General features: G+C 47.4%; 63 protein-coding genes, 1 riboswitch and 2 other annotated features (1 of these 66 cut by a window edge). Of the genes, 49 read left to right on the top strand and 14 right to left on the bottom strand.

All coding sequences use genetic code 11. The features are described 5' to 3' along the window. Positions 1-129: 129 nt before the first annotated feature. Positions 130-309: a DUF2759 domain-containing protein gene (locus KNQ13_RS06265; RefSeq protein WP_014969856.1), complete on the bottom strand. Its 180-nt coding sequence runs from the start codon at positions 307-309 to the stop codon at positions 130-132. Positions 310-475: 166 nt separating this feature from the next. Here KNQ13_RS06265 and KNQ13_RS06270 point away from each other — a divergent pair, with 166 nt between their 5' ends. After that, the gene (locus KNQ13_RS06270) at positions 476-1,093 is read left to right on the top strand and encodes an MBL fold metallo-hydrolase (RefSeq protein ID WP_026831046.1); all 618 of its coding nucleotides are present in this window, start codon (positions 476-478) and stop codon (positions 1,091-1,093) included. A 47-nt stretch (positions 1,094-1,140) separates the two neighbouring features. Here KNQ13_RS06270 and KNQ13_RS06275 read toward each other — a convergent pair whose 3' ends face one another. After that, complete coding sequence (locus tag KNQ13_RS06275; RefSeq protein ID WP_012369782.1) at positions 1,141-1,404, bottom strand: DUF2626 family protein; 264 nt, start codon at positions 1,402-1,404, stop codon at positions 1,141-1,143. 225 nt (positions 1,405-1,629) lie between these two features. Here KNQ13_RS06275 and KNQ13_RS06280 point away from each other — a divergent pair, with 225 nt between their 5' ends. The 13 genes from KNQ13_RS06280 (at position 1,630) to gcvPB (ending at position 10,450) form a co-directional block, all read left to right on the top strand. After that, positions 1,630-2,016: a Spx/MgsR family RNA polymerase-binding regulatory protein gene (locus tag KNQ13_RS06280; protein WP_012369783.1), complete on the top strand. Its 387-nt coding sequence runs from the start codon at positions 1,630-1,632 to the stop codon at positions 2,014-2,016. 60 nt (positions 2,017-2,076) lie between these two features. Then, positions 2,077-2,919 (top strand): ATPase, T2SS/T4P/T4SS family, encoded by an 843-nt coding sequence (locus tag KNQ13_RS06285; RefSeq protein WP_026831047.1) that lies wholly within the window; start codon positions 2,077-2,079, stop codon positions 2,917-2,919. A gap of 47 nt (positions 2,920-2,966) precedes the next feature. After that, a complete protein-coding gene (locus tag KNQ13_RS06290; protein WP_251027443.1) occupies positions 2,967-3,875 on the top strand; it encodes a type II secretion system F family protein in 909 nt (302 codons plus the stop codon). Positions 3,876-3,895: 20 nt separating this feature from the next. Further along, positions 3,896-4,213 carry a competence type IV pilus major pilin ComGC gene (locus tag KNQ13_RS06295; protein ID WP_014969860.1) on the top strand — a complete coding sequence of 106 codons (318 nt, stop codon included), beginning with the start codon at positions 3,896-3,898 and terminating at the stop codon, positions 4,211-4,213. Beyond that, a complete protein-coding gene (locus KNQ13_RS06300; RefSeq protein WP_081809603.1) occupies positions 4,176-4,643 on the top strand; it encodes a type II secretion system protein in 468 nt (155 codons plus the stop codon). Before KNQ13_RS06295 ends, KNQ13_RS06300 begins: the two co-directional genes overlap by 38 nt. 6 nt (positions 4,644-4,649) lie before the next feature. Beyond that, positions 4,650-4,955: a type II secretion system protein gene (locus tag KNQ13_RS06305; RefSeq protein ID WP_014969862.1), complete on the top strand. Its 306-nt coding sequence runs from the start codon at positions 4,650-4,652 to the stop codon at positions 4,953-4,955. After that, positions 4,942-5,298: a hypothetical protein gene (locus KNQ13_RS06310; protein WP_236624414.1), complete on the top strand. Its 357-nt coding sequence runs from the start codon at positions 4,942-4,944 to the stop codon at positions 5,296-5,298. The genes KNQ13_RS06305 and KNQ13_RS06310 overlap by 14 nt, the downstream gene beginning before the upstream one ends. Next, on the top strand, positions 5,274-5,567 hold the full coding sequence (locus KNQ13_RS06315; RefSeq protein WP_014969864.1) for a hypothetical protein: 294 nt from the start codon (positions 5,274-5,276) through the stop codon (positions 5,565-5,567). Before KNQ13_RS06310 ends, KNQ13_RS06315 begins: the two co-directional genes overlap by 25 nt. Beyond that, positions 5,560-6,042 (top strand): shikimate kinase, encoded by a 483-nt coding sequence (locus KNQ13_RS06320; RefSeq protein ID WP_014969865.1) that lies wholly within the window; start codon positions 5,560-5,562, stop codon positions 6,040-6,042. The genes KNQ13_RS06315 and KNQ13_RS06320 overlap by 8 nt, the downstream gene beginning before the upstream one ends. Next, complete coding sequence (locus KNQ13_RS06325; RefSeq protein ID WP_014969866.1) at positions 6,039-6,353, top strand: hypothetical protein; 315 nt, start codon at positions 6,039-6,041, stop codon at positions 6,351-6,353. The genes KNQ13_RS06320 and KNQ13_RS06325 overlap by 4 nt, the downstream gene beginning before the upstream one ends. Positions 6,354-6,535: 182 nt before the next feature. Then, the gene (gene gcvT, locus KNQ13_RS06330) at positions 6,536-7,618 is read left to right on the top strand and encodes a glycine cleavage system aminomethyltransferase GcvT (protein ID WP_026831050.1); all 1,083 of its coding nucleotides are present in this window, start codon (positions 6,536-6,538) and stop codon (positions 7,616-7,618) included. A 14-nt stretch (positions 7,619-7,632) separates the two neighbouring features. Then, a complete protein-coding gene (gene gcvPA, locus KNQ13_RS06335) occupies positions 7,633-8,979 on the top strand; it encodes an aminomethyl-transferring glycine dehydrogenase subunit GcvPA (protein ID WP_026831051.1) in 1,347 nt (448 codons plus the stop codon). Then, positions 8,972-10,450: an aminomethyl-transferring glycine dehydrogenase subunit GcvPB gene (gene gcvPB / locus KNQ13_RS06340; RefSeq protein WP_014969869.1), complete on the top strand. Its 1,479-nt coding sequence runs from the start codon at positions 8,972-8,974 to the stop codon at positions 10,448-10,450. Before gcvPA ends, gcvPB begins: the two co-directional genes overlap by 8 nt. A 54-nt stretch (positions 10,451-10,504) precedes the next feature. Here the strand turns inward: gcvPB and KNQ13_RS06345 are convergent, their stop codons facing one another. Beyond that, entirely contained in the window at positions 10,505-10,885 is a 381-nt protein-coding gene (locus KNQ13_RS06345; protein ID WP_014969870.1) for a rhodanese-like domain-containing protein, read from the bottom strand. A gap of 139 nt (positions 10,886-11,024) precedes the next feature. On the opposite strand from KNQ13_RS06345, the gene KNQ13_RS06350 reads away from it, so the two are divergent. From KNQ13_RS06350 to hpt, 3 genes are all read left to right on the top strand, one after another. Continuing rightward, a complete protein-coding gene (locus KNQ13_RS06350; RefSeq protein ID WP_014969871.1) occupies positions 11,025-11,855 on the top strand; it encodes a lipoate--protein ligase family protein in 831 nt (276 codons plus the stop codon). A 24-nt stretch (positions 11,856-11,879) separates the two neighbouring features. Further along, positions 11,880-12,302 (top strand): transcriptional regulator MntR, encoded by a 423-nt coding sequence (gene mntR, locus KNQ13_RS06355; protein WP_034774625.1) that lies wholly within the window; start codon positions 11,880-11,882, stop codon positions 12,300-12,302. A 143-nt stretch (positions 12,303-12,445) separates the two neighbouring features. Further along, on the top strand, positions 12,446-12,973 hold the full coding sequence (gene hpt, locus KNQ13_RS06360) for a hypoxanthine phosphoribosyltransferase (protein ID WP_026831053.1): 528 nt from the start codon (positions 12,446-12,448) through the stop codon (positions 12,971-12,973). A gap of 50 nt (positions 12,974-13,023) precedes the next feature. Here the strand turns inward: hpt and KNQ13_RS06365 are convergent, their stop codons facing one another. Further along, positions 13,024-13,425, bottom strand: a complete 402-nt coding sequence (locus KNQ13_RS06365) for an SA1362 family protein (RefSeq protein ID WP_014969874.1) — start codon at positions 13,423-13,425, stop codon at positions 13,024-13,026. A gap of 20 nt (positions 13,426-13,445) precedes the next feature. Then, a complete protein-coding gene (locus tag KNQ13_RS06370) occupies positions 13,446-14,378 on the bottom strand; it encodes a DUF1385 domain-containing protein (protein WP_026831054.1) in 933 nt (310 codons plus the stop codon). A 157-nt stretch (positions 14,379-14,535) separates the two neighbouring features. On the opposite strand from KNQ13_RS06370, the gene aroQ reads away from it, so the two are divergent. The 15 genes from aroQ (at position 14,536) to spo0A (ending at position 28,336) form a co-directional block, all read left to right on the top strand. Beyond that, positions 14,536-14,958: a type II 3-dehydroquinate dehydratase gene (gene aroQ, locus KNQ13_RS06375; protein ID WP_014969876.1), complete on the top strand. Its 423-nt coding sequence runs from the start codon at positions 14,536-14,538 to the stop codon at positions 14,956-14,958. Positions 14,959-14,977: 19 nt separating this feature from the next. Then, positions 14,978-16,042 (top strand): M24 family metallopeptidase, encoded by a 1,065-nt coding sequence (locus KNQ13_RS06380; protein WP_014969877.1) that lies wholly within the window; start codon positions 14,978-14,980, stop codon positions 16,040-16,042. A gap of 33 nt (positions 16,043-16,075) precedes the next feature. After that, positions 16,076-16,642: an elongation factor P gene (efp, locus tag KNQ13_RS06385; protein WP_012369804.1), complete on the top strand. Its 567-nt coding sequence runs from the start codon at positions 16,076-16,078 to the stop codon at positions 16,640-16,642. Positions 16,643-16,822: 180 nt separating this feature from the next. Next, on the top strand, positions 16,823-17,278 hold the full coding sequence (gene accB / locus KNQ13_RS06390; RefSeq protein ID WP_026831055.1) for an acetyl-CoA carboxylase biotin carboxyl carrier protein: 456 nt from the start codon (positions 16,823-16,825) through the stop codon (positions 17,276-17,278). 14 nt (positions 17,279-17,292) lie between these two features. Beyond that, positions 17,293-18,645 (top strand): acetyl-CoA carboxylase biotin carboxylase subunit, encoded by a 1,353-nt coding sequence (accC, locus tag KNQ13_RS06395; protein WP_014969880.1) that lies wholly within the window; start codon positions 17,293-17,295, stop codon positions 18,643-18,645. A gap of 118 nt (positions 18,646-18,763) precedes the next feature. After that, on the top strand, positions 18,764-19,180 hold the full coding sequence (nusB, locus tag KNQ13_RS06400) for a transcription antitermination factor NusB (RefSeq protein ID WP_014969881.1): 417 nt from the start codon (positions 18,764-18,766) through the stop codon (positions 19,178-19,180). A gap of 68 nt (positions 19,181-19,248) precedes the next feature. Beyond that, positions 19,249-20,082: a bifunctional methylenetetrahydrofolate dehydrogenase/methenyltetrahydrofolate cyclohydrolase FolD gene (gene folD / locus KNQ13_RS06405; protein ID WP_014969882.1), complete on the top strand. Its 834-nt coding sequence runs from the start codon at positions 19,249-19,251 to the stop codon at positions 20,080-20,082. Beyond that, positions 20,079-21,422: an exodeoxyribonuclease VII large subunit gene (xseA, locus tag KNQ13_RS06410; protein ID WP_026831058.1), complete on the top strand. Its 1,344-nt coding sequence runs from the start codon at positions 20,079-20,081 to the stop codon at positions 21,420-21,422. The genes folD and xseA overlap by 4 nt, the downstream gene beginning before the upstream one ends. Next, complete coding sequence (xseB, locus tag KNQ13_RS06415; RefSeq protein ID WP_014969884.1) at positions 21,400-21,621, top strand: exodeoxyribonuclease VII small subunit; 222 nt, start codon at positions 21,400-21,402, stop codon at positions 21,619-21,621. Before xseA ends, xseB begins: the two co-directional genes overlap by 23 nt. Beyond that, entirely contained in the window at positions 21,618-22,487 is an 870-nt protein-coding gene (locus tag KNQ13_RS06420) for a polyprenyl synthetase family protein (protein WP_014969885.1), read from the top strand. The genes xseB and KNQ13_RS06420 overlap by 4 nt, the downstream gene beginning before the upstream one ends. 122 nt (positions 22,488-22,609) lie before the next feature. Then, on the top strand, positions 22,610-24,496 hold the full coding sequence (gene dxs / locus KNQ13_RS06425; RefSeq protein ID WP_026831059.1) for a 1-deoxy-D-xylulose-5-phosphate synthase: 1,887 nt from the start codon (positions 22,610-22,612) through the stop codon (positions 24,494-24,496). 6 nt (positions 24,497-24,502) lie between these two features. Continuing rightward, entirely contained in the window at positions 24,503-25,309 is an 807-nt protein-coding gene (locus KNQ13_RS06430) for a TlyA family RNA methyltransferase (RefSeq protein WP_026831060.1), read from the top strand. A gap of 141 nt (positions 25,310-25,450) precedes the next feature. Beyond that, positions 25,451-25,900, top strand: coding sequence for a transcriptional regulator AhrC/ArgR (gene ahrC / locus KNQ13_RS06435; RefSeq protein ID WP_026831061.1), 450 nt, complete (start codon positions 25,451-25,453; stop codon positions 25,898-25,900). A gap of 12 nt (positions 25,901-25,912) precedes the next feature. Beyond that, positions 25,913-27,619, top strand: coding sequence for a DNA repair protein RecN (gene recN, locus KNQ13_RS06440; protein WP_034774549.1), 1,707 nt, complete (start codon positions 25,913-25,915; stop codon positions 27,617-27,619). A 3-nt stretch (positions 27,620-27,622) separates the two neighbouring features. Continuing rightward, the gene (spo0A, locus tag KNQ13_RS06445) at positions 27,623-28,336 is read left to right on the top strand and encodes a sporulation transcription factor Spo0A (protein ID WP_081578942.1); all 714 of its coding nucleotides are present in this window, start codon (positions 27,623-27,625) and stop codon (positions 28,334-28,336) included. A 372-nt stretch (positions 28,337-28,708) separates the two neighbouring features. On the opposite strand, the gene KNQ13_RS16110 is transcribed toward spo0A, so the two are convergent. Next, on the bottom strand, positions 28,709-28,831 hold the full coding sequence (locus tag KNQ13_RS16110; RefSeq protein ID WP_285801353.1) for a hypothetical protein: 123 nt from the start codon (positions 28,829-28,831) through the stop codon (positions 28,709-28,711). Between the two features lie 319 nt (positions 28,832-29,150). Next, positions 29,151-29,405, bottom strand: coding sequence for a DUF2627 family protein (locus KNQ13_RS06450; protein WP_014969892.1), 255 nt, complete (start codon positions 29,403-29,405; stop codon positions 29,151-29,153). Between the two features lie 121 nt (positions 29,406-29,526). On the opposite strand from KNQ13_RS06450, the gene KNQ13_RS06455 reads away from it, so the two are divergent. From KNQ13_RS06455 to trpA, 15 genes are all read left to right on the top strand, one after another. Continuing rightward, a complete protein-coding gene (locus tag KNQ13_RS06455) occupies positions 29,527-31,182 on the top strand; it encodes a sigma-54-dependent Fis family transcriptional regulator (protein ID WP_014969893.1) in 1,656 nt (551 codons plus the stop codon). 144 nt (positions 31,183-31,326) lie between these two features. Then, entirely contained in the window at positions 31,327-32,247 is a 921-nt protein-coding gene (gene yqiS / locus KNQ13_RS06460; protein WP_014969894.1) for a phosphate butyryltransferase, read from the top strand. Between the two features lie 13 nt (positions 32,248-32,260). Further along, positions 32,261-33,385: a Glu/Leu/Phe/Val family dehydrogenase gene (locus KNQ13_RS06465; RefSeq protein ID WP_014969895.1), complete on the top strand. Its 1,125-nt coding sequence runs from the start codon at positions 32,261-32,263 to the stop codon at positions 33,383-33,385. Positions 33,386-33,398: 13 nt separating this feature from the next. Further along, positions 33,399-34,502 carry a butyrate kinase gene (buk, locus tag KNQ13_RS06470; protein ID WP_209548210.1) on the top strand — a complete coding sequence of 368 codons (1,104 nt, stop codon included), beginning with the start codon at positions 33,399-33,401 and terminating at the stop codon, positions 34,500-34,502. Beyond that, entirely contained in the window at positions 34,472-35,893 is a 1,422-nt protein-coding gene (lpdA, locus tag KNQ13_RS06475) for a dihydrolipoyl dehydrogenase (protein ID WP_026831064.1), read from the top strand. Before buk ends, lpdA begins: the two co-directional genes overlap by 31 nt. A 13-nt stretch (positions 35,894-35,906) precedes the next feature. Further along, complete coding sequence (locus KNQ13_RS06480; RefSeq protein WP_026831065.1) at positions 35,907-36,920, top strand: thiamine pyrophosphate-dependent dehydrogenase E1 component subunit alpha; 1,014 nt, start codon at positions 35,907-35,909, stop codon at positions 36,918-36,920. After that, positions 36,917-37,900 (top strand): alpha-ketoacid dehydrogenase subunit beta, encoded by a 984-nt coding sequence (locus tag KNQ13_RS06485; RefSeq protein WP_014969899.1) that lies wholly within the window; start codon positions 36,917-36,919, stop codon positions 37,898-37,900. The genes KNQ13_RS06480 and KNQ13_RS06485 overlap by 4 nt, the downstream gene beginning before the upstream one ends. Before the next feature lie 13 nt (positions 37,901-37,913). Next, the gene (locus tag KNQ13_RS06490; RefSeq protein ID WP_209548211.1) at positions 37,914-39,206 is read left to right on the top strand and encodes a dihydrolipoamide acetyltransferase family protein; all 1,293 of its coding nucleotides are present in this window, start codon (positions 37,914-37,916) and stop codon (positions 39,204-39,206) included. A gap of 62 nt (positions 39,207-39,268) precedes the next feature. Next, positions 39,269-39,501 (top strand) — a binding site (T-box leader). 47 nt (positions 39,502-39,548) lie between these two features. Beyond that, positions 39,549-39,793, top strand: a binding site (T-box leader). 52 nt (positions 39,794-39,845) lie between these two features. After that, on the top strand, positions 39,846-41,240 hold the full coding sequence (gene trpE, locus KNQ13_RS06495) for an anthranilate synthase component I (RefSeq protein ID WP_026831067.1): 1,395 nt from the start codon (positions 39,846-39,848) through the stop codon (positions 41,238-41,240). After that, positions 41,237-41,803 carry an anthranilate synthase component II gene (locus KNQ13_RS06500; protein WP_014969902.1) on the top strand — a complete coding sequence of 189 codons (567 nt, stop codon included), beginning with the start codon at positions 41,237-41,239 and terminating at the stop codon, positions 41,801-41,803. Before trpE ends, KNQ13_RS06500 begins: the two co-directional genes overlap by 4 nt. A gap of 5 nt (positions 41,804-41,808) precedes the next feature. Continuing rightward, positions 41,809-42,828, top strand: a complete 1,020-nt coding sequence (trpD, locus tag KNQ13_RS06505) for an anthranilate phosphoribosyltransferase (RefSeq protein WP_026831068.1) — start codon at positions 41,809-41,811, stop codon at positions 42,826-42,828. After that, complete coding sequence (gene trpC / locus KNQ13_RS06510) at positions 42,825-43,601, top strand: indole-3-glycerol phosphate synthase TrpC (RefSeq protein ID WP_026831069.1); 777 nt, start codon at positions 42,825-42,827, stop codon at positions 43,599-43,601. Before trpD ends, trpC begins: the two co-directional genes overlap by 4 nt. After that, positions 43,588-44,166, top strand: a complete 579-nt coding sequence (locus tag KNQ13_RS06515; RefSeq protein ID WP_026831070.1) for a phosphoribosylanthranilate isomerase — start codon at positions 43,588-43,590, stop codon at positions 44,164-44,166. Before trpC ends, KNQ13_RS06515 begins: the two co-directional genes overlap by 14 nt. Further along, on the top strand, positions 44,163-45,362 hold the full coding sequence (gene trpB, locus KNQ13_RS06520) for a tryptophan synthase subunit beta (RefSeq protein ID WP_026831071.1): 1,200 nt from the start codon (positions 44,163-44,165) through the stop codon (positions 45,360-45,362). The genes KNQ13_RS06515 and trpB overlap by 4 nt, the downstream gene beginning before the upstream one ends. Further along, positions 45,362-46,141, top strand: coding sequence for a tryptophan synthase subunit alpha (gene trpA / locus KNQ13_RS06525; protein WP_026831072.1), 780 nt, complete (start codon positions 45,362-45,364; stop codon positions 46,139-46,141). Before trpB ends, trpA begins: the two co-directional genes overlap by 1 nt. A gap of 98 nt (positions 46,142-46,239) precedes the next feature. Here the strand turns inward: trpA and KNQ13_RS06530 are convergent, their stop codons facing one another. The 6 genes from KNQ13_RS06530 to KNQ13_RS06555 all read right to left on the bottom strand — a co-directional run bounded on the left by KNQ13_RS06530 (position 46,240) and on the right by KNQ13_RS06555 (position 55,134). Further along, complete coding sequence (locus tag KNQ13_RS06530) at positions 46,240-48,228, bottom strand: penicillin-binding transpeptidase domain-containing protein (RefSeq protein ID WP_026831073.1); 1,989 nt, start codon at positions 48,226-48,228, stop codon at positions 46,240-46,242. 127 nt (positions 48,229-48,355) lie between these two features. Continuing rightward, the gene (locus tag KNQ13_RS06535) at positions 48,356-49,072 is read right to left on the bottom strand and encodes a peptidoglycan DD-metalloendopeptidase family protein (RefSeq protein WP_026831074.1); all 717 of its coding nucleotides are present in this window, start codon (positions 49,070-49,072) and stop codon (positions 48,356-48,358) included. Between the two features lie 327 nt (positions 49,073-49,399). Continuing rightward, entirely contained in the window at positions 49,400-50,290 is an 891-nt protein-coding gene (locus KNQ13_RS06540; RefSeq protein ID WP_014969909.1) for a diacylglycerol/lipid kinase family protein, read from the bottom strand. 120 nt (positions 50,291-50,410) lie between these two features. Beyond that, on the bottom strand, positions 50,411-51,886 hold the full coding sequence (locus tag KNQ13_RS06545; RefSeq protein ID WP_026831075.1) for an alanine/glycine:cation symporter family protein: 1,476 nt from the start codon (positions 51,884-51,886) through the stop codon (positions 50,411-50,413). A gap of 223 nt (positions 51,887-52,109) precedes the next feature. Next, the gene (gene abc-f / locus KNQ13_RS06550) at positions 52,110-53,969 is read right to left on the bottom strand and encodes a ribosomal protection-like ABC-F family protein (RefSeq protein WP_051590521.1); all 1,860 of its coding nucleotides are present in this window, start codon (positions 53,967-53,969) and stop codon (positions 52,110-52,112) included. 280 nt (positions 53,970-54,249) lie between these two features. Beyond that, entirely contained in the window at positions 54,250-55,134 is an 885-nt protein-coding gene (locus KNQ13_RS06555; RefSeq protein ID WP_026831077.1) for a DUF1002 domain-containing protein, read from the bottom strand. A 189-nt stretch (positions 55,135-55,323) separates the two neighbouring features. Further along, positions 55,324-55,429: riboswitch (TPP riboswitch) on the top strand. 73 nt (positions 55,430-55,502) lie between these two features. On the opposite strand from KNQ13_RS06555, the gene tenA reads away from it, so the two are divergent. Then, positions 55,503-56,219 (top strand): thiaminase II, encoded by a 717-nt coding sequence (tenA, locus tag KNQ13_RS06560; protein ID WP_034774552.1) that lies wholly within the window; start codon positions 55,503-55,505, stop codon positions 56,217-56,219. 87 nt (positions 56,220-56,306) lie between these two features. Here tenA and KNQ13_RS06565 read toward each other — a convergent pair whose 3' ends face one another. After that, a complete protein-coding gene (locus KNQ13_RS06565) occupies positions 56,307-57,080 on the bottom strand; it encodes a sporulation protein (protein ID WP_026831078.1) in 774 nt (257 codons plus the stop codon). A gap of 119 nt (positions 57,081-57,199) precedes the next feature. On the opposite strand from KNQ13_RS06565, the gene KNQ13_RS06570 reads away from it, so the two are divergent. After that, a protein-coding gene (locus tag KNQ13_RS06570) for a class I SAM-dependent methyltransferase (protein ID WP_014969916.1) crosses the window boundary here: on the top strand, positions 57,200-57,235 show its beginning. It continues 1,149 nt past the right edge of the window; the window shows 36 of its 1,185 coding nt (coding positions 1-36); its start codon is at positions 57,200-57,202; the stop codon falls past the right edge of the window.

The raw sequence follows: 57,235 nt of genomic DNA on the forward strand, positions 1-57,235 counted from the left end.
CATGCAAAAACACCTCCGATGTTAGTACTTTTTAAAAGTGTACCACTCCGAAGGTGTTTTATATTGTCTCAAAATTTTAGGTTAGCCCATTCCCCGCAAAGGAAAGCTGACCTTTTTTTGAAAAAATGATTATGCCGGAATTCCACCGAAAATCAATGTCGCAATGCCAAACCAACCGAATAAGATTACAGTCAGCGCAGCAAATACGAGTGGAAACATTTGACGTTTCTTAAGTGAACGCAAGACGGCCCAAACACCGACGAGTGCAACGATAAAGAAAAGCCAACCGATTGGTTGATCCAAATGCATGACGTACTCCCCCTTAAAAATCACGTTATGAAGTTCACGAAGATTTCACTTAAATCTCACTTTTTAGTTTAGCTGACTGAGCGGATAAAGTCGAGAGGGGGGAAGGGGAAGTTTCGACAATTTCGTGTATAGTAGAGAAGAATGATTCATAAAGGAGCTTGATGAGATGGAAATTGTAAGTATTACTTCAGGTATCGCCTCAGAAAACGGATATCTTCTTTTTAAAGATGGGAAATGTTTAGTGATTGATCCTGGTACGGAAGATATGCGCTTTTTTGATGAGATTGAACGACGCGACGCAAAAGTCGAAGCAATCCTCCTGACGCATGCCCATTTTGACCACATCGGTGGTTTGGATATGTTGCGGCGTTTTACTTCGGCGCCGGCTTATATCCACCCGAACGAAATGAAATGGTTATCAAACCCGAATCTCAACGGTTCCATTAAATTTGATATGCCTCCCTTAAAAGTGAAGCCGGCGGAACGTACGTTAGAATCAGGGGCGTTGACGATCGGACCGTTTCAGATGCACGTTCTTGAAACACCCGGTCATTCACCGGGCAGTGTGACGTTTTATTTCAAAAAGGAACAACTTGCCTTTGCCGGTGACTTGATCTTTAAGCGAAGTGTCGGCCGGACGGATCTTGAAGGCGGCGATCAAGATGTCTTGATGCGTTCCATTGATCGGGTCATCGCAGAAATCCCGCATGATACTACTTTTTATCCAGGGCATGGGCCAGAAACGACATTACGTCAAGAAATCAAACATAATCCATTTTTTTGATCGATGAAAAATCCCCTCACCTTCAATTGAAGGTGAGGGGATTTTGTTCACATTTGGAAGTTGGACCAATATGTGAAGACGATAAAGAATACTGTTAAGTACGCCGCAAAGATGTAGACATACGTTTTCTCAGTTAGGCGAAGATAGCCTAATGCTGCAAAGAATACTGTTTGTGCTAAGAAGACAAAGCCCATAACTAAAAATGAATCCGTATGCTCACTTGAGCTGGCGTCTCCACCTAGAGCGCCGATAAATGCCATGACTGCAATGATGCCAGTCCAAAATCCGAGTACGCGGTACATTCTCCCCATTCATATAACCCCCTAAATCCAACAGATAGTCAATATACGTACTTATTTTACCAAGCAAACAATCATCCGTCCATCATGTTCTAGTGTTTGTTGAGGAATAACTGTGAACAAAAGATGAAGTTTGAAAAAAACTTGTACAATAGTTGTACAAAAGGTGTACAAAGTAAAAAAGGCATGGTATAGTTTCTGTAATGAGAAGCGTAGATTTTGAGAGGAGGAGCAATAATGGCGAATGAGTTGATATTTTTCACATATCCAAGCTGTACATCTTGTCGTAAAACGAAATCATGGTTAAAAGAGGAACATGTTGATGTAGAGGAACGTCATCTGTTCAGAAATGCTCCAACAGTAGATGAATTGATGGAATTGTTAAAACTTTCAACGGACGGAATCGAAAGTTTACTCGCAACACGAAGTCAAGCATTCAAAGATTTAGGAATTGATGTCGATGACATGAAGTTAAGTGAATTGCTTCGCTTGATGAGTGATAATCCTAAATTGTTGAGACGTCCAATCATTACGGATGGCAAACAACTAGTAATCGGGTATGATAAACCAGGACTCGAGACGCTAGCAAAACGCAAAAACCGTATTATCGCGCAAGTATCTTAAAGAAGCCGATTTGTATCGGCTTCTTTTTTTGTGTATTTTTTTGATTAAGGAGGTGTTGGGTTGAGAGAAGAAATCAGTCAATTGATTCGTCAGTTCGAAGTGGTAGGTGCAACAGATGTTCATTTTATTCCCGGTGATCGATTGGCACAGATCATTTGTCGTACGAGTGAAGGCTTAGCAGAACAGTCCCCGATCGCTGTTGAGCATTACCGAGCGCTTGTCAGTCATATTCGTTATGAATCGAATTTGAAGGAACAAAATGAACGAATCCCACAAAGTGGTCTATATCCCTTTCAAGAAAGTGGGATGCGTGTATCCATCCTACCGAGTCGGTACGGGGATGCGATGTCTTGGCGTTTTTATCGAGCCGTCGTATCAAGTGAGATAGCTGCTCGCTTACTCGATCCGACACTTGATTTAGAATGGATGAAGCAACAAACGCATGGCTGTATCATTATCTCCGGAACGACTGGAGCAGGGAAAACAACGATGCTGTACTCCTTGATGGCATCGATGGAAGGAAAGCGGATCATCTCGGTCGAGGATCCGGTCGAATGTACCGTACCAGGCATTTTACAGCTTGAGTTGAACGATAAGGCAGGTTTTGATGCAACACGTTGTTTCGAAGAAATTTTACGGGCAGATCCGGACTGGATTGCTTTTGGTGAAGTTCGGACGGCAGAAGCGGCGCGATTGACCATCAATGCTGCTTTGAGCGGACATGTCGTCCTGTTTACGTTACATGCAGGATCGATTGAAGAAGCCTTGCTTCGTCTGAAGACACTCGGCATCACAGGTGAAGAATTATCCGTCTGCAAAAAGATCGTTCATCTATATCGAGAGGAGGGGACCGTACGCTGTATCGTCGAAAACTTACAGTCGGCAGTAAATGCCGGTTCTTGAATCGTTTTCATCGTCTATTGTCAAAAGGCATTTCAGCAAAAGAATCGTTGGAGATCTTAGTGCGTTTTGAAGAACCATTACTGACTCCGATCATTCATGAAATTCAAGCGCGTTTACAAGGAGGAAGTCGTTTATCCGTTTCCCTAGAGCCATTGGCACTTCCGTCAGCACTACAACAATTACTCAAAGTAGGTGATCAGACCGAACGTCCGTTGATGATTTTAAAACAAGTCATTCGATTGCTCGAGTTAGAAAGTCAGATGAAAAAGAAGTTTTGGAAGATGGCGCGTTATCCTCTTGTCTTAGCAGCTAGCTTGTTGTTGCTGTTTATGTTTTATTCGCTTTATGTGTTTCCTTCTTTATTGGAAATGTCGAACCCGGACACTCTCCCACGTTTTGTTCTCCCGTTGATCCACCCTTCAGCCAAATATATCTTAGCTTTTTCTCCTTTCGTGAGTGTGATTCTTCTGATTGTCACCTTTCGCCGCATTCCACTGAATCGATTGTTACAGATGAAAATGATTCAAAAAATACTGCGTCTATACTACAGCTACCTGTTCACAATCGAAGTAGGTTCTTTTATCGATGCCGGTTTTTCGTTAGAAGAAGCCTTTCGTTCGTTAGAACAAGGGCAAACTGGAAAAAAGAAACAGATGTATGGCTTATTACATCAACGTCAAAAAAGTGGGCAACCGTTATCGGAAGCGATGCAAGATGAGGACATCATCGACGTGGAAACGGTCGGATTGGTGCATATTGCACGCGAAAGTGGCGATTTAGGTCGATTGTTGCTTGAGCAAGCCTCGTTATTACATGAGTCGATCGAGGAAGAAATCGAAAAGAAACTGTTACTCATCGAACCGGCTTTGTACGGAGAATTAACCGTCATGACCGGGACGTTATTTTTGATCCTCTACTATCCGATCCAGCTTGCCATTCAACAACTTCCATTTTAAAAAGATAAGGAGCCGATAAGATGAAACGTTTTATACAAGATCAACGAGGATTTACATTACTAGAGATGGCAGCCGTCTTACTGATCATCTCCTTGTTATTACTTGTGTTGATCCCGACGATGACAAGCGGGAAGGATCAAGCGAAAGGTGTCAGTTGTGAGGCGAACATCCGTGTCATTCGCTCCGAGGTCAATTTGTATTACGCAAAAGAGAAAAAATATCCGGAATCACTTCAAACGATTAACCGTGGCACAGCAGAAAAACCAAACGAACTCGCTTGTGATCAGGAGACATATACGTATGATGCGAAGACTGGTGAACTTACAAAAGCCAAGTGATGGATTTACATTAATTGAAATGACGATTGTCCTTGTGATGATTGGATGTCTGCTCGTGTTCCTCCTGCCAACGGTCATCGACCGAAGACCAGCCTTGTACACACTTGAACAGGATATCAGCATACTTAAACAAGATATGCAGACACTTCGTCTGCTCCAATATTCCAAGACAAGTGAACAAAACCAGATTCAGTTACGGTGGAAAAATGATGGGAAAGGGTACTTGGTCATGGCGAACGACCGGTTATTATGGCAACGTAACTTTCAAGCTGGCCATTCTTGTTTCGTGCCGACGACAGGACGAATCATCTATTTCAAGAGTTATCATTCCACCTATGCGTCGACGTGGAATTGCCAGTCTGCGACACAAGCGTACGAACTCAAGTTTCTGCTCGGGAATTATCAGATGATCGTTCAAAAGGTGAGGTGAAAATGCTTGAAGCAACAAGGAGAACGGGGATTTACGCTTCTTGAAGTCGTGTTATCGATGGTCGCCATCGCTCTGTTCTTACTGCTTGCGATCGATCCCGTCTTGTCGTTTCAAAAACAAAAAAATCAGTTGATGCTTGAGACGCACCGTTTAGACAAGATGGCTTCAGATCAAGTGGCGGAAAGACGGGACGGTTATCAAATCAGGGAAGGGACGTGGTGTATTGAAGAGCTCTGTTTGGCGAGCTCAATCCGGAACGACACTCCTCGAAATCTCGTTGGTCCTCTGGCTGAGCCCGTTGCTACTGATTAGTCTCATTACGATGACACACATCGTCAGTACCTCTGATTACGAACAGCGGATGGAAGAAGAATTGTTTTTTCATACGATCGAACGCTTGATGTGGCGGAGTATCTCCTGTGAGAAAGTAGGTGAAGAAGTTCGGGGAGTCGATGTGGATCCGGAAGAGGAGCCGGTGAAGTGGCGACTCGTCCGTGTTCAAAATCAGATTCGATTAAAAAAAGAGTTTGGAGGTGAATTGACCTATGCCCACAATGTAGACACCTATCAGGTCAGGCAAGATGGACGAACACTCATCTTCGAACTCAACCAACGTCAAAGAACGGTTCAGTGCCGGAACAAGGATTCATCTTGATTCAAACGTTGTTGCTGTTGCTTGGAATCGGTGCGGCGATTTTGCTGAGTTGTCATTATATGGACGAAGCCGTGACGCAACTTCAGTTAGAACAGGAAGCCTTGCAACTCGAGTCGCTCGTTCGAGCGGCGACAAGTGATTGCCGGCAAGACGAAACGATTCATTACCCGATTGGACAAGTGACCTGTACACAGACGGATAAAGGCTTTAAAATGGAAGCAATACTAGAAAGTGGACAGAGAATCGAGGCGGTCGTTTCGAATGGATAAGGTTTATTTGATTGGTTTTATGGGAACTGGTAAAACAGCGATTGGTCGAAATCTTAAGGCACGTTACAGTGTCGATGAACTGGATGAACGTTTTGTACAAGAACATGGTCCGATTACGAATTTTTTCAAGCAGCATGGTGAAACAGGATTTCGAAAACAAGAAGTCGAATTACTTCGACACAGTCAGGCACAAATTGTCGTTACGGGTGGAGGCATCATAGAACGCCCGGAAAATCGATTGTTCATGAAAGAGACGGGGACCATCTTCTGGATTGATACGCCGTTCCATATCGTCTGGAACCGGATTAAGACGGATCCGTCCCGTCCGCTCGTGAAGTCCCGGTCAACGGTCGAAAAGTTGTTTCGTCGTCGTCGGTCACTTTATGCACGAGCAGCAGATGTTCGTTTGGACGGTACGAAGTCCGTGCGGGAACTGACGAAAGAAATCGAAACACTATTGGAGGAGAACGTATGATTTGGATTAATCTAGGAATTATCGTTTTGGCGATCATCGGTTTGGTGATTTATGGAGCGACTCTTTACAAAAAGAAGATTTCAAAAGATGTGACTGTCATGAAGCAACTACTCGAACGTTTCTCAATCCGTCAACAAACGTTACAAACAGGGATTGATCATACGACGAGTCGGATTGATCAAATCAAAGGAAACATCGATCATTTGGTCGCAGAAGGCAAACGTGTTGAGCAAGGTGGACGCCAACTTTTTACCGAAGGACAGCGTCTTAAAACTGAGGTTGAACATACGGCTGGACTTAAACCATTTTGAAATGGCTTTCATCGGCTGAATATGAAACAATAGGAGGGAAGGGACTTTGTCCTTTCTCTCTTTGCTTGTGTTCAATTTCCGAATAAACCTAGAAAAAAAGATTTTTAATTGGTAGAATGTAATTGAAAGTTGAACAATAAAGAGAAAAGGAAGCAAAAATGTTCGTAATTAGGGGGAAAAGTATGAGTCAGACGACATTGAAGAGAACACCATTGTTCGACATGATTGCGCCAACGGGGAAAATGGTCGATTTTGCAGGTTTTGAAATGCCGGTTCTGTTTTCATCGATTAAGGAAGAACATCTAGCAGTCCGGGAGCAGGTTGGGATGTTCGATGTGTCGCACATGGGCGAGTTATTTGTAACGGGTCCAGATGCGCTTTCGTTTCTTCAACATACACTGTCCAATGATATTTCGAAAATTGTGATTGGCCAAGCGCAGTATAATGTTCTTTGCCAAGAAGACGGGGGGACCGTCGATGATTTATTAGTTTATCGTCTGGCAGAACACGATTACTTGCTTGTTGTCAATGCATCGAATATTGAAAAAGACGAAACCCATTTACGCCAGTACCTGCAGGGTGACGTGACACTAGAAAATCAGTCGGACGCGTATGGTCAAATTGCGGTTCAAGGTCCAAAAGCAATGGAAGTCTTAAATACGTTGACTGAACTGGCGTTAGACGAAATCAAGTTTTTCCGCTTTGTTCAAGGACAATTAGCGGGCGTCGATATGTTGGTGTCACGGAGTGGTTATACGGGAGAAGATGGTTTTGAGCTGTATATGCGGGCTTCGGACGCGGGTGTCGTCTGGCAGGCATTGATTGAAGCAGGCGTCATGCCATGTGGGCTAGGCGCGCGAGATACGTTACGATTCGAGGCATGTTTACCTTTATACGGTCATGAACTGTCGGCGACGATTTCACCGATTGAAGCGGGTATGGGATTTGCAGTCAAACCACAGGTCAAATCGTTTGTTGGGTCCGATGTATTGCTGAAGCAAAAAGAACAAGGACCAGGACGTCGCTTGATCGGTCTTGAACTGTTGGACAAAGGGATTGCCCGTCAGGATGCTCCTGTGTTAGTCAATGGAGAAACGGTTGGGTTCGTCACGACGGGGACATTGCCTCCAACGGTTGGTAAAGCGATCGCTTTGGCATTAGTCCCAACGGAATATGCGACGGGTGATTCGTTTGAAGTCGAAGTGCGTGGAAAAAAACTAGCGGCAAGACGGATCGACACACCGTTTTATCGCCGGAGTAAATAAGGGGGAACTAAAAGATGGATTTTCGTTATTTACCGATGACACAAGAAGACGAACAAGAGATGTTACAGACGATTGGTGCAGATTCGATTGAGGATTTACTAGCTGATATTCCAGCAAGCGTTCGCGATAAAGGAACGTTAGAAGCAGTCGGCATTCCCTTGCCGGAAACGGATTTAATCCGAACACTCTCAAAACTCGCTGATCAAAACATGAATACGAAACAATATCCATCTTTCCTGGGTGCCGGAATTTATGATCATTACGCACCAGCGGTCGTCAACCATATGTTACTTCGGTCCGAGTTCTATACGGCCTATACGCCCTATCAGCCGGAGATTTCGCAAGGGGAGCTTCAAGCCATTTTTGAATATCAGACAATGATTTGTGAATTAACGGGAATGGATGTCGCGAATTCATCGATGTATGACGGAATCACGGCGCTTGCAGAAGCCGCAATGCTCGCTTGTGCCCATAAAAAGAAAAAAACGATTGTTTTGTCTGACGGTGTTCATCCGGAAGCCCATGATGTTGTCCGAACGTATGCAAACGGTCCGGGTCTTCAAGTAGCGACGTTACCACTTGACCGTGGTGAGACGGCAATCGATCAATTAGATGAGCTCGATGATGTTGCTTGTGTCATCGTCCAGTATCCGAACTTCTACGGGCGGGTCGAAAACTTACAGGCGTTAGCAGACGCTACCCATGCGAAGGGTGGTTTGTTCATCGTGTCCGCAAACCCACTTGCACTCGGATTGTTAGAAGCGCCGGGAAAACTTGGGGCGGATATCACGATTGGTGACTGCCAGCCGTTTGGGATCCCGCAGAGCTTTGGTGGACCGACATGCGGTTATTTCACGACGACAAAAGCCTTGATGCGGAAAATTCCAGGGCGTCTAGTCGGTCAAACGGTCGACGAAGACGGGAAACGTGGGTTTGTCTTGACTTTACAAGCACGCGAACAGCACATACGCCGAGATAAAGCCACTTCTAACATCTGTTCGAATCAGGCCTTGAATGCATTGGCGGCTTCGATCGCGATGAGTGCACTCGGGAAAAAAGGAATCCGGGAACTGGCGACACGTAATCTCCAGACAGCCTATGCCTTGAAAAAATCATTGATGGAAGCTGGATTCCGAATCATCGACGATGGTCCAAGCTTCAATGAGTTTGTCGTTGAATTGCCGATCGATGCGACGGAAGCCAGTAAACAGTTGTTAAAATCAGGAATCATCGGCGGGTTGCCACTTGGTACGTTTGATGAGAAACGATCCAATCAGATGCTTGTTTGTGCCACGGAACTACGGACAAAAGAAGAACTTGATCAATTCGTGACAGCACTAGGGGGACTGACTCATGCATAAATCCAGTGAACAGACATTGATTTTTGAAATTTCGAGAGCCGGTCGTGTGGCTTACAGCTTACCGCTTCCAACTGTCGAAGAAGTAGCGGCAGAAGAGTTGTTGCCGGCGCACTTATTACGTCAAGAAGACGTCGAGTTACCGGAAGTCTCGGAACTTGACCTGGTTCGCCACTATACGGCACTCTCCAACCGGAACCACGGTGTTGATTCTGGCTTCTACCCACTCGGTTCGTGTACGATGAAATACAATCCAAAAATTAATGAAGATATGGCACGTCTACCGGGGTTTGCGCATATTCACCCGCTCCAACCCGTTGAGAGTGTCCAAGGCGCTCTTGGTCTGATGTATGATTTGCAAGAAAAACTGGCTGTCATCACGGGAATGGATGAAGTGACGTTACAACCGGCAGCAGGTGCTCACGGCGAATGGACAGGCTTGATGTTGATCAAGGCCTATCATCACGCGCGAGGAGACTTTAAACGGACGAAAGTCCTTGTACCCGATTCAGCGCACGGGACCAACCCAGCTTCGGCGTCGGTCGCCGGTTTTGATACGGTAACCGTCTTGTCTGATGCGCGGGGCCTGGTGGATTTAGCGGACTTGAAGAGTAAGGTCGGCGAGGATACAGCGGCTTTGATGCTGACGAATCCGAATACACTTGGTTTGTTTGAGTCGGACATCGTCGAGATTGCGAAAGCAGTCCACGAAGCAGGTGGGAAGCTGTATTATGATGGAGCGAATTCAAACGCTATCATGGGGATCGCACGTCCCGGAGATATGGGCTTTGATGTCGTTCACTTGAATCTTCATAAGACATTTACAGGTCCTCACGGTGGCGGCGGTCCGGGTTCGGGTCCGGTTGGTGTCAAACAGGATTTGATTCCGTACTTGCCAAAACCAATCGTCGCGAAGACCGACGACGGGTTTGTGCTCGATTATGATCGCCCAGAATCGATCGGACGCGTCAAACCATTTTACGGGAACTTTGGGATCAACGTTCGGGCGTACAGTTACATCCGGACGATGGGAGGAGCAGGTCTTGCCCGTGTCTCGAAAGAAGCCGTCTTGAATGCCAACTATATGCTCGCCCGATTAAAAGGCGCATATGATGCACCGTATGACGTCTACTGCAAACATGAATTTGTTTTATCAGGCCGTCGTCAAAAGGCACTGGGTGTACGGACGCTTGATATCGCCAAACGACTGCTCGATTTTGGTTATCACCCACCTACGATTTATTTCCCGTTAAACGTCGAAGAATGTATCATGATTGAGCCGACGGAAACGGAATCGAAGGAGACGTTGGATGCGTTCTGTGACGCGATGCTACAAATTGCAAAAGAAGTCGAGGAAACACCGGATGTCGTCTTGAATGCACCACATACGACGGTCGTCAAGCGAATGGATGAAACGTTGGCTGCGCGTAAACCAGTCCTACGGTATCAACCGAAACAAGAAGTGCACGTATAATCAAAAAAACCATCCCCGTCAGTACTGACGGGGATGGTTTTTGTGAACAGGAGATTAGCTACGTTTGACTTTTCCTGTCCATTGTTTGAATCCACCTTTGAGTTGGTAGAGGTTTGTATAACCAGCTTTTTTCAACACTTTGGCAGCTTGCGAAGAACGCATGTTGCCTTGGCAATACAAGTAGATCGGCATATCCTTACGTAATTCTTTTGCCCGCATCTTCATTTGGCTGACCGGTATGTTACGCGCGCCAATGATGTGACCACCTTTGAATTCTTGTGTTTCGCGGACATCGACGATTTGTGCTTTTCGATAATTGGCGCGGAATTCTTCTTGTGACAGTTTTGTGATTCCTTTGACCGGCATGAAACGCCATGCGATATAAGCGATCAAGGCTACCCACAAGACGATCGTGATAATTGTACTGGTTTCCATAGCTAACTTCCAACCCCTTCGTTCAGATAACATCCTTATCATTATAGTAAACGAAATCGATTTCGGCAATCGACTCGTCGTTGCGCAGGACAGAAAGGGTCTGATACACTAATACGGAAACGTTTTTGGGGGTGTTTGCTTGATAAGAGAGTGGCAAGTATTGACGACCGAACGATTGGAACCGGCTCTAAACATGGCGATTGACGAAGCCTTGATCGGATTTGTAGGCCGTGGGGAAGTAGCTCCCACACTTCGTTTTTATTCGTGGGAACCTAGAGGGTTGAGTGTTGGTCATTTTCAGCGCGCAGTTAAGGATATTGATCGAGAACGGATTGAGCAACTAGGAATCCCGATCGTCCGTCGGATGACGGGGGGGCGGGCGGTTCTTCATGCTGATGAATTGACGTATAGTATCGTCATTCCAGAAACGTCAGAGGGGTTACCGAAAACCGTCATCGAAAGTTATCGGATGCTGACGGAAGGAGTCCGTAAAGGGTATCATCATTTAGGAATTCCGGTCGAATTTTCAGTTCCGATGACGGAACAAGAAAAAGAAGAGTTACGAAAACCTAAATCGGCCGTCTGTTTTGATGCGGCGTCGTACTATGAACTTGCGGTCGGGAAACGAAAGGTTGCTGGCAGTGCGCAAGTGCGGCATCAAGGTGTCGTCTTACAACATGGATCAGTTCCGCTTTCGGTAGATGAAGGTGAACTGTTCGACTGTTTCGTGTATGAAGATGAGACGATCCGGGAACGGATGAAAGCGCGTTTTGCCGGAAAGGCGGTTGCCTTAAATGAGTTGGCGGGACGGACTGTATCATTCGAAGAAGTCCGTGTCGCCTTTTTAAAGGGGTTCGAAGAGGCCCTTCAGTTGACATTCACACCCCTTGAATTCACAGAACACCAATGGCAGGAAATTGAGCGGTTAGCAGCGAAATACCGTAGTGAAGAATGGAACTGGAAGCGCTAAAGAGATGGATTGGAAGGTGATGTCGTGCCGACTCCGAGCATGGAAGATTATTTGGAACAAATCTATATTTTGATAGAAGAAAAAGGATATGCCCGCGTTTCTGATATCGCGGAACTGTTAGGTGTCCACCCGTCCTCCGTGACGAAGATGGTCCAAAAACTGGATCGTGAAGAATATCTTGTCTACGAGAAGTATCGTGGTCTGATGTTGACGGCAAAAGGTCGGAAAATTGGGAAACGGTTGGTCGAACGCCATGCTTTATTAGAAGATTTTTTACGGCTCGTTGGTGTGGATGAATCCTTGATTTATAAAGATGTAGAAGGAATCGAACACCATATCAGTATCGAAGCTTTAGATAAAATCAATGGGATGATTCAATTTTTTGCAGAACGACCTGAACTACAAGAAGAATTTCAAAAACACCAACAAGTACACCCAGAAGACTGAGTGTACTTGTTTTTTGTGTAGAAATAGATTAAAAGACGAACGATTTCTTGGGAATGAATAATATAGTACGTAAAATTGGAGAGTTATGCTATACTGACGGTGAAAATCATCAGAGGGGGTGACGGGTGGATTCTCACCTGGATATGGAGATTGTCATTAAAGAAAAATTAATTTCAGAGTCGGAGCTTGCGACAAAAGTAAAAGAATTGGCATCTGCGATTGAACACGATGCAGCAGGGCGGCAAATTGTTTTAGTCGTAGTACTGAAAGGCTCAATGGTGTTTGCTGCCGATTTAATGCGTGAAATCAAAGGGAGTGTCCAAATCGATACGGTCGCTTGTTCTTCGTATGGTGCTAAAACGGTTTCGTCAGGACGCGTTCAGCTCAAAAAAGATTTAGATCTTGATGTAGAAGGAAAATATGTCGTCGTCGTGGAGGACATCATCGATACGGGTCATACACTAAGTTTCTTATGTGAGCACATGAAGTTGCATAAACCAGGTGTCCTGAAGATTTGTACATTGCTCGACAAACCTGCTCGGCGTGAAGTACCGTTGGCAGCTGATTATGTTGGGTTTGAGATTCCAGACTATTTTGTGATCGGGTATGGCATTGATTGTGCGGAAGAATACCGTAACCTGCCGTATGTCGGTTGGGTCGAGACCGACTAAAAAACAGCAACCGGATGTCCGCAGTGGACATCCGGTTGCTGTTTGTTTGTTTAAAAAGCACGTTTTTTCTTTTTGCCTTTTTTGCCCTCGATGACGGTCAAGTGTGGTGCTTTTGACCGATCGCGAAGTGGGCGGACTTTATTGGAAGCAGGAGCTTTCGTCGTTTTGACCGGTTTCTTTTTAAATTCGGTCCGACGAGGTGGTTGATCACGTTTGGCATGCATTTTTTTGGACTGAGCCACAGACTTCCGGTATTGAGAGTTCGATCCGCTGCTGACGCTATTTCGTGTTAAAAATTTAAACAGCAAGAAGATGATTCCAGCTGTAATCGCAAAAAACAGTAATTGTGAAAACAGACTACCAGGATCATTAGCAAGCTTATATCCAAAGCCAACAAAAGCAAACAGTAACACGACCAGTGCAAATGTAGAGCCAATCCGTTGTCTAATCATATTATCACCCCTGTTATCAATTAACCAAGTGCGTTCTCATGTAGGTTATCTTCCTGTTTTTCGAGTGCTTCAAACGCATAAATCGCAACCTCGATCTGTGAATCGTCTGGTTCTTTTGTCGTCAAGTACTGTAACCAAAGGCCGGGCAACGCGATGACACGTAATCCTTTGATGTTTTGGGCTTTGTTCGTTAATTGTAAAACTTCAAATGACAGACCGATGACGACAGGAAGTAACGCAATCCGAAAGGCGAGTCGGACCCATAAAGGATCAGTCGGCACGATTAAATAGACGAAAAACCCGACGATGACCGTGAAGATTAAGAAACTTGACCCACATCGGTAATGGAGGCGACTACTCGTTCGAACATTTTCGACGGTCAACGGTCGCCCGCTTTCAACACAGTTGATGACTTTGTGTTCCGCTCCGTGATATTGGAACAGCCGTTTAACGAGTGGGGTCAAGGAAATCAAATACAAGTAAGTGAAGAGAAGTGTCAGCTTAATGGATGCCTCAAGGATATTTTGAATCAAGTGACCGGACAACGCTGGGAAATAACTGAAGAGTGAGGCTAAAAAAGCAGGCAACAACGTGAAGAGTAGCTTACCGAAAAAGAACGACAATACGCCGATGAAGGCGACACCAAGCCACTTCGTTAATTGTCCTTGATGGGCTTCTTCCGGTTCTTCCTCTCCGGGATTGACGCCGTAACGGTCACTTGCGAAGTTCATGTGGCTCGCTCCGTTGGCGGAGGACTCGACTAATGCGAATAAACCACGAAGTAAAGGGATTTTTTTACCCATCGCAATCCGTCGGCGTATCGGTTTTTTTTGTTCGAACGTTTCGATCGTCGCATCGTTTCGCCGGATTGCCGAGACGGCATGGGTCGCATTTTGGAACATGACACCCTCGACGATGGCTTGTCCACCGACGGGTGCTTTAGCAGTTTTCATATAGAAACGCATCCTATCTTCAAGTAAAATATCGTGTACCGTCAGTTTACTTGATTTATGGGAAAAAGACTATGCTCAGCTGTCGAAGTCAGGTGAAAATTTAGGAGCCGGAAAACGACTTATGATACAATGACAGGGACAATCTGGAGGTGATGAGATGCGGATATTGGTCTTGAATGGACCGAACTTGAATTTGCTGGGTACACGAGAACCAACTACATATGGAACCAAGACGTTATCTGATTTAGAAGATCAGCTGAGGGAACGTTTTCAACAGGTTGATTTTCGGTTCATACAATCGAATCATGAAGGGGACTTGGTTGATCGGTTACACGAAGCGCGAGGATATGATGGAATCGTCTTCAATGCCGCTGCCTATACGCATACGAGCATTGCCTTGAGGGATGCGATAGCAGCGATTGAAGCACCGACGATTGAAGTCCACCTGTCGAACGTGCACGCCCGTGAATCATTTCGACACCACTCGATGTTAGCACCGGTTTGTCGTGGGGTCATCAGTGGACTCGGCATGAAGGGGTATCTACTAGCTGTTGAGGCATTGATTCATCCGTCTACATAATAAAAGGGGGAAAACAGACATGAAACATCGTATCGAAGCACTCCAAACGGCTTTACAAGAACGTGACTTACCTGGTCTTCTCGTGACGAAGGCAGAAAACATTCGTTATATTTCCGGATTTACCGGTTCGAGTGGTGCATGTCTTGTGACAGCTGAACAAGCCTATTTCGTAACGGATTTCCGTTATACGGAACAAGCGGCGGATCAAGTCAAAGGAATGGAAATCGTTCAAATCGAACGCTCGATTCCAGAGACGATGGGAGAATTGATGGTGGGTGCACGTGTCCGTGCAGTTGGCGTCGAAAAAGATGCGATGACGCTCAGTTCATTTGAAGCCTTCGATCAAGCTTCTTCGGTTGAGTTGGTACCGACGACGGGAATCGTCGAAAACCTACGCTTGATTAAGGATTCTTCAGAGATTAAGATGATTAAGGAAGCGGTGGAGTTGGCAGATGCTACGTTCCACCACATCTTGACGTATATTCAAGCAGGCAGAACCGAGCTCGAAGTATCGAACGAACTTGAATTCTTCATGCGCAAACAAGGCGCGACGTCTTCTTCTTTCGATACGATTGTTGCTTCCGGTTACCGTTCGGCGTTACCACATGGCGTCGCAAGTTCAAAAGTCATCCAGACGGGCGAACTCGTCACACTGGATTTCGGTGCACTTCTGAACGGATACGTATCGGACATCACACGGACAGTCGCGGTCGGTCCGATCAATCAGGAATTACAAACCATCTATGATACGGTTCTGAAAGCTCAGCTTGCGGGCGTAGATGGACTTCGTCCTGGGATTACCGGAATCGAAGCCGATGCTTTGACGCGCGATATCATCAAAGACGCGGGATACGGGGAATACTTCGGACATTCGACAGGACACGGAATCGGCTTAGAGGTACATGAAGGACCGGGACTATCGTTCCGTTCCGAAACGAAACTTGAGCCGGGGATGATCGTCACCGTCGAACCGGGCATCTACGTTCCGCAGGTCGGTGGATGTCGGATCGAGGACGATGTCTTGATTACCGCATCAGGGCGTGAGATTCTGTCGTCTTCACCAAAAGAACTGATTACACTTTAAAACAGAAAGATCAACATTTAGGAGGAACTTTTTATGGTATCAGTAAACGATTTAAAAACAGGATTAACAATTAAGACATCAGACGGAATGATTTGGCAGGTTCTTGAATTCCAACACGTAAAACCGGGTAAAGGCGCTGCATTCGTCCGGACGAAAATGCGGAACATCCGTAACGGGAACATTCAAGAGATGACGTTCCGTGGCGGGGAACGTGTCGAACGTGCCCACATCGAACGGAATAAGATGCAGTACCTCTACCCAATGGGTGAGACGTATGTCTTCATGGATACAGAATCTTATGAGCAACTGGAATTGACGACAGCACAAGTCGAAGCAGCATTACCGTTCCTGCTTGAAAACATGGAAGTTCAAATTGCGATTTATAACGGTGAAGTTCTTGGAATCGAACTTCCGAATACGATCGTCATGACGATCGTTGAAGCAGAGCCGGGTGTCAAAGGCGATACGGCTTCAAACGTCAAGAAAAATGCGACGGTCGAAACAGGACATATCATTCACGTCCCGCTCTTCATCGAAGCAGGAGAAAAAGTAACAGTTGATACACGTACTGGTGATTTTACAGGGCGTTACAACGGATAATTCAGTTCAAACAACGCCCGTTCATCCTCTGGATTGAATCAACGGGCGTTTTTTCCTTTTGTCTCGACTTGCGTCCTTTGGTATGACCAGTTAATATTAGTATTTGAGTAGGCATTAGCACCTGGTATAATATTAAAGTATAATAATAAAGGTGAATGTTGAGATAGGGGATGAAGAAAAATGAAAATTGATCAGTTGAAGCAAGTGCTCGAAATGTTGGACCAGTCGAGTGTCAATGAACTTTCTCTTGAAACCGATACGTATAAGTTAAAACTTAAAAAACAAAATGATAGCGTCGTCGTTTCGCATCAAACACCGGTAGCGGTAACAGCTCCAACACAATCAGCTGCACCGGTCACAGAGCTGACACCGGAAGAAGAAGTGACGCCTGAAGCAGATACGGTGACCATTAACGCCTTGATGGTCGGAACGTTTTATTCCCGTCCGACCCCGGACAAACCATCGTTTGTTAAGGTCGGCGATCAAATCGAAGTTGGTCAAGTCGTGTGTGTGTTAGAAGCAATGAAACTATTCAATAATCTAAACTCGGAAGTAGCCGGAACAGTCGTCGGAATTCTCGTCGCAGATGGAGATCTTGTTGAATTTGGACAACCCCTCTTCCGGATTCGTCCTTGAGCGAGGTGATGGCAATGGAAAAACTTTTAATAGCGAACCGAGGCGAGATTGCGGTCCGAATCATTCGAGCAGCTAAAGAACTTGGGATTCAGACGGTTGCGGTATATTCGACAGCAGATCGTGATGCCTTACATGTCCGCTTGGCAGACGAAGCGTATTGTATTGGTGATGTGAGTTCGGCCGCCTCGTACTTAAACGTCACGAACATCTTAGCTGTCGCGACCAACCGGAATGTGACGATGATTCACCCCGGATATGGATTTTTGGCCGAAAATGTCGATTTTGCAGAAATGTGTGAGGCATGCGGCATCAAATTCGTCGGACCGACATCGGATGCGATTCGTCAAATGGGGATCAAAGATGTCGCTAAAAAAACAATGATAGCCTGTGGCGTACCGGTCGTACCGGGTTCGGACGGGACGGTCACGGACGACGAAGCGTTGCAGCTGGCAGACGAGATCGGATACCCGGTCATCATCAAGGCTACGGCAGGTGGCGGTGGTAAAGGAATTCGTGTCGCCCGTTCGAAGGCGGAACTCATGACAGGACTAGATGAGACGCGTCGCGAAGCAAAACAGGCCTTCGGTAACAGTGATGTCTATCTCGAACGATTCATTGAAGAGTTTCGTCACGTCGAAGTCCAAGTCTTGGCGGATCGTCATGGTAACGTGATTCATTTAGGGGAACGAGATTGCACGGTCCAGCGACGAATGCAAAAATTAATCGAAGAAGCCCCGTCACCGGCAGTCAGTCCGGCGACACGCTTAAAAATGGGGAAAGCAGCCGTCAAAGCAGCAAAAGCGATTGATTATACAGGAGCGGGAACGATTGAATTCATCTTCGTCGAAGAGACGGAAGAGTTTTTCTTCATGGAGATGAATACCCGGATTCAGGTGGAACATCCCGTGACCGAGATGATCACCGGATTCGATCTTGTGCAGGCACAGCTACAGGTTGCACTGGATCATCCGTTAGCTGTCCAACAGGAAGATATTGAATTCCGAGGTCATTCGATTGAATGCCGCATCAATGCAGAAGATCCGGATCACGACTTCCGTCCGCATGCGGGACGTGTCACACAGTACGTCACACCGGGTGGGATGGGCGTCCGTATCGACAGTGCGGTGTACCCGGGTTACATGATTCCACCGTACTATGATTCGATGGTCGCGAAATTGATCGTGCATGCTGAAACACGAGAAGAGGCGTGCGCGAAGATGGAACGCGCTTTATCGGAATTTTGGATCGAAGGGGTCAAAACGACGATTCCCTTCCATCAAAAAGTCTTGGCGCATCCCGTGTTTCGCCGTGGAACATTTACGACGAAGTTTACGGAACGTGAACTGAAGGCAGAAATCGTGAAATGATGGAGGACGGGAGCTGATGGATTTAACTCCCGTCTTTTTGGCGTTCTCTATGTTTTTTGAAAAAGGAATGTGCTAAACTAATTGATTGAGAACGATAAAAAAAGGAGCACGTAAAATCATGATGAAAAGACATATGGCACGCGAACTCGCAGTACAGTCTTTGTTCCAGATGGAACTCTCGGATCTATCTGCACAAGAAGCCATTTCATTCGCAGTAGAAGGTAAAGAATATGACACGTTTGTAGAACAATTAGTAGTCGGTGTCGAAGCCAACAAACCAGAAATCGATCAAAAGTTACGCGCGGCACTTGTGAACTGGTCATTCGAACGTCTCGGGAACATCGAGCGGACGATTCTCCGTCTTGCTGTCTATGAGTTGTTATTTGAACCAAAGATTCCTGTTCGAGTGACGATCAATGAAGCGATTGAATTGACGAAGGCGTTTGCCGATGAAGAAGCAACTAAAATCGTCAATGGTGTGTTAGGGAAAGTCGCACAAGAAGTCGACAAAGAAGGTTCGAAAGAGAATTCGTAAGCCACTAAAAAGAGAAAGCAAGTCAGGCACAGAGTGAAGTGAATATTTTTGGGGGAGTGGACAAAATCATGGCAGTCGTAATCGATGGGAAACAAGTCGCACAATCGTATCGTTTGAAACTGAAAGAAGAAGTCGCACGTCTAAAAGAACAACGTATTCAACCGAAACTAACCGTCATCTTGATCGGCGAAGATCCAGCCAGTCAATCTTACGTACGCGGTAAAGAAAAAGCGGCGCAAGAGATTGGAATGGATTCCGACCTGATCCGTCTACCGGACGAGACGACGGAATCGGAATTACTTCACTTGATCGAACGATTGAATGTTGATGCGAGTGTCCATGGGATTCTTGTACAATTGCCCTTGCCTGCACATATTGATGAAAGTAAGGTCATCTTCGCAATCGCTCCAGAAAAAGACGTCGACGGTTTCCATCCCGTTTCTGTTGGGAAGATGATGATTGGTGAACCAACCTTCTTGCCGTGTACACCAAACGGAATTCTTCATCTTGTCAAAGAAATGAATGTCCCGATTGCGGGGCGTCATGTCGTCGTCGTCGGTCGAAGTCAAATCGTCGGCAAGCCGGTCGGGATGTTGTTTTTGAATGAATCTGCGACCGTGACCTATTGTCACTCAAAAACAGCTGATTTAGCAGCTATGACACGACAAGCTGACATCCTGATCGTCGCCGTAGGGGTACCGAAACTGATTACCGCTGACATGATTAAACCAGACGCAGTCGTCATCGATGTCGGTGTCAACCGGGTGGATGGAAAATTGGTCGGAGATGTCGAATTCGAGACCGTCAAGGAGGTAGCATCGATGATTACGCCTGTACCTGGTGGTGTCGGACCGATGACGATCACGATGTTGCTCCATAATACGATTGAGGCAGCCAAATGACGAACCCCCTTCAGGTTTCCGAGCTTGTCAGTTATGTGAAACGTGAACTAGAAAACGATTCGTTGCTTCAACAAGTCCAGGTGGTGGGAGAAGTGTCGAACTTTAAACGACACTCTTCCGGTCACCTTTATTTTACGTTGAAAGATGAACAGTCGCGGATGAAGGCAGTCATGTTTGCACGCGACGCGAGTCGTGTCAAAACCGATATCCGAGACGGAGCCCGTGTCATCATCACGGCGAGACTTTCCGTGTATCTGGCATCAGGCGAGATGCAACTGTATGTCGAACGGATGATGGAAGATGGGGTTGGTGCCCTATACGAAGCATATGTCCGATTAAAAGAGGATTTGGAAACCCGAGGCTGGTTTGATGCGGAACATAAACAATCGATTCCCGCATTTCCGCAAAAAATCGGAATCGTCACGTCCCCGAAAGGCGCCGCTCTACATGATATCGCGACGACGTTACGGCGGCGTTATCCTCAAGCGGCAATCGTTTTTGCCCCTGTTCTCGTCCAAGGAAAAGAAGCGGTGCCCCAACTTGTCCGAGCCATTGAATGGATGAATGAACATCAGGCATGTGATGTCATGATCATCGGTCGTGGTGGCGGATCCATCGAGGAACTGTGGGCCTTTAATGAGATGGCCGTTGTGACAGCGATTTATGAATCCGTGATTCCGATTGTTTCCGCTGTTGGTCACGAAACAGACTTTACGATTGCTGATTTCGTCGCAGATGTCCGGGCGGCGACACCAACGGCCGCAGCAGAACTGGTGACGCCGGAAGCCATGGAACTCGAAAAACGTGTGGGCGAGTTGAAGCGTCGTCTGACCCGTAACTACGATCAATACATCAAAGAACGTAAAGACCAAGTGACGCGCCTCGCTGGGAGCTATGGTTTAAAATCACCACGGGTCCTGTTAGGGTTAAAACAAGAACGGTTAGACCGGGCGGAGATGGGACTCAGTCGGATGAGCAGACAGATGGTGCAAGCGAAACGTCAGGCATTAGGAGATGTCTCGAACCGGTTGAAGCGGATTCCGTTACGGGAACGGCTGGCGGATCAAACGCGTGAACTGATTCGGACCCGTAAACAGTTGGAACGAATCCATTACGTCATGCGTTCGAAACAGGAACGACTTCATCAAATGATCGCCCGTCTCGATTCGGTCAGTCCAACACAAGTGCTTCTCCGTGGATATACGTATGTCGAGCAGGACGGACAACTGATCCGTTCAGTCCACCAATTGTCAGATCAGACCTTCCGGGTTCAGTTTCATGACGGAAGTATCCTAGCGAAACGAGAGGATGAAGAAGATGGAAACGGAACAATCATTTGAAGCGGCGCTGGAGCGGCTGGAAGAAATCGTCGAATTGCTTGAAGAAGGGGAAGCGCCACTTGAGCAAGCAATGATTTTGTATGAAGAAGGTGTCAAACTGACGGCGCTCTGCCAGGGGAAGTTGTCGACGGCAGAACAAAAACTTGACCAAATCTTGGAACAAGATGGCACGTTACGAGAAAAAGGGGGATCACAATGATTGTTTTGACCGAGTGGAAAACACAAGTTGAACAGGCGCTGGAAACATTCATGAATCGGCTTGATGCACCAGACCGTCTACGGGAAGCGATGCGTTACTCGTTAGATGCCGGTGGAAAACGTGTTCGTCCGGCACTGATCTATGCTGTCCTCGATGCGTATGGGATCGACCGGAAGAAGGGGGATGCGACGGCAGCTGCACTTGAGATGATTCATACATATTCGCTGATCCATGATGACCTGCCGGCGATGGATGATGATGACATGCGACGTGGACGACCGACCAACCATATTCAATTCGACGAAGCGACGGCTATCCTTGCGGGTGATGCTTTGTTGACCAATGCCTTTACCTGTTTACTGGAGACGGCGGCGACAGCTGACATCAAGGTGAAGTTGATTGAGCGGCTCGCGACGGCTGCCGGAGCTGCCGGTATGGTCGGGGGTCAACTCGACGATATGCTCGGAGAACGTGGTGGCATCAATGATGCGCAGGAGCTTGAATCGATTCATCGCCGGAAAACCGGCGCCTTGCTGATTTTTGCTGTTGAGGCCGGTGGAATTTTAGCGCAAGCGACTGATACAGATATTGAACATCTGAAACGATATGGCCGCCACCTCGGGATTGCTTTTCAAATTCAAGACGATATCCTTGATGTAACGGGAGATGCGGAGAAGATTGGGAAGCCGGTCGGTAGCGACGAAGGAAATGATAAAGCGACCTATCCGAAACTGCTAGGTCTTGACGGAGCGAAACGTGCACTTGCAGCACAAGTGACTGCGGCAAATGAAGCGATCGAAGCGCTATCGGTCGAAGCGACTCCGCTCAAGGAACTACTTGATTTTGTCGTCAAGCGAGACCATTAACAGGGACGGCGTAGCACGCCGTCTTTTTTTTTATGCGCCCGGAATGTGGCGTTCGAAAGATTGTTCTAGTACAATGTAGGGTACAAACCATATAAGAATGTAAGGGAAAGAGGCGGTAAGGTATGAAGTTGACAGAGATACAGGATCCGTCATTTTTAAAGCGTATGTCAGTCTCGGAATTAGAAGTATTCGCAGGCGACATCCGACGCTTTCTGATTGAAGAATTAGCGACGACGGGCGGGCATTTAGCACCGAACTTAGGTGTCGTCGAGCTGACGTTAGCGCTTCACCGGGAATTTGATAGCCCGAACGATAAATTTGTTTGGGACGTCGGGCACCAGGCGTACGTGCATAAAATCTTGACCGGACGTGCAGGACAGTTTGATACGTTGCGTCAACATAAAGGGTTATGTGGATTCCCGAAACGAAATGAAAGTATTCATGACGTCTGGGAGACGGGGCACAGTTCGACGTCACTGTCAGCAGCGATGGGGATTGCCGTATCCAACGAGTTGAAAGGAAACGACGACCGCGCGATTGCGATCATCGGTGACGGGGCATTGACAGGTGGAATGGCACTTGAGGCGCTGAACCATATCGGTGCGGCACAACAAAATGTCATCGTCATCCTCAATGATAATGAAATGTCGATTGCACCGAACGTCGGGGCGATGCATCAGATGTTAGGGCGTATCCGTTCGTCACGGAAAGTCCGTTATGCCCAGGATGAGCTCGAGACGTTGATCAAGAAAATCCCGCTGATTGGTGGGAAACTTGAAAAAGGCGGCGAGAAGCTAAAAGAAGCTGTCAAAGGTGCGCTTGTCCCCGGCATGTTTTTTGAAGAACTTGGATTTAACTATTATGGACCGGTCGATGGTCACGACTTAACGGATTTAATCGAACAATTGAATTATGTGAAAAAAGAAGAAGGACCTGTCCTGCTTCATGTCATCACGAAAAAAGGCAAAGGGTATCGTCCGGCTGAGTATGATGGAGTCGGAACATGGCATGGTCTTGGACCGTATAAGATCGAGTCAGGGGAAGTCATCAAAGGGAAATCAAAAGCACCAAGTTATTCGTTTACAGTAGCCGATACGTTAACGAAGATGGCTCGTGAGGATGAGAAGTTGACGTTGATCACACCAGCGATGAGCGTAGGATCGAAACTGGATTGTTTCGAAAAAGAATTCCCGAACCGGATGTTTGATGTCGGAATCGCCGAACAGCATGCCGTGACCTTTGCTGCTGGTCAAGCGACGCAAGGGATGAAACCGGTCGTCTCGATTTATTCGACCTTCTTCCAACGGGCATACGATCAGCTTGTACACGATGTCGCCCGACAAAACCTGGATGTGACGTTTACGATCGATCGTTCTGGTCTTGTCGGAGCAGATGGGGAGACACACCAAGGCGTCTTTGATATCGCCTTCATGCGTCATGTCCCGAACATCCGGATCGTCATGGCAAAAGATGAAAATGAGTTACAGCATCTTCTTTATTCAGCCGTCAAACATGAAGGTCCGATTGCCGTTCGGTTCCCGCGTGGAGAAGGGATCGGTGTTCAGATGGATGAGACGTTGCATGAGATTTCCCTTGATACGTGGGAAGTGGAACGGGAAGGAACGGACGTCGCCATCATGGCGTTTGGTCCTCAAGTGCAGGATGCCTTAAAAATCGCTGAGTTGCTTGACGGTGACTTGTCGGTTCGTGTCATCAATGCGCGGACAATCAAACCTTTGGATGGGAAAATGTTGAATGCGTTATATGCGGAAGGCATTCCACTCGTGACGATGGAAGAAGCCGTCTTAAAAGGTGGTTTCGGTTCAGCCGTTCTCGAGCATGCAAACGAACAAGAAGCATTCCCACGTGTGAAACGATTTGGTATTCCGGATTGGTATATTGAACACGGTGGTGTCAACGAGTTGTTGGAAGAAATCGGATTATTACCTGGGCAAATCGCGGAAGAAGTACGCGTATTTGTCAATCAAGGAAAGAAACAGAGTGTGTAACGATTCATGGAAACTGTAAAAAAAATCCGCCTCGACGTCTTACTCGTCGAGCGGGGTCTATGTGAAACACGTGAAAAAGCAAAACGGACCATCATGGCAGGACTTGTCTTTAGCGGGACGGAACGTTTAGAAAAGGCCGGTGAAAAGGTCAAATCGGATATTGATTTGACCGTCAAAGGTCAAGTCATGCCGTATGTCGGGCGTGGTGGATTCAAGATGGAGAAAGCGCTTGCTGTGTTCGACATCGATGTTTCGGCAAGAACGGGTCTTGATATCGGGTCTTCCACCGGTGGATTCACGGACTGTGCCTTGCAGAACGGAGCAGCCCATATGTATGCGCTCGATGTGGGATCGAACCAACTCGATTGGAAGTTGCGATCGGATGATCGTGTGACAGCGATGGAAAAAACGAATTTCCGCCATGCGACACCGGACATGTTCCCAGTTGAGCCGAGTTTTGCGACGATTGATGTATCGTTCATTTCCTTACGATTGATTCTTCCGCCGTTAAAAGCCATTCTAGCTCAGGGTGGGGATGTCATTGCGCTCGTCAAACCACAGTTTGAAGCGGGGCGTGACGATGTTGGTAAAAAAGGAATCGTTCGGGATGAACGGATTCATGGTCGGGTGCTCAAAGAGATGGTCGATTTCTTTGTTCGGGAAGGTTTTTACGTCAAACAGCTCGATTTTTCACCGATTACCGGGGGCGAAGGGAACATTGAGTTTCTTTTGCATGCCCAACTCGATACGCCGGGAATGGATACGTCCGTTGATCCCGTCGAAACGGTTCGTTTGGCACATGCTGCGTTATAAGTCGAACTAATTCAAAGCAGACTTCGTCGTGATGATGGAGTCTGCTTTTGATTTTGGAGTGAATGCATAGGGCAAGCATGGACTTTTATCGAATTATTGGATTACAATAGTATCAGTGAAGAAAAACTGTGAGGTGCAAGGATGACAAAGGGGCAACGGTTAATCAAGATTCGGGAAATCATTACGCAGTCGGAAATCGAGACACAGGATGAGTTAGTCGAGGAACTTCGAAATGCAGGGTATAAAGTAACGCAGGCGACCGTCTCGCGAGACATCAAGGAACTACACCTTGTAAAGGTACCGCTAAACGATGGGCGTTATAAATACAGCCTGCCTGCCGATCAGCGATTTAATCCGCTTGGGAAGTTACGGCGGTTACTTGGTGATAGCTTCATCTCGATTGATTCTGCTCAAAATTTGATCGTCATGCATGTCTTGCCGGGTAACGCGAATGCATTAGGAGTCCTTCTGGATCATTTGAACTGGACGGAGCTGCTCGGTACGGTCTGTGGGGATGATACGATACTGATGATTACACGCAATGAAGAAGCAGCAAAAGAAGTGACGGAACGTATCTTAGGGATGCTTTAAGGAGTTGACATGATGTTAGCTGAATTATCGATTAAACAATTTGCGATCATTGACCAGCTACAGATTGATTTCAAAAAAGGGATGACGGTCTTGACCGGAGAGACGGGCGCCGGGAAATCGATTGTCCTGGATGCGATTGGCTTATTGATTGGTGGGCGTGGATCTGCCGAGTTTGTCCGTTATGGCGAAGACAAGGCGGAGCTTGAAGGACTGTTCATGATCGAAGAGGGACATATGGCCTATACGTTAGCGGAAGAATACGGTATTGACATGGAAGATGGCATGATCATCTTGCGTCGTGATTTGTTTGCTTCTGGGAAAAGTGTCTGTCGCGTGAACCATAAATTAGTCACGTTGACGATCCTACGGGAATTCGGACGTGTCCTTGTTGACTTACATGGTCAGCATGAGCATCAACATTTGATGGAGAGTACGTATCATCAAACGATTTTAGATGACTTTGGACATGAGACGATTGCTCCGATTCTTGAGAAATATCAGGCGCGTTTTCAACTGTACGAAGAAAAGCGTAACGCCTTGCAAGCACTCGCGCAGAGTGAACAGGCATTGGCACAGCGAATCGATTTACTATCCTTTCAAACGGAAGAAATTGATAGTGCTAAACTACGTAAGGGAGAGGAAGAAGAGCTTTTAAGCGAACGAAATCGTTTGGCGAACTTCGAAAAACTCCATGCGTCTCTGAGCGCTGCTTATGATGCCTTGCACGAAGAACGACGAGGTATCGATTCCGTAAGTGACGCGATGCGTGAGCTTCAGCAAGCGGCAAGCATCGATGATGAATTCTCCGGGCAAAGCGATACACTTGCCAATGCGTTTTACGCACTGGAAGAGGTTGGATATGCGATTCGTGATCAACTCGAGACGTTAGAGTTTGACTCGAACCGGTTGGATGATATCGAATTACGTTTGTCGGTCTTTCAACAATTAAAACGGAAATACGGAGCGACGATTGAAGAAGTCATCGCATATGGCGAAAAAATCAGCATCGAGCTAGATACGATGACCAATCGAGACGAGCGAATCGAAAACTTGAAAGCGGAAGTCGAACAGTTAGAATCTGAGTTGTTTGAAATCGGCAGCGAGTTATCGCAAGTACGACGACAGTCGTCGCATCTTTTAGGTGAAGCGATTCATCTTGAATTACGTCAGCTCTACATGGAAAAAGCACGATTTGAAATTCGGTTCCTGCAGGATGGGAAAGCACCAGTCCTGCGGAAAAATGGAATTGATTTCGTTGAATTCTACATCATGACCAATGCAGGTGAACCGTTTAAATCGCTCGGAAAAGTAGCATCGGGTGGAGAATTGTCGCGGATCATGCTTGGTCTCAAATCGATTTTCTCCCGTTCGGTTGGCGTCGCTTCGATCATCTTTGATGAAGTCGATACAGGTGTATCGGGACGTGTCGCCCAAGCAATGGCGGAGAAAATCTATCGTCTGTCAATCGATAGCCAGGTGTTATGTATCACCCACCTGCCTCAAGTCGCTTCGATTGCCGATCAACATCTGTATATTCGAAAAATCGAAGAGACGGATCGGACGACGACACAAGTCAATGTCTTGACGGACGCAGAGCGTGGTAATGAACTAGGGCGGATGATTTCCGGGACACACATGACGGATTTGACGTTACGTCACGCAGAAGAATTAATGGAGCAAGCAATGAACACGAAGGAATCGCTTAAAAATGGGGTGTAACGATTGATTAGAGTCGGGATTGCGGATGACAACCAAGAAATGGTCGAATTGATTCGTCAACATCTAGCTGTCCAGGAAGACATGGAAGTGGTATGTGTCGCATACAATGGGGAGAGTTGTCTTGAAAAATTAGAACAGATAGAGACGGATGTCTTGTTATTAGACATCATCATGCCGCATCTAGATGGGCTTGGGGTTCTAGAGGCCTTGGCGAAACATAAAAACAGTCCGGCCGTGATCATGTTGAGTGCGTTTGGTAAGGACGAAGTATCGCAACAGGCCGTCTCACTTGGGGCCGCTTACTTTTTATTAAAGCCGTTCAGTCTGGATCAACTCGTCAATAAAATCCGTCTTGTCGTACATGGCGTCCAGACAAACCAAGTGGAGCCGGTTGAATCGAAAGTCGGGACCACTTTACGAGAAATCGGAATTGCTCCGCATATCAAAGGCTTCACCTATCTAAAAGATGCCGTCCTGATGGTATTGGAACGAGAAGATTTATTGGGATTGATTACAAAGGAATTGTATCCGATGATCGCGAAGAAACATCAAACGACTTCGTCACGCGTGGAGCGGGCCATGCGCCATGCGATCAAATCAGCTTGGAAAGAAGGCATGAGCGAACATGTCTTGTTTACGGGACGGATTGAACAACAAAAAGGTCCTAAAAATTCGGAGTTCATTTCCTATGTATCGAATCATATGAATGGATCTTGAGCAAACAGATGAGAATAAAAAGAAGTGGCTGGACCTGAATTACTTCATCAGGTCCAGCCACTTCTTTTACATTGAAAAATAAAAATAAATATTCATTAAATATATGTTGCAGAAACTAAAATATTTGTTATAATAAAGATACCAAATGATTTGGAAAGACGTTAGATGAACGTCAAGTCGAATTGGTTCCCGGAAAACCATTCAACACACTTCATCTCAGGACGCCACCTGTAAACGGCTCAAGGATGATGGACGACATTCTCTTGGTAGTTTTTTAGACCAAGGCAATTCATATCTTTTTCAGATGAGACATCTCGAAAGGTATGAGACTCCACGATTTCGAAGCAAGGGAAAAGTGGAGGGTAACGTAAATTAAACGTCCAAAGCAACAAGAAGACCAAGCAAGACCAGCAAGACCAGCAAGACCAGCAAGACCAGCAAGACCAGCAAGACCAGCAAGACCAGCAAGACCAGCAAGACCAGCAAGACCAGCAACAAGTACAGTTCGTGAAAAGGAGTGTTGTCTAGCAGTGAATGTTAGCAACCGAATGATCGACTGCTTCAAGCGGATGACATTACGCTTCACCTAGGTCCAAGTAAAGTCAGATAATGGAGTCGTTTTACCGTTCTATCGATCGCTCGATAGCCAGATCTGATTTCTTTCAACCTCTTCATTAAGAGGACAACCTATGGTTTTGAAGTACACGAATAGTTCTACTATGAGAGGAGTTCATCCGTAAGTGAAACCAACTTTATACGAATAAAAGGTCCCGCGCTTGAAATGAGTTCAAGAGATGGGGACCTTTTTGTGTGTTTATTTTTTTCGATACCGCTCGGATACTTTCCCCCGTTTGCGGTCACGGTAAAAGACATAGCCGGCGACAAAACCAATCCCACCGATGGCTAAGACTAATCCAATAACCCCTTGCAACACGTATACATAGGCAGATTCCCCCAGATAATGGAAGGGAAACTGGGCGATTAAGAAAACGCTATCCCGCATGAGTTTGATTCCGATGGCGCCAATGATTCCAGGAATGAGTAAAGATAATAAGCCGATGATTCGCATGAGTGTGACCCCTTTCCAAGCGTATTGTATCAGAAAAGAAGCGAGACTGCGAATGGGATTTGCCCTCCTGTTTTAATACGAGTAGGATAAAGATGTAAGCAGTTTCAAAGGGGGAATCATAATGCATCATCTCTTGATTGTTGGTGCTGGGCATGGTGGGACAGAAGTACTGCATGCTTTTCAACGCTCACCATTGTTGACGGTCATCGGGGTCGTCGATCCGAATGAACACGCAATCGGCGTCCAGCTCGCCAAACGAGGACAAATCCGTGTCGAGACGACATGGACGGCTTTTGAAGGAACAGCGATTGATTTTATCATTGACGCCACGGGAGAACACGGGGTGCTTGAACAATTGATTCATTTTTTCCCGGAGGCCGCGGTTTTACCGGGCGAATTCGTCCGCGTTTTACTTGAGCGCCTGGCAGAAAAAGAACGTATGTTAGAAGCGATCATTCATTGTACAAGTGAAGCGATTTCTGTAGCAGATCAAGCCGGTGAAACGATGTTAATCAATCCAGCGTATACCCGCATGACAGGGTATACCGAACAGGATGTGATCGGTAAACCGGCGAGTGCCGATATCGGGATGCAGGAATCGGTTCATTTACGGGTGCTTGAAACTGGGGAGAGCGTACGCGATGCGCGGATGAAGATTGGACAAGATCGGCGGGACATCATCGTCAATGCGGCTCCGGTCGTCGTTGATGGACAAGTCAGAGGATCGGTCGGAGTCATCCGGGATATCTCTGAAATGAAGGCGCTCACAAAGGAACTCAAGGCCGCGAAACAAAAAATTCGAACGTTAGAAGCGAAGTACACCTTCGATGACATCATTGCGGAAAGCGAACCGATGCGTTTTGTCGTGGACCAAGCCAAACTGGCAGCAACTATGCCTGTTAACGTCTTGATTCGTGGAGAATCGGGGACGGGGAAGGAATTGTTTGCCCATGCGATTCATGCGGCGAGCGACCGGAGATATGAACAATTTGTTCGAGTCAACTGTGCCGCCATTGCACCAAGTTTACTTGAAAGTGAATTATTTGGTTACGAAGAAGGGGCATTTTCAGGAGCACGTCGTGGTGGTAAAAGAGGCTATTTTGAGGAAGCACATGGGGGATCGTTGTTTTTAGATGAAATCGGCGAATTGCCGCTTGACGTCCAAGCCAAATTATTACGGGTATTACAGGAAAATGAAGTCGTCCGGGTCGGAGGGACAAAAGCTGTTCCGGTCGATGTCCGGATTATTGCGGCAACGAATGCCAATCTCGAACAAAAAATCATTACCGGCGAATTCCGGGAAGACTTGTACTATCGGATCAATCGGTTGCCGATCCACATTCCTGCCTTACGCGAACGGCCAGACGATCTGTCACCACTCGCCACCCACTTGCTTCGCAAACTCAATCAAAGTTACGGCCGATCCGTCGAGCGGATTTCGGAAGACGCACTTGAAGCGATTCGAAAACAGACGTGGAAGGGGAATGTCCGTGAATTGGAAAACGTCATTGGACGTGCTTTAATTTTTACGGATAAAACAGAACAAGTCTTACGAAAAGGGCACCTTCAACTGGTTGTCACCGTGACTCCGAAACGTTCCGAACGACCAAAAAAAGAAATTAAACATCTTTCAGATGAGATGTCTTATGTCGAAGAACAATTAATTCGTGAAGCCCTTGATGTCGTCAACGGCAATAAGACGGAAGCAGCCAAACAGTTAGGAATTTCTTTACGTGCGCTCTATTACAAAGTCGAACGGTTTAACATTCAATGTTGAATTGCAAAACTTTGCGTGCAACATATTGCAAAAAATGCAATTCCGTGCAAAATTAAAAGAGAAGAAACCAAGTAGAACGTCGATTTAAGATTGGCATGAAAATTGCTATTAAATAAAGAGAATGACAGGTAAGGGGGTAATGACTTGAGGTTTGATCAAATGGTACGACAAGCAGCACGTCTCGAAGATTCCGTTGTCGCAATCGCGTCAGCGGACGATGAGGAAGTCATGGATGCCGTGTCGCTAGCGATTGAAAATGAATTAGCTCGTTTTCATTTGTTTGGGGATGCGACACGTATCCAAAAAATGATTCATGATCGAAAGTTAAGTGAGTCACAATTCGTCATCACACATACAGCTACTGCACAAGAAGCCGCAGAACGAGCAGCCTATGCCGTTCGTAAAGGGGATGCGGATGTCTTGATGAAGGGTCTTGTACCAACAGCGACGTTCATGAAAGCCGTATTGAACAAGGAAACCGGCTTACGTTCGGGAAACGTATTGTCCCACGTGGCACTATTTGAAGTACCTGGTCGGGAAACGGCTATCGGACTGACGGATGCCGCCATCCATATCGCACCAACGCTTGAAGACAAAGTCCACATCATTGAAAACGGAGTGACGGCACTGCGGGCGATTGGCTATACGTTACCGAAAGTTGCTGTCTTAGCAGCGGTCGAAGTCGTCAACCCGACGATGCAGGCGACCATCGATGCGGCACTGCTCACACAGATGAATCGGCGCGGACAGATCAAGGATTGCCTTGTTGACGGTCCACTTGCCCTTGATAATGCGGTTAATTTAGAAGCGGCGAAACAAAAGGGATTGACGGGAGACGTTGCAGGGGCAGCTGATCTTCTTGTCGTCCCCCAAATCGAGGTCGGAAACGTGATTTACAAATCGTTGATGTACTTTGCGCAGGCATCCGTCGCGGCAATTTTAGTCGGAGCGAAGGCACCTGTCGTTTTAACGAGTCGAGCGGATACAGCAGAAGCAAAACTGTATTCATTAGCCTTTGCCTTACTCAATGCCCAACCTACAAAAAAGCTCACACAGACAATCTAAGGGGGAACTCATAATGGTAGAAACAAACGTAGAAGCACGATTCAGTATCTTTGAAACAATGGCTATGGAAGATTACGAACAGGTCGTCTTTTGTCACGATAAGGTCTCAGGTCTAAAAGCGATCATCGCGATTCATGATACGACACTTGGTCCAGCACTCGGTGGTCTCCGTATGTGGAATTATGCGTCGGATGAAGAAGCATTGATCGATGCCCTCCGTTTAGCAAAAGGGATGACGTATAAAAACGCAGCAGCTGGATTAAACCTCGGTGGCGGAAAAGCTGTCATTATCGGCGATGCAAAAACACAAAAATCAGAAGCGTTGTTCCGGGCGTTTGGACGGTATGTCCAGTCGTTGAACGGACGTTACATCACAGCCGAAGACGTCAATACGACAGTTGCTGATATGGATTACATTCACATGGAAACAGACTTCGTAACAGGTGTCAGTCCGGCATTTGGATCAAGTGGTAACCCTTCACCGGTCACGGCATACGGTGTCTATCGCGGGATGAAGGCAGCAGCAAAAGAAGTGTACGGAACGGATTCGCTTGGTGGTAAAACGATCGCGATTCAAGGAGTCGGTAACGTCGCCTTTAACTTATGCCGTCACCTGCACGAAGAAGGAGCAAAACTGATTGTCACGGATATCAATCAAGATGCGTTACGTCGAGCGGAAGAAGCCTTTGGCGCCTTGGTCGTTGGCCCGGATGAAATCTACGGTGTCGAGGCCGATATTTTTGCACCGTGTGCACTCGGTGCGACACTCAACGATGAGACGATTCCGCAACTCAAAGTGAAAATCATCGCTGGTGCAGCGAACAACCAATTAAAAGAAGATCGTCACGGTGACATGTTACAAGAACGCGGTATTCTCTATGCACCAGACTTCGTCATCAACGCGGGCGGTGTCATCAACGTCGCCGATGAACTCGACGGATACAATCGTGAGCGGGCGATGAAAAAAGTCGAACTCGTCTACGATGCGGTCTCAAAAGTCATCGAAATCGCGAAACGCGATCATCTGCCGACATACCGGGCAGCAGAAAAGATGGCAGAAGAACGGATTGCAACGATGGGCAGTGCCCGGAGCCAATTTTTACGCCGTGATAAAAATATCCTAGGATCACGCGGATAAGAGGAGGATTTCGATGAGCGAACGTATTTTAACGATCAATCCGGGTTCGACGTCAACGAAAATCGGGATTTTTGATGGAACAAAACAAGTGTTGACGAAAACGTTGCGCCATTCAGCTGAAGCGGTCGGAGGACCGCTTTCAGATCAGCTGAACAGCAGACGGCAAATTGTGTTGGATGTTTTGGCACACGAACAGATTGAAATGAAAGCGCTTACGGCAATCGTCGGTCGAGGTGGTTTGCTCCGTCCTCTCGTCAGCGGAACATACCGGGTCAATCAAGAGATGCGTAATGACTTGTTGAACGGGACGTTTGGGGTCCATGCATCGAACCTAGGTGGATTATTGGCAGATGAGATCGGACAAACACTTGGCATTCCGGCTTTTATCGTGGATCCCGTCGTCGTGGATGAACTCGAACCAATCGCGCGACTTACGGGCTTACCTAAACTTGAACGAAAAAGTATTTTCCATGCCTTGAACCAAAAAGCGGTCGCCAAGCGGTATGCAAAGGATCTCAAGACACCGTATGAAGAAATGCGGTTGATCGTGGCGCATATGGGCGGTGGAATTACGGTCGGTGCCCATCTCAAAGGACGTGTGATTGATGTCAACAATGGCTTAGACGGAGAAGGATCATTTTCGCCAGAACGAAGCGGTTCCTTGCCTGTTGGTCAACTAGTAGAACTATGTTATAGTACCAAGTATAAACTTGAAGAAATGAAGCGTCTGATCGTCGGGTCAGGCGGACTTGTCGCGCATTTAGGCACATACGATGCAATTGAAATCGAGCGACGGATTGATGCAGGAGACGAAAAGGCTGCTCTGCTCTATGAGGCGATGGCATATCGTGTCGCAAAAGAAATTGCCGGCCAAAGTGCCGTTTTATATGGTCAAGTCGACGCCATTCTCTTAACGGGTGGTTTGGCGTACAGTGACCGACTAACAGCGGCGATCGAGGAGCGGATTGCCCACCTCGGACCGGTCGTTCGGATACCCGGGGAAGATGAATTACGTGCTCTTGCGGAAGGTGTCTTACGTGTCTTACGCAACGAAGAACAAGTCAAGGAATATGGAGGCGAACCAACATGGCGAGAGAATATGACGTCGTTGTCCTAGGTGGTGGTCCTGGTGGGTACGTGGCAGCGATTCGTGCTGCCCAAGCCGGGAAAACGGTAGCAATCGTCGAACAAGGTAAGTTAGGTGGAACATGTCTGCATCGTGGCTGTATTCCGTCAAAAGCGTTCTTGAAATCGGCAGCGGTCTATCAGACGGTTAAACACGCCGCTACATACGGCGTTGACGTACCAGAATCGTTTTTGCGATTCGAACAGGTCAAACAACGAAAACAAGACATCATCGATGGTCTCGAATCAGGCATCCAGCATCTGATGAAAAAAGGGAAAATCGATGTTTTTCATGGGCGAGGTTCGATTCTTGGACCAAGTATCTTTTCACCGATGCCAGGTACGATCAGTGTCGAACCGGAAGAAGGTGAAGGCGAATTGATTTTACCCCGGCAATTGATTGTGGCGACGGGTTCTCGTCCACGTCCGCTACAGGGGCTGGCCTTTGATTCAGAATACGTCCTCAGTTCAGACGAAGCACTCGACATGAACGCTTTACCCGAGTCGATCGTCATCATTGGTGGTGGGGTCATCGGAATCGAATGGGCATCGATGCTGACTGATTTTGATGTTGCCGTCACGGTCGTCGAATTCAGTGACCGGATTTTGCCGACGGAAGATCAAGCCGTCAGTCGAGAAGTTGCCCGTCAATTGAAAAAACGTGGTGTCAAAATCATAACGAGTGCCGCCGCACAGAGTGACAGCTTCCGACTGAAGGAGTCTGGCGTGACGATTGACGTCGACCGTAATGGAGAGAAGACGACACTTGCAGCCGATAAGCTGTTGGTCGCAATCGGCCGGATGGCGAACGTCGAAGGAATCGGGCTTGAAAATACGAATATCATCGTCGAGAACGGATTCATCCAGGTCGATGATGACTTCCGGACGAAAGACAATCATATCTTTGCCATTGGAGACGTCATCGGTCGTCTGCAACTGGCCCACGTCGCTTCAGCAGAAGGCACAAAAGCCGTCGAGACGATTGTGAATGGTTCGACGACCCCACTGAATTACGCATTTGTTCCGCGTTGTATCTATAGTGTGCCGGAAGCCGCTTCCGTCGGTTTGACAGAAGCCGAAGCAAAAGCGGCAGGACTCGATGTCAAGATAGGGATGTTTTCGTTTAATGGGCTTGGAAAAGCTCGAATCGAAGGGGAAGCAGCAGGATTCATCAAGCTTGTATCGGATGCAAAGACAGATGATTTAGTTGGGGTTCATATCGTCGGACCGAAAGCGACGGAATTGATCAGCGAAGGTGGTCTGGCGCTCGTCTTAAATGCGACAGCATGGGAAGTCGGACAGCTCGTTCATCCGCATCCTGCACTATCAGAAGCATTTGGCGAAGCAGCGTTAGCAGTCGATGGATTAGCGGTTCACGCCTAAGGAGGAAAAACAGATGGAGAAAATAGAATTCAAAGAACTGGTCGAGTTAGGTTTGACGGAACAAGACGCGATTCAGATGTTCGAGACGATGGTCCGGGCGCGGAAGATTGACGAACGGATGTGGAAATTGAACCGGTCGGGTAAGATTCCGTTTCTTGTGTCATGTCAAGGACAAGAAGCCGCCCAAGTCGGAGCGGCGTATGCCCTCGAAAAAGGAACGGACTATATTTTACCGTACTACCGGGATCTTGGCGTCGTCTTACACTTTGGACAGACGTCACGCGACATCATGTTATCAGCTTTTGCGAAAGCGGAAGATCCAAACTCAGGCGGACGCCAGATGCCCGGTCATTATGGGTCACGTGCCTTGAACATCGTGACAGGATCGAGTCCGGTGACGACACAAGTCCCGCATGCTGTCGGGATCGCCCTCGCTGCGAAGATGCGTCAAGAACCACTGGTCGCTTACGTCTCGTTTGGAGAAGGCTCTTCGAACCAAGGGGACTTCCATGAAGGGGCAAACTTTGCCGGGATTCATAAATTACCGGTCATTCTGTTCTGTGAAAACAATAAATATGCGATCTCAACACCACTTTCGAAACAATTGTCAGCCAAACATGTTGCGGACCGGGCGATCGGTTACGGAATGCCGGGTGTGACGATTGACGGAATTGACCCGCTTGCTGTTTATAAAGCCGTCAAAGAAGCGCGTGAACGCGGGCTTCGTGGTGACGGTCCGACCTTGATTGAAGTCGAAGTCGAGCGTCTTGTTCCTCACTCATCAGATGATGATGATAAATCGTATCGCTCAGCAGAAGAACTCGCTGAACTGAAAACACGCGACGGGGTCAAACTGTTCCGTGAAAAGTTGATTCAAATGGGTGTCCTGACGGAAGAGACGGCGCAAGCCATCGAAGCAAAGCTCGAACAGGAAGTGGATGAAGCAACCGCTTATGCGGAAGCGGCTGCTTACGATACACCAGAAAACACACTCCGTTACGTGTACGATGAGGGGGAAACGAAATGACGACGTTGAGTCTAATCGAAGCAATCAATAGTGCGATCAAGGAAGAAATGGAACGAGATGATTCTGTATTTATCTTAGGTGAAGATGTTGGTGTCCGTGGTGGTGTTTTCCGCGCGACACAAGGATTACTCGAACAATTCGGGGAAGCACGTGTCATCGATGCCCCGCTTGCCGAAAGTGCGATTGCCGGAGTCGGAATCGGTGCCGCGATGTACGGCATGCGTCCGATTGCTGAAATGCAGTTTGCTGATTTCATCATGCCTGCCGTCAATCAGATCGTCAGTGAAGCGGCTAAAATCCGCTATCGTTCAAACAACGACTGGTCGTGTCCGATCGTCATCCGGGCGCCGTTTGGTGGCGGGATCCATGGAGCCTTGTATCATTCCCAATCGGTCGAAGCGATGTTCAACTCGACACCCGGCTTAAAGATCGTCATCCCATCGAATCCATATGATGCCAAAGGGTTACTGAAGGCGGCGATCCGCTCAAACGATCCTGTCTTGTTCTTTGAACATAAACGCGGGTACCGTCTGCTTAAGGGAGAAGTACCGGATGGCGATTATACGGTTGAAATCGGAAAAGCGGATGTCAAACGAGAAGGCGAAGATCTGACGGTCATCACCTATGGTCTTTGTGTCCAATTCGCACTTGAAGCGGCAACGCGTCTTGAAAAAGACGGCATCGATGTCCACATTCTGGATTTACGGACCGTCTATCCGATCGACCGGGAAGCAGTCGTCGCAGCAGCACGGAAAACGGGGAAAGTCCTGCTTGTAACGGAAGACAACAAAGAAGGCAGCGTCATGAGTGAAGTGTCGGCCATCATTGCCGAAGAAGCTTTGTTTGATCTCGATGCGCCAATCGAACGGCTCTGTGGTCCGGATGTGCCAGCGATGCCATACGCACCGACGATGGAAAAATTCTTTAATGTCTCCAGCGAAAAAATCGAAGATAAAATCCGGACGCTACACGCGTACTAAGGGGGAAGCATCCATGAAAACCGAAACCTTAACGATGCCACAACTCGGGGAGAGCGTAACCGAAGGAACGATTTCACTTTGGCTCGTCAAACCAGGTGACACTGTCAAAAAATATGATCCGATTGCCGAAGTCATCACGGATAAAGTCACAGCAGAAGTCCCGTCGTCGTTTGACGGTGTGATTGAAAAACTGTTGGCAGAAGAGGGCGACACGCTGCAAGTCGGCGAGGCCATCGTCACGTTACAAGTCAGTGGCGGTTCAACCGAAGTCGCAGCGACAGAAGAAGCGGTTCCGGCTGTCGAAGAAACAGTCGTCTCGAGTGACCAATCGATGAAAAAACGGTATTCACCAGCTGTTCTGAAACTGTCTTCCGAGCATGCGATCAATCTCGAACAGGTGACGGGTACAGGAGCAGGCGGACGGATTACCCGGAAAGATCTCTTAAAAGTCATCGAAACGGGTCAAATTCGTCAACCGGATACGGTCGAAGCACCGACGATTGAGTCTGTTCCGGCAGTAAAACCAGAAACACAATCAGAACGACAAGAACAGCCGCAAGTCGCGCGACCTCAAGCGGCTAAACCGATGACGAGCACGACAGAAGCCGGAGATATCGAAATTCCGACGGCGGGTGTCCGTCAGGCCATTGCGACGAACATGGTCCGCTCGAAGCAGGAAGCGCCGCATGCCTGGTTGATGATTGAAGTCGACGTGACGAACTTGGTCGAAGCCCGGAATCGGCATAAAGATGCATTCTTTAAACAAGAAGGCGTTAAGTTGACGTTCCTTCCGTTCTTCATGAAAGCAACGGTCGAAGGTCTAAAAAAACACCCGATCATGAATTCAACATGGGCCGGCGAAAAGATCATTCAGAAAAAAGCGATCAACTTGTCACTAGCCGTCGCGACGCAAGAAGCGTTGTTCGTACCGGTTGTCAAGAATGCCGATGAACTGAGCATCAAAGGTCTTGCTCGGGCGATCGATGATTTTGGTAAACGGTCACAGGCTGGAAAATTGTCGTCAAGCGAGATGCAAGGTGGTACGTTTACGGTCAATAACACCGGTTCATTTGGTTCGATTCAATCAGCACCAATCCTTAATTTCCCACAAGCGGCGATTTTGTCGGTCGAATCGATCGTCAAACGTCCGGTCTGGGTCAACGGGATGTTTGCGGCGCGTGATATGGTCAATCTCTGTATGTCGATTGATCACCGGGTACTTGACGGACTCGTTGCCGGTCAATTCCTCCAGACGGTCAAACAGTCACTGGAATCGATTGATCCAAATCAATTGTCTTTATATTGATTGGGACAAATGTATTGACAGGAAACCGTTTCCCACGTAACATAAAAAACAATTACACAACAACAGACGCAACGACGAAGAGAAGTAACCTATGAAACGATTGAAGAGAGCTGATGGGTGGTGCGAATCAGTATCGGGAAACAGGTGAATGGACTTCTGAGCATCAGACCGAACTTACAGTAGGCTCTGACGGTTACCTTCCGTTATCGAGGACGACGAATCAGGGCAACCGGTTCGTTCGAGGGGACTAGTAATAGTCAACGAAGGTGGTACCGCGGGTTTTCCCGTCCTTCATGTTTATCATGAATGGGCGAGAAGACCCTTTTCGTATTCAACTGAATAAAAAAATCGATGAATGAGTTAAGTAGTCAGACGAATCATTGTTCCAGAGAGCGGAAGAGAGGTGGGACTTCCGTACAATGATGTCTGATGAATGGTCTCATGAGAGCAGGACTGAACGCTAAGTAGGTCATGACGGAAGCCCCCGTTATCGTAGGCTACGATGTCTCGTCAAGACGCATCGGAATCGAGTGGGAACAGTTATTGTTCCAATTGTGAGGTGGCACCGCGAGTCTATCGTCCTCCATACGGCATATTTTTGCTGTATGGAGGATTTTTTTATACCAGGAGGCGAACAGGATGATTGAGACAGATGAACTGATCATGGAGCAACTAGAGATGAACGGAGATGAGTTGACTCCGATTTCAATCTTTTTAAATATCGAAGGGGAACGGAAATGTTTGCTTGAAAGTTCGACGAACGTCGGGCACGCAAGATATTCGATCATCGGTGTCAATCCGGTTGAATTGCTTCGGGCGGAAGGGAATCACGTGACACGGCAAAATCTTCGGACTGAGGAAATAAGCACGCAGACAGGAAATCCAGTGCAACTGTTGCAACAAGCCGTCACGCGCCCTATCGCGAATACCGAGTTTCCGTTCCTGAGCGGTGCAATCGGCTACGTCGGGTACGATACGATTCGTTCGTATGAAAACATCGGAGCTGTCCCGGACAGCGACCGGCACTTACCAGACGCCTTGTTGGCTGTATATGATGAAGTCATTTTATACGATCACCTGGAGCATCGGGTCCACTTGATCCATACGTCAATCGGTGGACTGACAGACCGGACAGAGATGAGACGTCGGCTCCAAGCACGCAAAAATCAGTTGGAACGGACGGGCGAACAGACACGGATTGAGCGTCCCCTTGAAAATATCGTCTATCAGCCGCAACTTGAAAAAGAAACATTTTTATCGCTTGTCGATCAAGCAAAAGAACATATTCGGAAAGGGGACGTGTTCCAACTGGTCTTGTCACAACGACTGGATGCTACATTTGCCGGTGATCCGTTTCACTTTTACCGAAAACTTCGTCAGGACAATCCGAGTCCTTATCTGTTTTACATCGATCTCGGTGAAGTCATCGTGCTTGGAGCGTCACCGGAAAGTTTGATTCAAGTCAAAGGGCGGCGGGTTACGACGAATCCGATTGCCGGAACACGGCCAAGAGGGAAAACGAAACGGGACGACGAACGGCTTGCCGAGGAGTTGGCGCAAGATGAAAAGGAACAGGCGGAACATAAAATGCTCGTTGATTTAGGACGGAATGATCTGGGGCAAGTCTGTCAGGTCGGAACGGTTCGAGTTTCACGGCAGATGGAGATTGAACGCTTCAAAAACGTCATGCACCTTGTTTCCGTGGTCGAAGGGACATTGACGGAAGGAAAGACAGGTGCCGATGCACTGGTCGCCTGTTTACCTGCAGGGACGGTCTCCGGCGCACCGAAGATTCGAGCGATGCAGCTGATCAATCAATATGAGACAAAAAAGCGAGAAGTGTATGCAGGGGCGGTCGGATATTTTGATGTCAGTGGTAATCTCGATTTTGCGCTTGCAATCCGGACGATGGTCATCCAAAACGGAAAAGCATATGTTCAGGCGGGAGCGGGAATAGTCTATGACTCTGATCCGACCCTGGAGTACGAAGAGACTTTGCATAAAGCGAAGTCCTTACTGGAGGTTTGGAAATGATTGTACTGATTGATAATTATGATTCCTTTACCTATAACTTATATCAATATGCGGCTGTATATGATGACATCGAAGTCATCCGAAATGATGCGATAAACGTACAGGCGATCGCCGACTTACGTCCGTCAGGGATTATCTTATCACCGGGACCTGGGAATCCGACCGACGCTGGAATTTGTCTGGATGTTATTCATGCTTACTCCGGTAAGATTCCCATACTAGGTGTCTGTCTCGGGCACCAAGCGATCGGACAGGCGTTTGGTGGTCAAGTCATCGAAGCACCAGAGATTCGGCACGGGAAAACCTCGACGATCCGTCAGTCGGGTCGATTGTTTACAGGTCTACCGGAACAGTTGGATGTGATGCGGTACCACTCGCTGATTGTCGAACGGACGACTTTACCGGATGTCTTGACGATCACGGCTGAAACAGAAGATGGAACGATCATGGCACTCGAACATCGAGAACATCCGACCTATGGGATTCAGTTCCATCCCGAATCGATTGGGACACCAGATGGGCAACAGATGATACAACGATTTATCGAACTGACGAAGGAGTGACAGGAATGAAGGACGTATTGACGAAATTGACGAACGCACATCATCTCCGATATGAAGAAATGCAACAAGCTGCCCGTCAGCTATTTGACACGGATGTGACGGACAGTGAAATCGCAGCGTTTCTGGTCGCATTAAAAGCCAAAGGTGAGACGGCAGAAGAGTTAGCGGGACTGGCCTCGATCATGCGCGAAGTTGCGCTTGCCATTCCGGTCACGAGCAGTGGATTCATCGACAACTGTGGCACGGGGGGAGACGGATCCCAGTCGTTTAACATCAGCACGACGGCAGCATTTGTCTTAGCCGGTGCCGGAGCAAAGGTCGCAAAACATGGCAACCGGAGTGTTTCAAGCAAGACCGGAAGTGCGGATGTGCTCGAGGCGTTAGGGGTTCCGCTTGATGTGACACCGGAAGAAATCGCGGACTTACTCGAAACGAATGGAATTGCCTTCTTGTTCGCCCAACGGATGCATCCCCGTGTCAAACAAATCATGAAGGTGCGACGTGACTTACGGATTCCGACGATTTTCAACTTGATTGGTCCTTTAACCAATCCGGTACCTTTACAAACGCAGTTGCTGGGGATTTACCGGGAAGATTTGCTTGAGACGATGGCCTTGACGTTACATCGGTTAGGACGAAAACGAGCCATCGTTCTCCATGGCGCCTGTGGGATGGATGAAGCGTCGTTAGCGGGTACAAATCAATTGGTTTTACTCGATCGAGGCGAATTGATCCGGTTCAGTTTACATCCGGAAGAAGTCGGTCTGCAGGTCGCACCGATTGAAGCCATCCGCGGTGGGACGGCAGCTGAAAATGCGGATATCTTATTACGGGTCTTACACGGAGAAGCGGGTCCATACCGGGATACCGTCCTGCTCAATGCCGGGATCGCCCTGTTTGCGGAAGGACGGGTCCAAACGATTCGTGAAGGGATTGAACACGCGGCAGACAGTATCGATTCCGGTCGTGCCTTTGAAAAACTACAGTACTTGCAACGCATGAAACGACAGGAGGCAATCGGATGAATATTTTAGACCGAATCATCGACACGAAACGACTTGAAGTGCAACAGTTGAAACTAGAGGGTCTTCCTTTGGTCGAGCGTCCCTCCCTTACGCCAACCATTCATCAATCGCTTGGTGGAACGGATCTATCGGTCATCGCGGAAATCAAACGGGCTTCGCCGTCTAAAGGCGACATCTCACTAAATGTCGATCCGGTGGCACAAGCGAAACGGTATGCGGCGAGTGGAGCGACCGTCATCTCGGTCTTGACGGATGCAACGTATTTTAAAGGGAGCATGCAAGACCTGGCAGCTGTCGCCCAAGCAGTGGATGTCCCTGTTTTGTGTAAGGACTTCATGATTGACCGGATTCAAATCGATGTCGCCAAAGCACATGGTGCACGTTTGATTCTGTTGATCGTCGCTGCGCTCGACGATGAGACGTTACACGATTTGTATGACTATGCGTATGCGAATGGACTCGAAGTGTTGGTTGAAGTCCATGATGCAACTGAACTGGAACGAGCAGAACGGTTACAAGCCAAAATCATCGGCATCAACAATCGTAATTTAAAAAAATTCGAAGTGAACCTGGAAACATCACTCCAGTTGCTCAAGGCAAAATCAGAAAATGTCCGTTATATCAGCGAAAGTGGCATCAAGACGATAGAAGAAGCCAAAATGTTACATGCGGCCGGAGCAGATGGCATTTTGATCGGGGAAACGTTGATGCGGGCAGACGATCCGGCAGAGTTCATTCAAACTGTCAGTGGGGCGCATCATGACACGCATTAAGTTTTGTGGCTTAAAACGGATCGAAGAGGTGAAATATGCGGCTGAACGGGCAGACTATATCGGATTTGTTTTTGCACCAAGCAAACGGCAAGTCACACGTTTAGAAGCCGCGGTTTTACGGAAACACATCCCGGTCGATGTAAAAGTCGTTGGCGTGTTCGTCTCACCGACACGAAAGGAAGTCGATGAAACGATTGAGCAGGTCGGATTGGACTTGATTCAACTGCATGGTCCAGTATCGGACGAGTTGTTCCGCGATCAACACGTCCCGATTATTCAAGCGCTCCCTGCAGATGCGGCCTCATCGATTCATCCCGATGCCGATTATGTCTTGTTCGATGCACCGGAAGCCGGTAGCGGACAGACGTTTGATTGGACGACGGATCTACAAGCGGATCAACCAATCTTTGTCGCAGGGGGGCTTCGGGCGGACAATGTCCAACACGTCATCGAACGGTATCATCCGTTTGCAGTCGATGTCTCAAGTGGGATTGAAACAAATGGTCAAAAAGATCTGAAAAAAATGCAGGCATTCACGGATGCCGTAAAGGAGACTTTCAAATGACACGTTATTCACAACCGGATGCACTGGGACAATACGGAATCTACGGAGGACGTTATATTCCGGAAACCTTGATGCAAGCCGTTCTTGAACTCGAACAAGCCTATGCGGAAGTGAAAGAAGACCCGACTTTTTATGAACGGATGAATGACTTGCTCGAAAACTATGTTGGTCGAAAAACACCACTTTATTATGCCGAGCATTTAACACGAGCCATCGGTGGGGCAAAAATTTATTTGAAACGCGAAGATTTGAATCATACAGGTGCTCATAAAATCAATAATACGATTGGTCAAGCACTGCTCGCTGAACGAATGGGGAAACGAAAAATCGTAGCGGAGACGGGTGCCGGACAACATGGTGTCGCGACGGCGACCGTCTGTGCCCTGCTTGATTTAGAATGTGTCATTTTCATGGGAGAAGAAGATATTCGCCGTCAGGAACTGAACGTTTTCCGGATGGAGTTACTGGGTGCGAAAGTCGTTTCCGTGACACAAGGGAGCCGGACGTTAAAAGATGCCGTCAATGAAGCGTTACGTTACTGGGTCAAACATGTCGATGATACGCATTACTTGATGGGCTCCGTCCTCGGACCACACCCGTTCCCGGAAATCGTCCGTGATTTCCAAGCCATCATCGGTCAAGAGACGCGGGCACAAATCCTTGAAAAAGAGGGGAAATTACCGGAAGCGATCGTCGCTTGTGTCGGCGGAGGAAGTAATGCAATCGGGATGTTCCATCCGTTCATCGAGGATGAAGACGTCGCGTTATACGGCATCGAAGCAGCGGGAAGTGGACTGGATACGGATAAACACGCAGCGACGATGTCAAAAGGGGAAGTCGGGGTCTTACATGGCTCAATGATGTATCTGTTGCAAGATGACCATGGTCAAGTGACGGAAGCCCATTCGATTTCAGCCGGACTGGATTATCCTGGTGTCGGTCCCGAACATAGTCTGTTAAAAGATATTGGCCGTGTCCAGTATGAGGCCGTCACGGATCAACAGGCACTGGATGCCCTGCAATTGTTGTGTCAAAAAGAAGGCATCATTCCAGCGCTTGAAACGGCGCATGCCATCGCTCATGCAACAGAACTTGCCAAAGAGATGCAACCGGAAGAAGTCGTCGTCATCTGTCTGTCAGGACGCGGCGATAAAGATGTCATGACAGTCAGAAATGCTTTGAAGGGGGAAGCCTGATGCGTTTAGAACAAGCAATCCGCACTGTTAATCAACGTGGTGAAAAAGCATTTATTCCCTATGTGATGGGAGGGGATGGAGGAATCGAGCGGTTGCCCGCCATCTTGGCATTTCTTGAAAAATCAGGAGCGACGGCGATTGAGGTGGGTGTCCCGTTTTCTGATCCCGTCGCGGATGGTCCTGTCATTCAAGAAGCCGGATTACGTGCTTTGGCAAAACAGGTCAGTCTAAAAGATGTTTTAGAAGCGATTCGAGTGGCGAGACAGTCGACGACCGTTCCGATTGTCGTCATGACGTATTTAAATCCGATTTTCCGGTATGGGATCGACAGCTTCCTTGCCACGTGTCGTGAAGTTGGAGTCGATGGTTTAATCATTCCGGATTTGCCACTTGAGCAAAGCAATCAGTTTTTTGCCGGACGCAACAAACAAGAGATCGCCCTTGTTCAACTCGTGTCCTTGACGAGTCCGATCGAACGGATTGAGAAACTGGCAACCCATAGTGAAGGATTCCTGTACGCCGTCACGGTCAACGGGACAACAGGGGGGCAAACGCACTTCGGTGATGCATTAGAAGAGCATTTGGCGAAAGTCGCTCAATTGAGCCCGGTTCCTGTCTTAGCTGGTTTTGGGATCAGTACACCGGAACATGTCCGTCAACTCAGCACAAGTGTTGCCGGCGTCATCGTCGGGAGCAAAATCGTCGAGTTATTGCACCAAGGTGATGAAGTGGCCATCGAACAGTTGATGGCTGCCCGGTTACCGGATGTGACGGTGTAAGTTGATTTGAAAAGGGTGGACTGACAAGTCAGTCGTTGAAATTCAAAAAAGGGTGCCCGGATTTCAAATCCGGGCACCCTTTTTGTAGTGAAATCATTTTATTTTTCAGCGTGACTTTTCAAGACATCTGCGACAAGACCAGACACGTATGGACTCCCGCGGTCTTCTTGTTCGACGGACTCAATCATGATGGCGACGAGTAAGTCTTTTTTGTCATCATCATAACCGACGAAAAAGCCGTTCTCTTGCCCGTTTTCTTCGCCTGCCTTTTTCAATTCGGCCGTCCCGGTCTTTCCGGCGACCTTGACTTCTGGAATGTCTGCCGGAAGTGGATACCCGGCATGGACGACGTCATAGAGATCGTCCCGGATCATCGCGGCATCCTTGGCATCGAGGACGTCTTTTTTCCAAACCTGCTTGGTTGTTTCTTCCGTCAATAATGTCGGTCGATAAATGATACCGTCTGTCAGGAAAATTTCGTACATCGAAGCCAGATGGAGGATGTTCGTCAACATTTGGCCTTGCCCATAAGACGTATCCATCAATTGACCATCAGACGCAATCGAACCATCGTTTGAGATTTGTGAAGCACGCATCGGATACGTGAAGGGAATCTTTTCTCCGTATCCTAACGCTTCAAGACCGGACGTAAAGGCTTCCGTTCCAATCTGTTCCAACGTTGATTTCGCAAAATAGATATTGTCCGAGTAGACCAAGGCATTATGCAGATTAACAGGATCCGGTGTCTCGTGAATCCGGGTGACGTTAAAACCATCGATCTTTGTTTTCAACCCGTCAATCGTGTAGTCTTTTTCGGGATCAAGCGTTTTACTCTTGAGGCCGACTGCTGCCGTCAAGGGTTTTTGGGTCGAGCCGGGTGCGAATGCACTCGTAAAACGATTGAGTAAGGGTTGATCCGGATTTTTTGTCAACGCATCAAGGCGCGCTTGGGAAATCCCGGTCGTGAACTCGGCCGGATCGAACCCAGGTGAGCTGAGGAGCACACGGGTCTCACCGGTCCGTGGATCGATTGCGGCTGCTGTTCCTGGATCGTCTTTCATCGTTTTGTACGTCTGTTGTTGTAATGTGCCGTCAATCGTCAGCTGGATGTCCTGTCCATCCTTTGCTTCAGTTTCAGCTACATCAATGGTTGTGTCATCTGGTTTAATGATCTCGATCCGGGCACCGGCCGTGCCGCGTAATGTCTCATCAAGTACCTGTTCGAGTCCTCGTTTTCCGACTTGTTCCCCGGCCTGAATCGTTTGTTTTGATTGTTTGATCTCATCTGCTGTCGCGGAACCAGTATATCCGATCAAATGTGAAGTCGCCTTGCCGAATGGATACGTCCTCACTTCGGTTTCCTTGATACCGACACCATCGACTTGCTCGAGTCGTGTCAGTTGTGATTTGGCGTCAGCAGCATAGGTCTTCAGCGGAACGAATTGTCCGTCTTTGACCCAGCTTGCACCGAGTGCATCTTCGATCGAGGAAACGGGTCGATCGAGTAATTTCGCAAGTGTCGAAACATCTTTGAGTTGTCCTGCGATCGCCCCGACTTGAGCCCCTGTATCCGTCGTCGCGAGTGGTCGTTTTTCGGAATCGAGGAGGTCGCCTCGTTTCGCCTCAAGAGTCGTTAACTGCACACGATCGTCTTTCTTGAAACCCTTCAGGACAAAGGATGAATCCCAATCGATATACCAGTTTTCCGAGTCCCTCTGTTTTTCGAACGTCAATGGAACTTGTTTGTCATAGGAAACAGCTCCTGCTAACGTCTCAAACGAAATCTCGACGGGTAAGCTTGCTTTTTTGGAATCCTCATTTTCCGTCGATTTCAACCGTTTTACGGAAAGCTCCTCGATGTCCAATGAAGCGGCTAACTTTTTGGTCCGTTCAATGAATTCTTTTTTACCATAGGTACTTTTAGTCTGTTCGCTGGCATACTCAGCATACATCTTGTCGTAATCTTGTTTTTCCCATAACTTGATATAGGCATCTAATCGTTCCTCCGCTGTCGGTGCATCCTGGCAACCGGTCAGAACAACGAGACCGAGCGTAGTTGAAAGTAGGAGCGGGATTGTCGGCTTCAAGATGTTTCCTCCTTTGAACAACATAGTATTTGTTACCACCGTACCATTCTTTCCCCGGGATTTCATCTCGAACGAAACACGAAAAAAACACGCGAATGAGGACATTCGCGTGAGATCAACAAAACGATTAGTTAAAGTAGTTGAGTGGATTGACACTGTTTGCAGCAGAAGAAGCGCTGTAAACGTAGTTTCCCCGGTGCATTTCAAAATGAAGGTGTGATCCAAAAGAGTTTCCGGTATTGCCGATATTCCCGATTCTTGAACCCTTGGCGATCTTTTGTCCGACGGAAACAGCTCGGCTACTCAAGTGAGCATATACCGTCGTATAAGATAACCCGTTGACTGTATGTTTCATCATGATGTGGTTGCCGTAAGCACCATAATACCGTGATGTGATGACCGTACCGGCAGCAGACGCATAAACAGGGGTACCGGTCGGAGCAGCGATGTCGATTCCATTATGGAATGTGTAACCATACGTGCCGCTAGCGGCACCGTATCCTTGTGCGATTCGTCCGCTAGCAGGGCGGGAAAAGCCGCTTGATGCTTTTGACGCAGTTGTGACACTGTATTTTTTAGCGTATGTAGAAGAGATGTAACGTGATGTACCACCGTAAGAAATTTTTGTCCATGAGCCGGAAACACCTAGATAATTGAAAGTTTGTCCTGAATTGACACTACCGACGACCTTGTAAGCGGTCGAAGGGCCCGTCCGAACGCGTAAGCCATCTGCTGTTACTTTTACTTTGTACGTTGTCGCTGCGTCAACTTTTTGGGTAGTCGTTGTAGCGAAACCTGAAACCATCAGTGCTGTCATTGTCATAGTTGTAATCATGCGTTTCATGTAGAAGTTCCTCCTAGAAGTGTGAAAGGCGACGGACGATTATGTAAGGGAACAAGCCCTTTCAAAGTTGTAAGATACAGAGCATTATGTATTTAATATGTATAAATATTTTCTTGATAGAATGATTATAGCATCGCGAATAACACAGAAATATTTCAGTTTCATTGCAAGATTATAGTTGTATAACATATATTGTAATGGTAAATATTTCATTTATAAACTAAATTTAATTTTAACAAAATAGAATCAATAAGATGTTTTTTGAATAAACATAAAAAAACGTGACGATGCAAAAAAACGCATCCTCACGTATATAGGAAAAAAGACTTAGTTGGAAACAGGTGCAAAAACGGTCAAATGTTGACTTAAGACCTGAACGGTAATCGGAAGATGTCCTGCCGTATCGCCATCCGCGTTGATCGGGAGATGTTCTTTCGAATCGATACGGACTTCTTTTGTCGTAAAATAATCGACTTGATCGGCATCTGCGATACCACCTGTCAATAGTTTCGGTAACGCTTGAAGAGCATCAAAGAAGCCAAGCTGCTTGATGATGAAGACATGTAATAGTCCATCATCGACACGTGCTTCCTTAGCAAACGATTCGAAACCTCCAACTGAATTTGTCAGGGAAATGATTAAAAGCGGTGTTTCACCGTCAAATGATTTTTCGGTTGCCGTCAATTGAATCGGATAGGGACTATGATCTTTAAACGCTTTTAATCCTTCGATGAAATAAGCGACAGAACCGAGTGACGTTTTTTGCTCGACACTGACTTCTTCGACAGCTTCAGCGATCAATCCGACAGCGATGACGTTCATGAAATAATGATCATCATACTTTCCGATGTCCAGCGGACGAGAAGGGGCGTCTTCTAAAATACTGATGGCTTCTTGTGGATCAGTCGGAATGTTCAAGGCACGTGCTAAGTCATTGACCGTGCCGAGTGGAACGATACCGAGCGTCGGGCGGTAGTCTTGTTCCGCGATCCCCGTGATGACTTCATTGACCGTTCCGTCTCCGCCCATGGCGACAACAGCATCGTATCGTTCCTGAGCGGCCTGTTTCGCGAACTGCGTCGCATCCAGTTCTTTTTCTGTAAAGCGGACATCGACTTCCGTAAATCGTTGTGCTAACGTACCTTCAGCAAATTCCGCATGTTTTTTCCCGAGTTCTTTCCCAGATGATGGATTGATGATCAGCATGACTTTTGACAAGTTCAGTTCCTCCTTTGAATCTAACTCTTTCTATTTTCCCAACATGACCTAAACATAATCCTAGACAGAAAAAAACCTTGCACATCACTGGAATCGTGATGTGCAAGGGGGGAGATCACATTATCGACGCGCGATTGGTGGCGGTGAAGCTTCACCTGCTGCAGGACGGACCACTTCTTCTTCGTCCCAACACTCTGTATTTTCAATGCCAAGTGCTTTTGCGGAGAAGACAGGGTCAAGTCCTTGTTTCCGTTGTTCTTGGTAATCATTGATGACTTTAAGAGCGATTCCACCTAGAAGTGAGATGGCTGTCAAGTTGATCAATGTCATACCCGCCATGAAGAGATCGGCAAAGCTCCAAACCATCCCGAGGCTGAGGACGGAACCGATGAAGACAAAGGCCATCGTGGCAATCCGGAAGCCAAAAATCGCAGCCGGACTCTTTTTGATGAATTCGATGTTCGTTTCACCGTAGTAGTAGCTGCCGACGATCGAACTGAAAGCAAACAGGAAAACACAGATGGCGATGAAAGCAGGTGCGATTGCACCAAGTTGTTCACCTAACGCATTTTGTAACATCTCGATGCCTTCGCCGTTACCAGACGCATAACTATCGCTGAGTAAGACGATGGCAGCAGTTGCCGTACAGACGATCAACGTATCGAGGAAAACACCAAGTGTCTGGAGGAATCCTTGTTTCGCAGGGTGTGAGACTTCAGCCGCAGCAGCTGCGTTTGGTGCTGATCCCATACCGGCTTCGTTTGAGAAGAGACCACGCTTGACGCCGAGTGAAATCGCAGCTCCGACCGATCCACCGAAAGCCTGTTCGATTCCGAAGGCACTCTTGAAGATCATCGCGAAGACACCAGGAAGTTCTGTCAGGTTCGTAACGACGACGAAGAGAGCGGCGATGAGATAAAGTGACGCCATGACCGGAACGACGATCGCAGAGAACTTCGCGACACGGTGGACGCCTCCAAAGATGACGAGTCCTGTTAAGACGACGAGTACGCCGCCGACGACGGCTTTGTTGACTCCAAAGGCGTTATCAAATGCTGCTGCAATCGTGTTTGATTGAACCGAGTTGAAGATCAGACCAAATGTGACGGCGATCAAAATCGCAAAGACGATACCGAGCGCCCGGTTTTTCAAACCTTTTTCGATGTAGTAAGCAGGTCCGCCGCGGTAAGCATTTGTTTTTGTATCGCGGACTTTATAGACTTGAGCAAGTGTACTTTCAATCAGTGCTGTTGCTCCACCGAGTAAAGCGACCATCCACATCCAGAACACGGCACCCGGTCCACCGAGCGTGATGGCAATCGTCACACCGGCTAGGTTACCCGTACCGATTCGTGTCGCTGCCCCGATGAAAAACGATTGGAGCGATGTGATGCTTTCTCCTTCGTCATCCGTCGTTTTTTCATTTTTATCGAGTGTCACCCGGAACATTTCTTTTAAGTACCGGAACTGAATGAATTTTGTCCGAATCGTAAAATAGATGCCGACTCCGATCAGTGCCGCGATTAAGATATAAGACCATAATAAGTTGTTCGCGAAATCGACTCCTGATTGTATTGCTTGTTGAAAGGCATCCATGTGAAAAATTCCTCCTAAGATTTTTTTGGTGAAGATAAAAAAGCTATACGTTGAATTATACAAATTTTCAGATAATTAGCAAGCTAAATTTGAAACTTTTTTTTGAAATCTAATTAGATTAATTATTCATTTTATAGAAGAGATGGTCATTTTAAGTGATTAAAAAAGACCTGTCATAATTAATATGACAGGTCGAAAATGGCGCTGCTAGAGGGTTAGAAGCTTACTCTGACAGGAGAAGTTGTTCATACAAAACATCAATCCGTGTCGACAGCTGTTCACGTAACAAAAAGAGTTCTGAAACTTTAATCAAATCTTGGGTGATGTCTAATTGCTGAGCAAGTAGGGCGACTTCCGCTTCTAACCGTTGAATGGCCTCTTCAAGTTGTGGACTCGTCAACGGAGCCTGGATCAGATTTTTCTGCTGACGACCCGTGGACAATGGTTTATGCGTGTTGGTAGTCACAGAACGTGCCTGCCGTTTAGAAGAAGCATATTCATAAGAACCGTGGAACACTTCGATCGTCTGATCGAGCCATAAGGTTTTCGAAAACAGGCGATTTAAAAAATAACGATCGTGGGAAACGGCGATCAACGTTCCGTCAAAGGATTCCAGAGCCTCTTCTAAGGCGTCCCGCGAATCAATATCCAAATGATTCGTCGGTTCATCTAAGACGAGTACGTTCAGATCGGAATGGACTAAAATGGCTAGCATCAGACGCATGCGTTCACCACCACTTAATGCCGTGACGGGCAAGAAGACACGAGGTCCAAAAAAGAGAAACTGGGCGAGGCGTTGGCGAGCAGTTCCTTCATCAACGTGGATCTGTGAGCGGAATACATCAATCAAACGGTCCGTATCAGGAAACGTAATATGCTGGGACAAATAACCGATTTTGACAGAGGGACCACGTAAGATCAGACCTGTCGTCGGCTCGATCTTTCCGAGTAGCAGGTGCAGGAGAGTCGATTTACCGCTTCCGTTTGCGCCGACGATGGCCAATCGATCTTTTGCCATCACTTCAAACGTGACGGACTGGAACAGTGTACGTTCGGAAAAGGAAACCCCGACGTCCTCTAACCGATAGACGGTTTGGCTGGTCTTGCCGTGTGCCGAAAAAACGAGGTCCGGAGTCTCGGCTTCGAGCTGTGGACGTTTGATCCGTTCGATCCGTTCAAGTGCCCGTTCCATTGACTTCGCTTTTCGAAACAGTTTTTCACTCGGCGGAGACGCTTCGTTCGCCCACTGCCGCAGGCGGCGAATAGCATCCTTCATTTGCTTGATTTTTTTTTGTTGTTCCTGATAAGCATGAAATTGTTCGAGCAAAAGACGTTCTTTCTCCGAAACGTAGAACGTATAGTTTCCCCGGTACAAATGAAGGTGTCCGTCCTCCAGTTCAACAACCCGTGTCACGACACGATCAAGGAACACCCGGTCGTGCGAGACAAGGAGGGCAGCGCCTGCATAACTCGTTAAAAAGGATTCAAGCCATTCGACGGCAGCTAAATCAAGATGGTTGGTCGGCTCGTCCAGAATCAGAAGGTCCGGCTCCACAAGTAACATTCGTCCAAGACAAATCTTTGTCTGTTCACCACCACTCAGTTGATGAAACGGACGAGAGAGGAGCGATTGAAGGTGAAGCCCGTTGATCATCCGTTCGACTTTTGAATCAAGTAAATAACCACCTTGACGTTCAAACCTTTCTGTCGCTAGCGTATAACGTTCGAGTAGCTGGTCCAACTGCTCGATTTCCGTCGCCATTTGTTGTTCGAGACGTTGTAGGGAATGGCGTAAATCAACTAATGAGGCAAATGCGGTCCATAAGACATCCAGACCTGTGAGCACGTGATCAAACTGCGGAAGCTGCTCGAGATACCCGATCGTCAAACCACTTTTTTGATACATCGCACCCGCATCGGGTGAATCGAGTGTGGCGATCAACCGTAAAAGTGTCGTTTTTCCACTTCCGTTTCGACCGATCAATCCGATACGGTCGTGTTGTTCGATAAAGAGGGACACATCCGTTAAGATGTCGTCACCTCCGAATTGTTTAGTAAGGTGTTGCAGGTCGCAAATCATCATCTAGAAATTCCTCTCTAGCGCATCAAAAAAGGAGAGCGCAAACAGCACTCTCCTACAGACGGTGGAAGATACGCTTTGCTTTATTTTTCAACTATGGAGTTCCTTTAAAAAGGGCAGACGTGTCCCTTAGAACGCCATTCCATGAAAAATCGCGCGTAACAGATACAGTTGTTCGATCAGCCAATCTTTACACGCAGCAAAACCCATTCCTCCACACCACCTTTTCGTTTTCGATAGGTTCATTTTATCATGGACGCGCGAACAGAAGAAAGAGATATTTTTATTTGAACCAACCGGCAATCGAGTTAAAGAAACTGCTGAGGGCATCAAATAATTTAGCAAAAAAGCCTTTTGTTTCTTCCGAAGTGGCAAATGCCTGAATGTCCTGCCCCGCATCTTTTAGACCACTCTCGATTTGCCCCCAGTTCAGGTCGGCTTGCTCCATTTGATTGAATAATCCGGTCAGGCGATCCATCTGCGCATCTGACAGATTGATGTTATTGTTTTGGATGACTTGGACGATGACGTTTTCAATCTCGACTTTTGTTTCCGGTTTTTGTTTTGCGATTTCGGCTTTGATTTCGTTCATCAAATCGGCCACTTTATCGGTCCCGACCGTCTTTCCGACGTCTGAAGTCACGGAAAGTTCTTGTTGGGCAAGATCTTTTCGCTCATCCGTCAGTTTAATGCCGGTCTCCGCCGATGTCTGATCGTATGCTTTCATGATACCGGTCAACGCGGACGTGCCGGTTACTTTATAAGGAGACGTGATGGTAATGTCGGCATCCGTCACGCCTGCCGTCACGAGGGCGTTCAAGTACATGTCTTTTGTCACCCAGGTGATGTTTTCAGTCGCGACCGACAGTCCGTCTCCCTTTTCAGCCAGTTCAATTTTGGCCGAAGAATACATTCCGCCACCACGTTGCGACTGGGGGATGTTTTTACCAAGGTATTTTTCTTCGTCCGCCGATGTCGCGATGATCGGCGTGATGCCTTCCGGTGCATTCAGGCGCGACAGGACCCATGCTTTGTCTTTGGCACCCAGTGATTCGCCGAGCGTAATAATCGTTTTGTCGACGATTTGCTCAGCCGAGGCAGCCGTCGGAAGCAGTAAAGTCGTAGCAAGCAATGCAGATGCCGTCCATGTCATTGTTTTATTCATCATCATAAATTCCTCCGTAAGTTAAGTATCAGGTACTAAGTTCAGTCTAATCGACCGTCTTCAGAAGAGAATCGGTCTCAAGGACGAGCGGACGTCCACCTTCCGCCATGTTCATTGTACAAAAAAGGGATGGAAATGACGAGAAAGGGTCAATTAAACGTTAAATCATGCTAAAATCAAAACAAATCAAATAGCGACCACTAGGGGAGTCAGTAGGCTGACTGAGACGACGAAGACGTTCGGACCCTTTGAACCTGATTAAGTTTGGACTTACGGAGGGAAGTGGCGTGAACCCTTCTTTATATGAGGTCTTTTCACGTCATACCTGACATCGGGTGTGGCGTTTTTTGATTAAAGAAGGGGGAAACGACATGACATTCAGTGAAGAAATTCGACAAGCAGCAAGACGGTACTGGGACAGTAGTTTTACCCATCCGTTCGTGACGGGCATCGCGGACGGGACTTTACCGGAAGCGAAATTTCGCCATTACGTCTTACAGGACGCGTATTATTTAAAACATTTTGCGAAGATTCAAGCCCGCGCGGCTTCGAAAGCCCACGATTTTGCGACGATTGCTGAACTGGCCGAGCATGCGACATCGACTTACGCGGCAGAACTGAGTCTGCACCAATCGTTTTTTGAACTGCTTGAAATCTCGAACGATACGTTGGCTGAGTTCGAACCGGCACCGACAGCATATGCGTATATTTCGCATATGCACCATGCAAGTGAAGGAACGCTCGGGGAGACCATCGCTGCTATTTTACCGTGTTATTGGCTTTACTATGAGATCGGACAACAATTACAAGCAGCGACACCGGCTTCACCGATTTATCAACAATGGATTGAGACATACAGTTCGGAATGGTTCGAGCGGGTCGTCTTTGAACAAATCGATCGTCTGAATGATTTGGCGGAGCGGGCAAGTGCCGAAGAACGGGAACGGATGAAACAACATTTCGTCAAAAGTTGTTATTACGAATTGATGTTTTGGCAGATGGGCTGGACGGAAGAGACGTTTGAGCAAACGTATCGTCAGACGATCGAGACCCCTTCGTCGACAGGAAAGAATAGGGAGCTAAACTAAAGAAAAACATTAAAAAACTGAACGATCCCACCTTGGAAAAGGAGGATTCGTTCAGTTTTCTTTGTCTTGCCAGTCGGTAAATTATTTTTAGCTGTGGCGTTCGATCAAATCAGCAAGGCGCTGTTTGACGGTAGCAGCGTTACGTAACTCCTGATTCGATAGCGACAGCGTCGTCATCGTTTCGTCAGCTCCCGCCATCTCACTGAACAGTGAGCCTAAGCTATGGGCACGGCGATCGATTTGTAAGACGATCTCAATACCGGACCGGTCTTGCAGCATGATGACTTCGATTTCATCAAGCTTATGCGCATAATGTGTTCCACGCGCTGAATATTCGAGTTCTTGGGCAATCGGCAGATCTTTTCGGAAACGCCCCGGAAGTTTTTCTGTATCGGCTTTTTTTAAACGGAATCCGAGATCTTCCATCGCTTCCAAAATGACCGATTGGAGGTCGTTGGCTTTGACGACGACGGCATCATGGTCGGATGGATCGACGGCTTGTGCGATATCGAGACCTGTCTCGATCCAGGATTTGGACTGACTGACAGACAGAGGGGTATTAAAAGGGACTTGAAGCGTAAACGGAATTTCCCGTTCGACGCCAGCTTCGATCGTAAAGGCCGCTTCGTTTAAAGCGAACCGGTCGAGTGTGAAAGTCGTAAAGGCCGTGTTGTCACCGACTTCTTCTTTATATTGAGTGTTAAAGGCGAGGTAAATCCGGTCGATTTCCTGATCGACGCTACCACCTTTGATGTGAACGACACCTTGAATCGTTCCACCGGGTTCACACTGGTCTTGTTCAAGTCGTGTATCGACCGTCGCGGCACCAATACCGATTTGGGAAAGAATTTTTTTGAACATGTTGTTTTCCTCCTTCAGGAATGAAGTAATCGTTTTTGAAATAAAGCTGACTTGCTTGTCGAACGGGAGTGAATTTGCTACAGTTTCGAAAGAACAAACAAAAAAGGACGGGACGATACGTGGAATTACACCAACTAAAAGATTTGCTTACCGAA

Origin of the sequence: Exiguobacterium sp. s128 (genome assembly GCF_018618815.1) — a bacterium.
Classification (GTDB): Bacteria; Bacillota; Bacilli; order Exiguobacteriales; family Exiguobacteriaceae; genus Exiguobacterium_A; species Exiguobacterium_A antarcticum.

Bases quoted from the DNA above. Each gene is read 5' to 3' on its own strand.
- KNQ13_RS06265 (WP_014969856.1), bottom strand. From the start codon at position 309: ATGCATTTGGATCAACCAATCGGTTGGCTTTTCTTTATCGTTGCACTC.
- KNQ13_RS06270 (WP_026831046.1), top strand. From the start codon at position 476: ATGGAAATTGTAAGTATTACTTCAGGTATCGCCTCAGAAAACGGATAT.
- KNQ13_RS06275 (WP_012369782.1), bottom strand. From the start codon at position 1,404: ATGGGGAGAATGTACCGCGTACTCGGATTTTGGACTGGCATCATTGCA.
- KNQ13_RS06280 (WP_012369783.1), top strand. From the start codon at position 1,630: ATGGCGAATGAGTTGATATTTTTCACATATCCAAGCTGTACATCTTGT.
- KNQ13_RS06295 (WP_014969860.1), top strand. From the start codon at position 3,896: ATGAAACGTTTTATACAAGATCAACGAGGATTTACATTACTAGAGATG.
- KNQ13_RS06300 (WP_081809603.1), top strand. From the start codon at position 4,176: ATGATGCGAAGACTGGTGAACTTACAAAAGCCAAGTGATGGATTTACA.
- KNQ13_RS06320 (WP_014969865.1), top strand. From the start codon at position 5,560: ATGGATAAGGTTTATTTGATTGGTTTTATGGGAACTGGTAAAACAGCG.
- KNQ13_RS06325 (WP_014969866.1), top strand. From the start codon at position 6,039: ATGATTTGGATTAATCTAGGAATTATCGTTTTGGCGATCATCGGTTTG.
- gcvT (WP_026831050.1), top strand. From the start codon at position 6,536: ATGAGTCAGACGACATTGAAGAGAACACCATTGTTCGACATGATTGCG.
- gcvPA (WP_026831051.1), top strand. From the start codon at position 7,633: ATGGATTTTCGTTATTTACCGATGACACAAGAAGACGAACAAGAGATG.
- gcvPB (WP_014969869.1), top strand. From the start codon at position 8,972: ATGCATAAATCCAGTGAACAGACATTGATTTTTGAAATTTCGAGAGCC.
- KNQ13_RS06345 (WP_014969870.1), bottom strand. From the start codon at position 10,885: ATGGAAACCAGTACAATTATCACGATCGTCTTGTGGGTAGCCTTGATC.
- hpt (WP_026831053.1), top strand. From the start codon at position 12,446: ATGGAGATTGTCATTAAAGAAAAATTAATTTCAGAGTCGGAGCTTGCG.
- KNQ13_RS06365 (WP_014969874.1), bottom strand. From the start codon at position 13,425: ATGATTAGACAACGGATTGGCTCTACATTTGCACTGGTCGTGTTACTG.
- KNQ13_RS06370 (WP_026831054.1), bottom strand. From the start codon at position 14,378: ATGAAAACTGCTAAAGCACCCGTCGGTGGACAAGCCATCGTCGAGGGT.
- aroQ (WP_014969876.1), top strand. From the start codon at position 14,536: ATGCGGATATTGGTCTTGAATGGACCGAACTTGAATTTGCTGGGTACA.
- KNQ13_RS06380 (WP_014969877.1), top strand. From the start codon at position 14,978: ATGAAACATCGTATCGAAGCACTCCAAACGGCTTTACAAGAACGTGAC.
- efp (WP_012369804.1), top strand. From the start codon at position 16,076: ATGGTATCAGTAAACGATTTAAAAACAGGATTAACAATTAAGACATCA.
- accB (WP_026831055.1), top strand. From the start codon at position 16,823: ATGAAAATTGATCAGTTGAAGCAAGTGCTCGAAATGTTGGACCAGTCG.
- accC (WP_014969880.1), top strand. From the start codon at position 17,293: ATGGAAAAACTTTTAATAGCGAACCGAGGCGAGATTGCGGTCCGAATC.
- nusB (WP_014969881.1), top strand. From the start codon at position 18,764: ATGATGAAAAGACATATGGCACGCGAACTCGCAGTACAGTCTTTGTTC.
- folD (WP_014969882.1), top strand. From the start codon at position 19,249: ATGGCAGTCGTAATCGATGGGAAACAAGTCGCACAATCGTATCGTTTG.
- xseA (WP_026831058.1), top strand. From the start codon at position 20,079: ATGACGAACCCCCTTCAGGTTTCCGAGCTTGTCAGTTATGTGAAACGT.
- xseB (WP_014969884.1), top strand. From the start codon at position 21,400: ATGGAAACGGAACAATCATTTGAAGCGGCGCTGGAGCGGCTGGAAGAA.
- KNQ13_RS06420 (WP_014969885.1), top strand. From the start codon at position 21,618: ATGATTGTTTTGACCGAGTGGAAAACACAAGTTGAACAGGCGCTGGAA.
- dxs (WP_026831059.1), top strand. From the start codon at position 22,610: ATGAAGTTGACAGAGATACAGGATCCGTCATTTTTAAAGCGTATGTCA.
- KNQ13_RS06430 (WP_026831060.1), top strand. From the start codon at position 24,503: ATGGAAACTGTAAAAAAAATCCGCCTCGACGTCTTACTCGTCGAGCGG.
- ahrC (WP_026831061.1), top strand. From the start codon at position 25,451: ATGACAAAGGGGCAACGGTTAATCAAGATTCGGGAAATCATTACGCAG.
- recN (WP_034774549.1), top strand. From the start codon at position 25,913: ATGTTAGCTGAATTATCGATTAAACAATTTGCGATCATTGACCAGCTA.
- KNQ13_RS06450 (WP_014969892.1), bottom strand. From the start codon at position 29,405: ATGCGAATCATCGGCTTATTATCTTTACTCATTCCTGGAATCATTGGC.
- KNQ13_RS06455 (WP_014969893.1), top strand. From the start codon at position 29,527: ATGCATCATCTCTTGATTGTTGGTGCTGGGCATGGTGGGACAGAAGTA.
- KNQ13_RS06465 (WP_014969895.1), top strand. From the start codon at position 32,261: ATGGTAGAAACAAACGTAGAAGCACGATTCAGTATCTTTGAAACAATG.
- buk (WP_209548210.1), top strand. From the start codon at position 33,399: ATGAGCGAACGTATTTTAACGATCAATCCGGGTTCGACGTCAACGAAA.
- lpdA (WP_026831064.1), top strand. From the start codon at position 34,472: ATGGCGAGAGAATATGACGTCGTTGTCCTAGGTGGTGGTCCTGGTGGG.
- KNQ13_RS06480 (WP_026831065.1), top strand. From the start codon at position 35,907: ATGGAGAAAATAGAATTCAAAGAACTGGTCGAGTTAGGTTTGACGGAA.
- KNQ13_RS06485 (WP_014969899.1), top strand. From the start codon at position 36,917: ATGACGACGTTGAGTCTAATCGAAGCAATCAATAGTGCGATCAAGGAA.
- KNQ13_RS06490 (WP_209548211.1), top strand. From the start codon at position 37,914: ATGAAAACCGAAACCTTAACGATGCCACAACTCGGGGAGAGCGTAACC.
- trpE (WP_026831067.1), top strand. From the start codon at position 39,846: ATGATTGAGACAGATGAACTGATCATGGAGCAACTAGAGATGAACGGA.
- KNQ13_RS06500 (WP_014969902.1), top strand. From the start codon at position 41,237: ATGATTGTACTGATTGATAATTATGATTCCTTTACCTATAACTTATAT.
- trpD (WP_026831068.1), top strand. From the start codon at position 41,809: ATGAAGGACGTATTGACGAAATTGACGAACGCACATCATCTCCGATAT.
- trpC (WP_026831069.1), top strand. From the start codon at position 42,825: ATGAATATTTTAGACCGAATCATCGACACGAAACGACTTGAAGTGCAA.
- KNQ13_RS06515 (WP_026831070.1), top strand. From the start codon at position 43,588: ATGACACGCATTAAGTTTTGTGGCTTAAAACGGATCGAAGAGGTGAAA.
- trpB (WP_026831071.1), top strand. From the start codon at position 44,163: ATGACACGTTATTCACAACCGGATGCACTGGGACAATACGGAATCTAC.
- trpA (WP_026831072.1), top strand. From the start codon at position 45,362: ATGCGTTTAGAACAAGCAATCCGCACTGTTAATCAACGTGGTGAAAAA.
- KNQ13_RS06535 (WP_026831074.1), bottom strand. From the start codon at position 49,072: ATGAAACGCATGATTACAACTATGACAATGACAGCACTGATGGTTTCA.
- KNQ13_RS06545 (WP_026831075.1), bottom strand. From the start codon at position 51,886: ATGGATGCCTTTCAACAAGCAATACAATCAGGAGTCGATTTCGCGAAC.
- abc-f (WP_051590521.1), bottom strand. From the start codon at position 53,969: ATGATGATTTGCGACCTGCAACACCTTACTAAACAATTCGGAGGTGAC.
- KNQ13_RS06555 (WP_026831077.1), bottom strand. From the start codon at position 55,134: ATGATGAATAAAACAATGACATGGACGGCATCTGCATTGCTTGCTACG.
- tenA (WP_034774552.1), top strand. From the start codon at position 55,503: ATGACATTCAGTGAAGAAATTCGACAAGCAGCAAGACGGTACTGGGAC.
- KNQ13_RS06565 (WP_026831078.1), bottom strand. From the start codon at position 57,080: ATGTTCAAAAAAATTCTTTCCCAAATCGGTATTGGTGCCGCGACGGTC.